Origin of the sequence: Exiguobacterium sp. s125 (genome assembly GCF_018618605.1) — a bacterium.
In the GTDB taxonomy this organism is placed as follows: Bacteria; Bacillota; Bacilli; order Exiguobacteriales; family Exiguobacteriaceae; genus Exiguobacterium_A; species Exiguobacterium_A oxidotolerans.
This window is the reverse complement of record NZ_JACSMI010000004.1, coordinates 115,343-173,013: the sequence shown is the minus strand read 5'-3', so window position 1 is coordinate 173,013 and position 57,671 is coordinate 115,343. Positions and strand designations below refer to the sequence as shown.

The 57,671-nt window shown below is 45.2% G+C and carries 55 protein-coding genes, 1 tRNA gene and 1 other annotated feature (2 of these 57 running past the window's edge); of the genes, 19 read left to right on the top strand and 37 right to left on the bottom strand.

The genetic code is table 11. The annotated features are described in order from the left end of the window. Positions 1-692: the end of a GGDEF domain-containing protein gene (locus tag KNQ05_RS11775; protein WP_214805458.1), read on the top strand. Its footprint begins 1,099 nt before the window's first position; the window shows 692 of its 1,791 coding nt (coding positions 1,100-1,791); its start codon lies off the left edge, out of view; its stop codon occupies positions 690-692. Between the two features lie 57 nt (positions 693-749). On the opposite strand, the gene KNQ05_RS11770 is transcribed toward KNQ05_RS11775, so the two are convergent. From KNQ05_RS11770 to KNQ05_RS11760, 3 genes are read right to left on the bottom strand one after another with little or no spacing between them, the layout of a single operon-like run. Continuing rightward, positions 750-1,394 (bottom strand): hypothetical protein, encoded by a 645-nt coding sequence (locus KNQ05_RS11770; RefSeq protein ID WP_214766646.1) that lies wholly within the window; start codon positions 1,392-1,394, stop codon positions 750-752. Then, positions 1,391-2,563 carry a DEAD/DEAH box helicase gene (locus KNQ05_RS11765; protein ID WP_214805456.1) on the bottom strand — a complete coding sequence of 391 codons (1,173 nt, stop codon included), beginning with the start codon at positions 2,561-2,563 and terminating at the stop codon, positions 1,391-1,393. The genes KNQ05_RS11770 and KNQ05_RS11765 overlap by 4 nt, the downstream gene beginning before the upstream one ends. 28 nt (positions 2,564-2,591) lie before the next feature. Beyond that, positions 2,592-3,023 (bottom strand): hypothetical protein, encoded by a 432-nt coding sequence (locus KNQ05_RS11760; RefSeq protein WP_088836396.1) that lies wholly within the window; start codon positions 3,021-3,023, stop codon positions 2,592-2,594. Between the two features lie 347 nt (positions 3,024-3,370). On the opposite strand from KNQ05_RS11760, the gene pflB reads away from it, so the two are divergent. The 3 genes from pflB (at position 3,371) to abc-f (ending at position 8,313) form a co-directional block, all read left to right on the top strand. Continuing rightward, the gene (gene pflB / locus KNQ05_RS11755; RefSeq protein WP_285800489.1) at positions 3,371-5,620 is read left to right on the top strand and encodes a formate C-acetyltransferase; all 2,250 of its coding nucleotides are present in this window, start codon (positions 3,371-3,373) and stop codon (positions 5,618-5,620) included. A 24-nt stretch (positions 5,621-5,644) separates the two neighbouring features. Beyond that, positions 5,645-6,364 carry a pyruvate formate-lyase-activating protein gene (pflA, locus tag KNQ05_RS11750; protein ID WP_088836394.1) on the top strand — a complete coding sequence of 240 codons (720 nt, stop codon included), beginning with the start codon at positions 5,645-5,647 and terminating at the stop codon, positions 6,362-6,364. A 272-nt stretch (positions 6,365-6,636) separates the two neighbouring features. Beyond that, positions 6,637-8,313 (top strand): ribosomal protection-like ABC-F family protein, encoded by a 1,677-nt coding sequence (gene abc-f, locus KNQ05_RS11745; RefSeq protein WP_214805453.1) that lies wholly within the window; start codon positions 6,637-6,639, stop codon positions 8,311-8,313. 172 nt (positions 8,314-8,485) lie between these two features. Here abc-f and rsgA read toward each other — a convergent pair whose 3' ends face one another. Beyond that, on the bottom strand, positions 8,486-9,535 hold the full coding sequence (gene rsgA / locus KNQ05_RS11740) for a ribosome small subunit-dependent GTPase A (RefSeq protein WP_088836392.1): 1,050 nt from the start codon (positions 9,533-9,535) through the stop codon (positions 8,486-8,488). Between the two features lie 270 nt (positions 9,536-9,805). Between rsgA and KNQ05_RS11735 the strand changes: the two genes are divergently transcribed. From KNQ05_RS11735 to KNQ05_RS11715, 5 genes are read left to right on the top strand one after another with little or no spacing between them, the layout of a single operon-like run. After that, positions 9,806-10,186 (top strand): lmo0954 family membrane protein, encoded by a 381-nt coding sequence (locus KNQ05_RS11735; protein WP_029332726.1) that lies wholly within the window; start codon positions 9,806-9,808, stop codon positions 10,184-10,186. 30 nt (positions 10,187-10,216) lie between these two features. After that, positions 10,217-10,831, top strand: a complete 615-nt coding sequence (locus KNQ05_RS11730; protein ID WP_214802464.1) for a hypothetical protein — start codon at positions 10,217-10,219, stop codon at positions 10,829-10,831. 57 nt (positions 10,832-10,888) lie between these two features. Next, on the top strand, positions 10,889-11,608 hold the full coding sequence (gene liaF / locus KNQ05_RS11725) for a cell wall-active antibiotics response protein LiaF (RefSeq protein WP_029332724.1): 720 nt from the start codon (positions 10,889-10,891) through the stop codon (positions 11,606-11,608). Then, positions 11,605-12,630, top strand: coding sequence for a sensor histidine kinase (locus tag KNQ05_RS11720; protein WP_034801180.1), 1,026 nt, complete (start codon positions 11,605-11,607; stop codon positions 12,628-12,630). The genes liaF and KNQ05_RS11720 overlap by 4 nt, the downstream gene beginning before the upstream one ends. Then, positions 12,627-13,256: a response regulator gene (locus tag KNQ05_RS11715; RefSeq protein WP_029332722.1), complete on the top strand. Its 630-nt coding sequence runs from the start codon at positions 12,627-12,629 to the stop codon at positions 13,254-13,256. The genes KNQ05_RS11720 and KNQ05_RS11715 overlap by 4 nt, the downstream gene beginning before the upstream one ends. Before the next feature lie 498 nt (positions 13,257-13,754). Here KNQ05_RS11715 and KNQ05_RS11710 read toward each other — a convergent pair whose 3' ends face one another. The 8 genes from KNQ05_RS11710 to KNQ05_RS11675 form a co-directional block, all read right to left on the bottom strand. Further along, positions 13,755-15,446 (bottom strand): b(o/a)3-type cytochrome-c oxidase subunit 1, encoded by a 1,692-nt coding sequence (locus KNQ05_RS11710; RefSeq protein ID WP_214805451.1) that lies wholly within the window; start codon positions 15,444-15,446, stop codon positions 13,755-13,757. Next, positions 15,447-15,917 (bottom strand): cytochrome c oxidase subunit II, encoded by a 471-nt coding sequence (locus KNQ05_RS11705; RefSeq protein ID WP_088836389.1) that lies wholly within the window; start codon positions 15,915-15,917, stop codon positions 15,447-15,449. A 12-nt stretch (positions 15,918-15,929) separates the two neighbouring features. Next, positions 15,930-16,043, bottom strand: a complete 114-nt coding sequence (locus KNQ05_RS11700; protein WP_152638917.1) for a cytochrome C oxidase subunit II — start codon at positions 16,041-16,043, stop codon at positions 15,930-15,932. Positions 16,044-16,837: 794 nt separating this feature from the next. Continuing rightward, complete coding sequence (locus KNQ05_RS11695) at positions 16,838-17,545, bottom strand: Crp/Fnr family transcriptional regulator (protein ID WP_214766658.1); 708 nt, start codon at positions 17,543-17,545, stop codon at positions 16,838-16,840. Positions 17,546-17,714: 169 nt separating this feature from the next. Continuing rightward, positions 17,715-19,097, bottom strand: a complete 1,383-nt coding sequence (locus KNQ05_RS11690) for an aldehyde dehydrogenase (protein WP_214805449.1) — start codon at positions 19,095-19,097, stop codon at positions 17,715-17,717. A gap of 191 nt (positions 19,098-19,288) precedes the next feature. Next, positions 19,289-19,996 (bottom strand): purine-nucleoside phosphorylase, encoded by a 708-nt coding sequence (gene deoD, locus KNQ05_RS11685; RefSeq protein WP_029332717.1) that lies wholly within the window; start codon positions 19,994-19,996, stop codon positions 19,289-19,291. A 28-nt stretch (positions 19,997-20,024) separates the two neighbouring features. Continuing rightward, positions 20,025-20,729, bottom strand: coding sequence for a response regulator transcription factor (locus tag KNQ05_RS11680; RefSeq protein WP_088836386.1), 705 nt, complete (start codon positions 20,727-20,729; stop codon positions 20,025-20,027). After that, positions 20,729-22,486, bottom strand: a complete 1,758-nt coding sequence (locus KNQ05_RS11675) for a sensor histidine kinase (RefSeq protein WP_214766662.1) — start codon at positions 22,484-22,486, stop codon at positions 20,729-20,731. The genes KNQ05_RS11680 and KNQ05_RS11675 overlap by 1 nt, the downstream gene beginning before the upstream one ends. Before the next feature lie 208 nt (positions 22,487-22,694). On the opposite strand from KNQ05_RS11675, the gene KNQ05_RS11670 reads away from it, so the two are divergent. Beyond that, entirely contained in the window at positions 22,695-23,984 is a 1,290-nt protein-coding gene (locus KNQ05_RS11670; RefSeq protein WP_214805447.1) for an NCS2 family permease, read from the top strand. A gap of 107 nt (positions 23,985-24,091) precedes the next feature. On the opposite strand, the gene KNQ05_RS11665 is transcribed toward KNQ05_RS11670, so the two are convergent. Then, complete coding sequence (locus KNQ05_RS11665) at positions 24,092-25,375, bottom strand: ABC transporter substrate-binding protein (RefSeq protein ID WP_214805445.1); 1,284 nt, start codon at positions 25,373-25,375, stop codon at positions 24,092-24,094. Positions 25,376-25,564: 189 nt separating this feature from the next. Between KNQ05_RS11665 and KNQ05_RS11660 the strand changes: the two genes are divergently transcribed. Then, positions 25,565-27,028: a potassium/proton antiporter gene (locus KNQ05_RS11660; protein WP_088836382.1), complete on the top strand. Its 1,464-nt coding sequence runs from the start codon at positions 25,565-25,567 to the stop codon at positions 27,026-27,028. An 18-nt stretch (positions 27,029-27,046) separates the two neighbouring features. Here KNQ05_RS11660 and KNQ05_RS11655 read toward each other — a convergent pair whose 3' ends face one another. From KNQ05_RS11655 to KNQ05_RS11635, 5 genes are all read right to left on the bottom strand, one after another. Beyond that, positions 27,047-27,646 (bottom strand): DedA family protein, encoded by a 600-nt coding sequence (locus tag KNQ05_RS11655; RefSeq protein ID WP_214766664.1) that lies wholly within the window; start codon positions 27,644-27,646, stop codon positions 27,047-27,049. 19 nt (positions 27,647-27,665) lie between these two features. After that, positions 27,666-27,884: a hypothetical protein gene (locus tag KNQ05_RS11650; RefSeq protein WP_214766666.1), complete on the bottom strand. Its 219-nt coding sequence runs from the start codon at positions 27,882-27,884 to the stop codon at positions 27,666-27,668. 157 nt (positions 27,885-28,041) lie between these two features. After that, positions 28,042-29,016, bottom strand: coding sequence for an aspartate--ammonia ligase (asnA, locus tag KNQ05_RS11645; protein WP_214766668.1), 975 nt, complete (start codon positions 29,014-29,016; stop codon positions 28,042-28,044). 66 nt (positions 29,017-29,082) lie between these two features. Further along, positions 29,083-29,340, bottom strand: a binding site (T-box leader). A gap of 143 nt (positions 29,341-29,483) precedes the next feature. Beyond that, positions 29,484-30,371: a carbohydrate ABC transporter permease gene (locus KNQ05_RS11640; RefSeq protein WP_214766670.1), complete on the bottom strand. Its 888-nt coding sequence runs from the start codon at positions 30,369-30,371 to the stop codon at positions 29,484-29,486. After that, positions 30,368-31,258 carry a carbohydrate ABC transporter permease gene (locus KNQ05_RS11635; protein WP_088836377.1) on the bottom strand — a complete coding sequence of 297 codons (891 nt, stop codon included), beginning with the start codon at positions 31,256-31,258 and terminating at the stop codon, positions 30,368-30,370. Before KNQ05_RS11635 ends, KNQ05_RS11640 begins: the two co-directional genes overlap by 4 nt. Positions 31,259-31,425: 167 nt before the next feature. On the opposite strand from KNQ05_RS11635, the gene KNQ05_RS11630 reads away from it, so the two are divergent. Both KNQ05_RS11630 and KNQ05_RS11625 read left to right on the top strand, forming a co-directional pair. Further along, positions 31,426-33,105 (top strand): formate--tetrahydrofolate ligase, encoded by a 1,680-nt coding sequence (locus KNQ05_RS11630; RefSeq protein ID WP_214770034.1) that lies wholly within the window; start codon positions 31,426-31,428, stop codon positions 33,103-33,105. Between the two features lie 10 nt (positions 33,106-33,115). Further along, a complete protein-coding gene (locus KNQ05_RS11625) occupies positions 33,116-34,084 on the top strand; it encodes an alpha/beta fold hydrolase (protein WP_088836375.1) in 969 nt (322 codons plus the stop codon). 306 nt (positions 34,085-34,390) lie between these two features. Here the strand turns inward: KNQ05_RS11625 and KNQ05_RS11620 are convergent, their stop codons facing one another. Both KNQ05_RS11620 and KNQ05_RS11615 read right to left on the bottom strand, forming a co-directional pair. Beyond that, a complete protein-coding gene (locus KNQ05_RS11620; protein ID WP_088836374.1) occupies positions 34,391-34,810 on the bottom strand; it encodes a hypothetical protein in 420 nt (139 codons plus the stop codon). Next, positions 34,807-35,352, bottom strand: a complete 546-nt coding sequence (locus KNQ05_RS11615) for an imm11 family protein (RefSeq protein WP_235195200.1) — start codon at positions 35,350-35,352, stop codon at positions 34,807-34,809. The genes KNQ05_RS11620 and KNQ05_RS11615 overlap by 4 nt, the downstream gene beginning before the upstream one ends. A 172-nt stretch (positions 35,353-35,524) precedes the next feature. Between KNQ05_RS11615 and KNQ05_RS11610 the strand changes: the two genes are divergently transcribed. Beyond that, a tRNA-Gly gene (locus KNQ05_RS11610) sits at positions 35,525-35,598 on the top strand. A 142-nt stretch (positions 35,599-35,740) separates the two neighbouring features. Further along, positions 35,741-36,550, top strand: a complete 810-nt coding sequence (locus tag KNQ05_RS11605) for an MBL fold metallo-hydrolase (protein WP_214770037.1) — start codon at positions 35,741-35,743, stop codon at positions 36,548-36,550. A 333-nt stretch (positions 36,551-36,883) separates the two neighbouring features. Here KNQ05_RS11605 and argF read toward each other — a convergent pair whose 3' ends face one another. The 7 genes from argF to argC are packed head-to-tail and all read right to left on the bottom strand — an operon-like array spanning position 36,884 to position 46,030. Then, positions 36,884-37,816, bottom strand: a complete 933-nt coding sequence (gene argF / locus KNQ05_RS11600) for an ornithine carbamoyltransferase (RefSeq protein WP_214805443.1) — start codon at positions 37,814-37,816, stop codon at positions 36,884-36,886. Further along, a complete protein-coding gene (gene carB, locus KNQ05_RS11595) occupies positions 37,813-40,848 on the bottom strand; it encodes a carbamoyl-phosphate synthase (glutamine-hydrolyzing) large subunit (RefSeq protein ID WP_214805441.1) in 3,036 nt (1,011 codons plus the stop codon). Before carB ends, argF begins: the two co-directional genes overlap by 4 nt. After that, entirely contained in the window at positions 40,838-41,890 is a 1,053-nt protein-coding gene (locus tag KNQ05_RS11590; protein WP_214770044.1) for a carbamoyl phosphate synthase small subunit, read from the bottom strand. Before KNQ05_RS11590 ends, carB begins: the two co-directional genes overlap by 11 nt. After that, positions 41,887-43,032 (bottom strand): acetylornithine transaminase, encoded by a 1,146-nt coding sequence (locus KNQ05_RS11585; protein ID WP_214805439.1) that lies wholly within the window; start codon positions 43,030-43,032, stop codon positions 41,887-41,889. Before KNQ05_RS11585 ends, KNQ05_RS11590 begins: the two co-directional genes overlap by 4 nt. Continuing rightward, positions 42,998-43,771 carry an acetylglutamate kinase gene (gene argB, locus KNQ05_RS11580; RefSeq protein WP_214805437.1) on the bottom strand — a complete coding sequence of 258 codons (774 nt, stop codon included), beginning with the start codon at positions 43,769-43,771 and terminating at the stop codon, positions 42,998-43,000. The genes KNQ05_RS11585 and argB overlap by 35 nt, the downstream gene beginning before the upstream one ends. After that, complete coding sequence (argJ, locus tag KNQ05_RS11575; protein ID WP_214770047.1) at positions 43,768-44,985, bottom strand: bifunctional glutamate N-acetyltransferase/amino-acid acetyltransferase ArgJ; 1,218 nt, start codon at positions 44,983-44,985, stop codon at positions 43,768-43,770. The genes argB and argJ overlap by 4 nt, the downstream gene beginning before the upstream one ends. Positions 44,986-44,998: 13 nt before the next feature. After that, positions 44,999-46,030, bottom strand: a complete 1,032-nt coding sequence (gene argC, locus KNQ05_RS11570) for an N-acetyl-gamma-glutamyl-phosphate reductase (RefSeq protein WP_214805435.1) — start codon at positions 46,028-46,030, stop codon at positions 44,999-45,001. Between the two features lie 871 nt (positions 46,031-46,901). Here argC and nhaC point away from each other — a divergent pair. After that, entirely contained in the window at positions 46,902-48,275 is a 1,374-nt protein-coding gene (gene nhaC / locus KNQ05_RS11565) for a Na+/H+ antiporter NhaC (protein ID WP_214766686.1), read from the top strand. A 242-nt stretch (positions 48,276-48,517) separates the two neighbouring features. Beyond that, positions 48,518-48,727: a DUF3006 domain-containing protein gene (locus KNQ05_RS11560; protein ID WP_029332693.1), complete on the top strand. Its 210-nt coding sequence runs from the start codon at positions 48,518-48,520 to the stop codon at positions 48,725-48,727. Between the two features lie 92 nt (positions 48,728-48,819). Here KNQ05_RS11560 and KNQ05_RS11555 read toward each other — a convergent pair whose 3' ends face one another. The 5 genes from KNQ05_RS11555 to nfsA all read right to left on the bottom strand — a co-directional run bounded on the left by KNQ05_RS11555 (position 48,820) and on the right by nfsA (position 52,994). Then, positions 48,820-49,275: a hypothetical protein gene (locus tag KNQ05_RS11555; protein WP_088836365.1), complete on the bottom strand. Its 456-nt coding sequence runs from the start codon at positions 49,273-49,275 to the stop codon at positions 48,820-48,822. Positions 49,276-49,279: 4 nt separating this feature from the next. Next, positions 49,280-49,825: a TlpA family protein disulfide reductase gene (locus tag KNQ05_RS11550; protein WP_088836364.1), complete on the bottom strand. Its 546-nt coding sequence runs from the start codon at positions 49,823-49,825 to the stop codon at positions 49,280-49,282. Positions 49,826-49,948: 123 nt separating this feature from the next. After that, positions 49,949-50,659: an NAD(P)H-binding protein gene (locus KNQ05_RS11545; protein WP_029332690.1), complete on the bottom strand. Its 711-nt coding sequence runs from the start codon at positions 50,657-50,659 to the stop codon at positions 49,949-49,951. A gap of 337 nt (positions 50,660-50,996) precedes the next feature. Continuing rightward, positions 50,997-52,232 carry an LCP family protein gene (locus tag KNQ05_RS11540; protein WP_214805433.1) on the bottom strand — a complete coding sequence of 412 codons (1,236 nt, stop codon included), beginning with the start codon at positions 52,230-52,232 and terminating at the stop codon, positions 50,997-50,999. A 15-nt stretch (positions 52,233-52,247) separates the two neighbouring features. Continuing rightward, complete coding sequence (gene nfsA / locus KNQ05_RS11535; protein WP_214805431.1) at positions 52,248-52,994, bottom strand: oxygen-insensitive NADPH nitroreductase; 747 nt, start codon at positions 52,992-52,994, stop codon at positions 52,248-52,250. A 140-nt stretch (positions 52,995-53,134) separates the two neighbouring features. Here nfsA and KNQ05_RS11530 point away from each other — a divergent pair, with 140 nt between their 5' ends. Then, positions 53,135-54,046 (top strand): hypothetical protein, encoded by a 912-nt coding sequence (locus tag KNQ05_RS11530; protein WP_214805429.1) that lies wholly within the window; start codon positions 53,135-53,137, stop codon positions 54,044-54,046. A gap of 40 nt (positions 54,047-54,086) precedes the next feature. Here the strand turns inward: KNQ05_RS11530 and KNQ05_RS11525 are convergent, their stop codons facing one another. Continuing rightward, positions 54,087-54,350, bottom strand: a complete 264-nt coding sequence (locus tag KNQ05_RS11525; protein WP_029332686.1) for a hypothetical protein — start codon at positions 54,348-54,350, stop codon at positions 54,087-54,089. 127 nt (positions 54,351-54,477) lie between these two features. Here KNQ05_RS11525 and KNQ05_RS11520 point away from each other — a divergent pair, with 127 nt between their 5' ends. Continuing rightward, a complete protein-coding gene (locus KNQ05_RS11520) occupies positions 54,478-55,326 on the top strand; it encodes a GNAT family N-acetyltransferase (protein WP_214805427.1) in 849 nt (282 codons plus the stop codon). On the opposite strand, the gene KNQ05_RS11515 is transcribed toward KNQ05_RS11520, so the two are convergent. The 4 genes from KNQ05_RS11515 to KNQ05_RS11500 form a co-directional block, all read right to left on the bottom strand. Then, positions 55,284-56,234 carry a hypothetical protein gene (locus tag KNQ05_RS11515; RefSeq protein ID WP_251132504.1) on the bottom strand — a complete coding sequence of 317 codons (951 nt, stop codon included), beginning with the start codon at positions 56,232-56,234 and terminating at the stop codon, positions 55,284-55,286. The genes KNQ05_RS11520 and KNQ05_RS11515 overlap by 43 nt on opposite strands. Positions 56,235-56,348: 114 nt before the next feature. After that, positions 56,349-56,708 (bottom strand): hypothetical protein, encoded by a 360-nt coding sequence (locus KNQ05_RS11510; protein WP_088836360.1) that lies wholly within the window; start codon positions 56,706-56,708, stop codon positions 56,349-56,351. 175 nt (positions 56,709-56,883) lie between these two features. Continuing rightward, positions 56,884-57,336, bottom strand: coding sequence for a GNAT family N-acetyltransferase (locus KNQ05_RS11505; protein WP_088836359.1), 453 nt, complete (start codon positions 57,334-57,336; stop codon positions 56,884-56,886). A 25-nt stretch (positions 57,337-57,361) separates the two neighbouring features. Then, positions 57,362-57,671: the 3' portion of a GNAT family N-acetyltransferase gene (locus KNQ05_RS11500; protein WP_214766692.1), read on the bottom strand. The gene runs 206 nt beyond the window's last position; the window shows 310 of its 516 coding nt (coding positions 207-516); its start codon lies beyond the right edge, outside the window; its stop codon occupies positions 57,362-57,364.

Below are 57,671 nucleotides of genomic sequence, written 5' to 3'. Positions count from 1 at the left end.
AGCTTTCTGCCTTGTCAATCGAAGTACCCACTCACTCAGTCTTACATCTTCAGTCTTCCTTACAGCTTGATTCCAATCGTTATCTCGATGAATCTAACCGCCAATATGAATTAACAAAAATCCCCATCCACATCGCTTCAAAATCGGCCGGTCATTTCTTAGTCTTACACGACGTAACAGAACAAAAGGAGCGGCAGCAACGGATTGAATACCACGCGTTTCATGATGTTTTAACTGGTATCGGTAACCGTCGTTCGCTCGAACGGACATTCTTATCGATTGACCAGTCCGTAAACTATCTGGCGTTACTTGATTTAGACGGTTTTAAATTAATCAACGATACGTATGGGCACGAAGCTGGTGATTATGTCTTAATCGAAGTTGCTCGTAGAATAAGTCTAGACCTCGAACGCGAAGAGTCAGTTTACCGGCTGGGTGGTGATGAGTTCGCCTTGCTAACTTCAGCGAAAGATGAACTTTCACTCCGACGTCGCTGTAAACATTTCTTACAATTATTGCGTCGCCCTTATGTTTATAAAGGGCAAACGTTACATGTCTCGGCCAGCATCGGAGTCGCTCCATTTTTCGAAAACGATGATTTAGAAAGTTGGCTGAAACATGCTGATCTCGCCATGTATCGCATCAAAAACCGCGAAAAAAACGATATTGCGCTGTACCATCAAGATTTTTAAACGAACAAACGCCCATTCACCCTAACTTAGGATTGAATGGACGTTTGTTTTTTGCTGTTATGCTTCAGGTCGTGGTGCAATGTTTCCCTCTTCGATATCGAGTAATAAGTCAATCAACTCCGCACAAAATTCAGGATACTGACGCAATAGTGCGTCGTCACCGACTTCATCGACAAAATCAGCTAAAAGAACACGCACTTCAGGTACAAGTGCTCGCGCAACCTTCATATAGGCGATTGCGAATCGCCATTTGCCTGAAATGTAGAGAAGTTTGCCGACTAACAGATCGCCAACCGCAACGTCAATCTCTGTCAAATCGGTCTGATACGTTTGTTCCGACATGATGTCGAAGACGCCGTCTTCTTTTACAAGGAAAAGCGACGGAACAGGATCGGCCAGCCCTCTTAAGGCACGATACAGACTTTGAGACATATCTTCTTTGACTTGTTCTAAAAAACGACCATGCGGTGTTTTCCCTTGTTCATCGGTCTCATAAAAAATGGCCCAATCGACGAACAAGTCTCGGAATAACTCAGCATCTTTTAAATACCAACGTCCTTCCGTCGCGATTTCTTCGATAAATGCGACCCAATCGGTGCTTCGAGCAGTGGCTGCTTCTTGATATAAAGTTTTGAGCGCTGTGTTCATCTCTGCTTCGGATACAGTCGTCGGAAACGGGATAATCTTTCGCTCACTTTTCATCGTGTTGGTCCTTTCCGGTGTGGTTTCGCCGGACTTTTAAGTGCTTCCGGTTCCGTGACTTCACGTTTTGGAATCACTTCCCCGCCATAAATCTCCATCGGTTCAATTTCCACACCCATTTGTTTCGCTAATGTTTTCAGGTGTTTCAGATCATGATCCGTGACGAGCGCAAGGACCATACCGGACGCGTTCCCACGCCCTGTTCGACCTGAGCGGTGGACAAAATCATCAAGGGATTCCGGTAAATCATAATGCACGACATGCGTGACGGCATCAATGTCCAGACCGCGTGCAGCAAGCCCCGTCGTGACGAGTAACGGAAACTCTCCCCGTTTATATGAACGTAACGTCTCCATCCGTTCTCTTTTCCCTTTTTCGGCATCTAAAATCCGGTATTTCAGCGAAAACTTGCTTAATTCACCGTTTAACGGACCGAGGAAAGAACGGTTGTTTATAAACGTCAACACTTTGACCTGTTGCATATTAGACAAACGACGTAACATTTCCGGTTTCAGACGACGGGACGTTTCGATGTAACCGAACTTGACTTGCGTCGTCTCCGTCCGTTCAACTCGGATGACTTCTGGATCATTCGAAAGTGTCCGTCCCCATTCTGCTGTCCGTTCAGGTAATGTTGCTGATACGAGTGCTAACTGGCGGTCACGAAGCGCACTGTTCGCGATGCGCGTCGCTGATGCACTCATTCCACTTTCGTAGATTTGATCAGCCTCATCTAAAACAATCAATTTTACTTTATGCATCTTCAACTTTTTTGAATCAATCAACTCAACTAAGCGTCCTGGTGTCCCGACAATAATTTGTGGTTTTTTCTTGAGACGCTCATATTGACGTTTTAATTCAACGCCACCGATGAACGCACCTGACTTAATCCCGCTTCCTTGGGCAAATAATTGGATGACTTGATGAATTTGCATGACCAGTTCTCGTGTCGGTGCCGTAATCGCGACTTGAACGTGTGGTTCATTCGGATCGATGCGCTCGAGGGCTGGAATGACATAAGCGAGCGTTTTCCCAGTTCCTGTCGGCGCTTCGACTAAGACATCTTTCCCCTCACGGATTAGAGGAATGGCTTGTTCTTGAACGGGCATCATTTGTTCAAAGCGTGCTCGTTCCCACGCTTCATTAATAAAAGGTTTAGTAAAATTCATAACGTATCTTCTCCTACTCTCTTGTCTATCATTCTGTTACATATTCGAAACGATCATCGGTTTCAGTTTTAATACCGCGTAACGTCTGCGTATATTCATTTCCAGAATCGATTAACCGAATATGAAAAACGATTTCTGTCTCATTTTGTTGATCTGCACTTAACACTTCGAAACCTTGCGCCATTCGATCTTGCAGCTCAACAGCAAGTGTTTCAAAACCAGCAAGTACAGGATAAGTTGCTCTGACATCGATTGGGCGTCGAACTAATCGTGCGAGGTACTTCTGGTCGTAACCGATAAAGTCCTCGAAATCAAAATCATCTTCAAACCGGAGCCAAAACCCGTCGTCTTCAAACTCGGTGATCATCCCGATCCGTTCTGTTCCTTCAGTTGATACTTTTAGGGAAACCCAGTCCCCTGTTCGATAGTCTGCTTGCTCTTTTAATGGCGAAAACTCCATTCACTCCACCTCCACGTTCTATATTCCCTTTTTCATTGTCAACGATACGTCCTAAAAATACAAGGTAGCGCCGCGTGACTTTTATCACACTAGCTTCTGTCTCTATCCATTCCACTACAAATTAATGATACAGCTACAGAAAAATCCTTTCACAGCAGTCTTTTTCTGTTTTTTGAACACGGGACACTGACTGATACAATTTACTGTGAAGTAAGTCATAGCAACACTTTTACATTTGTTAAAAGATTCACATATACGTAAAACCTCTATCCCGAATTGTTTGTTACACTATTCACATAAGAGATGTATTAAGAACCGCTGACCTTACTAATGAAGGAGTGTTGATGATGTTACTTGAAAAAACACAAGCATGGCAACGATTCGAAGGTGGAGAATGGATGGAAAAGATTGATGTCGCTGATTTCATCCGGCGCAATCGCTCAGAATACACAGGAGACGATCAGTTCCTCGCCGGTCCGACCGATGCAACCAACACGTTATGGCAACAAATCATGCAGTTAACAGAAGAAGAACGAATTCGTGGTGGTGTCTATGCCGTTGATGCTGCAACTCCATCTTCAATTCTTTCGCACGGTCCAGGTTACCTCAATCCTGAACTCGAAAAAATCGTTGGTCTACAGACCGATGAACCATTCAAACGTTCGATTCATCCGAACGGTGGTATCCGAATGGTCAATGATGCCTTAGAAGCGTATGGTTTTAAATCAGATGACACTGTTACACAGATTTTTAGCGAGTACCGTAAAACGCATAATCAAGGGGTTTTCGATGCGTATACGCCCGAAATGCGTGCTGCCCGTAAAGCCGGTATCATCACTGGACTTCCTGATGCGTACGGTCGCGGACGGATCATCGGTGATTACCGTCGCGTCGCCCTTTATGGAACAGCTCACCTCATTGCTGCAAGAAAAGCGGATTTGAAAGCACACGGTGGATTTTTATCAGAAGCGATGATTCGTGATCGCGAGGAGATGAACGAACAACTCCGCGCCCTTCATGAACTGACAGAACTCGGTAAACGTTACACATGTGACTTATCACGACCAGCTGAAACGGCCCAAGAAGCATTCCAGTGGGTCTATCTTGCTTATCTCGCAGCAATCAAAGAACAAAACGGAGCAGCGATGTCGCTCGGTCGCGTTTCGACCTTCCTTGATATTTATATCGAACGTGACTTGCAAACGGGTCGGTTGACAGAAGAGAGCGCGCAAGAACTTGTCGACCACTTCGTAATGAAACTTCGCATCGTCAAGTTTCTTCGGACACCCGATTACAACGAACTCTTTTCCGGTGACCCAACGTGGGTAACGGAATCAATCGGCGGTATGAGTGAAGATGGTCGCTCGAACGTCACAAAAAGTTCGTTCCGCTTCTTGCAGACACTCGTCAACCTCGGTCCGGCACCTGAACCGAACTTAACCGTTTTATGGTCACCAAAACTTCCACGGGGCTTCAAGGATTTTTGTGCGAAGATGTCCATCCTGTCTAGTTCGATCCAATATGAAAATGATAACTTGATGCTTCCGATTTATGGTGATGATTACGGGATTGCTTGTTGTGTCTCAGCGATGAAAATCGGTAAACAAATGCAATTCTTCGGCGCCCGGGCGAACTTAGCAAAAGCCTTACTCTACACGTTGAACGGTGGCGTCGACGAAAAACTCAAAATTCAAGTCGCCCCTTCTTCCGACTTGATTTTAGATGACGTGCTCAATTATGAAACCGTCATGGCCGCCTATGATAAACAATTGGATTGGTTAGCTGAGCTCTATGTCAATACACTGAATGTCATTCACTTCATGCATGATAAATATAGTTATGAGCGCATTGAAATGGCACTCCACGATCCTGAAATTTTACGGACGATGGCTTGTGGGATTGCCGGATTATCCGTTGTCGCCGATAGTCTGTCAGCGATTCGTTATGCTAAAGTCACACCAATCCGAGATACGGATGGCATTACAGTCGACTTTAAAATCGAAGGCGATTTCCCGAAATTCGGAAATAACGATGATCGTGTCGATCAAATGGCCGTCGATCTCGTCGAACTCTTTATGGAAAAAATCCGGAAACATCCAACGTATCGTGATGCTTTACCAACCCAATCTGTTCTGACGATCACGTCAAACGTCGTGTACGGTAAAAAAACCGGGAATACACCCGATGGTCGTCGCGCTGGCGAACCGTTCGCACCGGGAGCAAATCCAATGCACGGACGTGACACACGTGGTGCAGTCGCTGCGTTGACTTCTGTCGGCAAATTACCTTATGAGCATGCCTTAGATGGTATTTCCTACACGTTCTCAATCGTTCCGAAAGCACTCGGAAAAGATGAAACAACACGTATCAACAATACAGTCGGTCTACTTGACGGCTATATGGGCGGTACGACTACCCGTGGTCATCACTTAAACGTCAACGTGTTCGACCGCGCCACTTTACTCGATGCGATGGAGCATCCTGAACTTTATCCACAGTTGACGATTCGTGTATCGGGTTATGCCGTCAACTTCATTAAGTTGACACGCGAACAACAAATCGATGTCATCAACCGTACATTCCACGGTGCACTTTAACTTTTCTGAAAGGACTTGATCACTATGACTTACGGGACGGTTCACTCTGTCGAATCTTGTGGGACTGTCGATGGTCCCGGTATTCGTTTCATCGTCTTTACGCAAGGCTGCCCACTACGCTGCCAATATTGCCACAATGCGGACACCTGGGAATTCGGTTGTGGTCGAAAAGTAACACCGGAAGAAATCATCAAAGAAGCGAACAGCTATCGTTCCTTCTTTGACGCAACGGGTGGAGGGGTGACCTTCTCCGGTGGCGAACCGTTGGCTCAACCCGAGTTTTTAGAAGCCTCGCTGCGTGAAGCAAAACGAAACGGCTTGCATACCGTCATCGATACAGCAGGTTCGGTCGTCCCGAAAAACCTGGATCAAATCCTGGACTATACAGATCTCGTCTTACTCGATATCAAGCACATCGATGATGCGACGTGCCGAATTTTGACCGGGCGAAGTAACATCAATACACTAGCCTTCGCAAAATTGCTCGCAGAACGAAACATTCCCGTCTGGATTCGCCATGTCCTTGTCCCCGGCGTGACGATGACGGAAACGTTTTTACGGCAAACAGGTGAATTCATTCGAACACTCGGAAATGTCGAACGGGTTGAAGTCCTCCCCTATCACCAATTAGGTGTCTATAAATGGGAGGCACTCGGGCTCGAATATGCGCTAAAAGATGTCTTACCGCCTACCGCGGAGGAAACGTTTGCCGCGCAAGATTTACTCAACTCGTACTTGTCATGATTGATGTGACTTGATAGACTGAACACATAGTCTATGAAACGGAGGTACAATACCGAAATGAAGCAATCACTCGCTAACGTCTAATGATGAATGAACTCATCACTTTCGCAATCGCTTGCGGATGACTGACGCTACGAGTCTGCTCAATTTCGGTATTTCCCTATTTCAGGTGGATACCTTCTTTGAATTGCACTCCCGCACACCATCCGTACGCTCAGGATGGTGTGTTTTCATTTCATCTCAACCGAAATGAAACAAAGGGAGCTGAGCTTATGCCAACTGAAGTATTATCCATCCATGATTTACAAATCGATTTTGCCGGGCAGTGTCTTTTCCACGATGTCACGTTCTCCATCCGCGACGGCGAACACGTCGCCTTGGTCGGACCGAACGGCGTTGGAAAAACGACGCTCTTGCGCGCCATCCTAAAAGAAATCATCCCGACGACCGGGACAATCCATCGCACGTATGACCGGATCGGGCTCTTAGCCCAACAAATCGAACCCTCGACAAGTGTAGCAATTCAAATCGTCGAACAGGCGGATGTAACCCGTTACGACTTACGTGAACGTGCCTTAACCACTGAAGCCGTGGCCGACTACCAGGCTGCCGTTGACGCAGATGCCTTCACGCTCGAAGCCGATGCGAGACGTGTCCTGAAAGAAGTTCAACTCGAGCAATCTCTTTGGTTTCAGCCTTTGAACACACTGAGCGGCGGCGAACAGACCCGGATTCAACTTGCATGTCTACTGTTGAAGAAACCGGACTTCATCCTGCTTGATGAACCGACCAACCATTTAGATGAAGACACACTCGAGTGGCTCGTCGCGTGGACGCGTCAAACGAAGACGACGATGCTCTATGTTTCACATGAGCGTGCCTTTATCGATGCGACGGCTGACGCCGTCATTGAATTGACTGAAGCAGGAGCGGCACGTTACGAAGGAAACTATGAGATTTACCGTACGTTAAAGGAACAAGAACGGACTGCACAGTGGCATCAATATGAGAAGCAAGAACGAACACGAAAAGAACTCACCCGGATGATTGGTCAATATCAAAATTGGCATCAAAAAGCGACGGCTAGTGCAAGTGAACGAGATCCGTACGCGAAAAAAAAGGCAGCAAAACATGCGACAAAAGTCAAAGCAAAAGAAAACCAGCTCGAACGCCTACTGGAACACCGGGTCAAAAAACCGGAAACGCCGTCCCACGTCCATGTCAGATTCGAAGGAGAACATTTTTTAGCGAAACGTCTCGTTTCAGTCGATGCTCTCTCATTCGACTATCCGCATCGCCGGCTCTTTCAGGATGTGTCGTTCTCCATCCAACGTGGCGATCGAATCGCGTTGATTGGTCGAAACGGTTCTGGGAAAACGACGTTATTACGTCTTTTACTTGGAGAATTGGCGCCATCTGCCGGTATCATCAAACGGCACCCGACTTTAAAAGTCGGTTACTTTTCTCAAGTTCTATCCACCTTACCGAATACCGGCACACTACTTGATGCCTTGCTTGAGACGAGCGAGATATCGGAAACAGATGCCCGGACACTACTCGCGTGCTTTTTATTTCGGCGAGAGACCGTCTATAAACCAATCGCTGAAGCGAGTATGGGCGAGAAATGCCGGATTGCCTTTTTACGCCTCTATTTTTCCGGCGCGCATTTACTCATCCTCGACGAACCGACGAATTACCTTGATCTTGCGACACGGGAACAAATCGAAGCGGCACTCGAAGTTTTTCCCGGTGAGTTGCTGTTTGTTTCCCATGACCGTTATTTTACCGATCGTTTATCAAACCGAACGATTTCCTTGACCGGTGACTTCACAGTCCATCCTGTCGGAACAAAGGCTTTACGGGAACAACGTGCTTCTGATTCGGATGGAATCCGGGCTGACTTACGGCGTTTGAATGAACTGACCGGTGAAATCGACTTTGATGTGTAATTGACGGAAGTCACATCACGAACTGATTTTTAGCACGATGATAAAAGCATGCTAACTTAAAAAGAAATACGGTACTTTTCCATGCGCCTCCCACATGCGTATCTAATTACCGCGAACGAAAAAAACGCTGATGATTCCCTGTAAAGAAGGGGAACATCGGCGTTTCGTTTACTTATCTTTTTTGATACTTTAATTTTGTATGTGCCTGCGCGTTTTTCTGAATCTTCTTCCACTTTTCTTTTTCGGCAGCTTGTAGCGCTACACTTTGCTTCCGTTCAGCATAGGCAATTTCCCGTTGCAGCTTCAGATAACTTTCCCAGCGTTCGTGCGGAAGACTTCCATCTTCCAATGCTTGGCGGACTCGACACCCGGGTTCATTGCCATGTTGGCAATCCCGGAAACGACAGTTTTCAGCGAGCGACTCGACATCAGAAAAAGTCGAAGTCAGACCGTCACTTCCGTCCCATAGTCCCAGTTCACGCATACCCGGTGTGTCGACGAGCAACAGACCGTTCGCTAATCGTTTGAGTTCACGGTGCGTCGTCGTATGCCGTCCGCGTTGATCGTCTTCTCGCACGCCACCTGTTTCCATCAACTGTTCCTCTGCTAACGCATTAACGAGTGTCGATTTCCCGACACCGGATGAACCGACGAGGACAATCGTCTCACGTGGTTCGAGAACATCTCGAAGACTTTCCAACCCGTCACCGGTCAACGAATCAATCGCAACATAAGGTGTCCCGAAGGCAATTCCTTCAATCTCAGCCAACTCGGACTCGACGGATTCCATCAGACTTCGTTTCGTCAAAACAATGATCGGCTTGACGCCAGCTTCCCAGGCGACCGTTAAATAACGTTCAAGCCGCCGGACATTAAAATCGTGACCGAATGCCATGACGAGCAAAGCTACGTCAACATTCGCACAAATGATTTGTTCTTCGACTTCCGTACCCGCTGCTTTTCTTGAGAATTGTGAGGTCCGCGGAAGAACTTGCTCAATCCGTCCTAATCCCGCTTCTCGCTCTGTCTGGATGATCCAATCCCCTACTGCGGGAAGATCTGCTTTCGTCAATGCCTCAAAGCGCATCTTTCCAGATAATTCACTAAGCGTCTCGCCAGCAGCCGTCATGACACGATACTGTTTTTGAAAGACTGCAGTGATCCGTCCTAAATTTTCATGTTCTCCTGCCTCATGTGCAGGTGGTTTACCCCATTCGTTCAAATGGTTTCCTCCTCTAATTTAAGGGAGGGAAACCCCTCCCTGTTCTCCAGTACGTGTTTGATTTACGTTGATTTGCACATTCATAAACCTCACTCCTCTCCAGTAACTTCCTTTGTATTTTATCATATGTAGCCACTTCAAAAACCGTTGGGCGATAAAGTCAGACCTTACTACTCCGCCTCAAGGCCGAGACGAATACGGTCCGAGGGGCGTCGTCGTTTTTTTCACCATCCCTTATCATAAAGGTATCAAGTAAAAGGAGGCTTCATCATGAAGCAATCAAAAGGCAAACAGGCTTTGATGATACTTGCTGGTATCGCTCTTCTCGCAGTCGTCATCGGGACACTCCCACATATGATTGGACTCGGGCTCGGTGGACTGCTTGCATTTTACGCCATCAGTAAGTTTATCCGTTCAACAAAAGTCATCGCAAAAATCGGTTTTGGTTTACTCGCAGCAGTCGGAATCGGCTTAGCCCTTTCAAACATTTGGGCGGTATTCGGTATCGCGGCAGCACTTGCCCTCTACATCGGTTACATGCGGATGAAGATGGAACGTGTGAACCCAAACGATTTATTTTCTCGCCGTCGTCGGTCAAACGCGTCTCATTTTGAGGCAGATTGGAAAGACCTCGATCAAAAACGCTTTTAATCGCTACTTATACTCAAGGAGGAATTCACAATGAAGAACGTATTCGACCAACTCAATGATTTTGCTAACCAAATGATGACGGAAGTCAAAAAGGCAGCCGAGCAAGGTGAAGTCCCGGCTAAAAAATTAGTCCGTCATATCCGGATTACCGAATCTGATTTAAAAGAAATCGACCGGCTACTCGAACGTCAACGGTCACTCCTAAGCGAACTCACACAAAAACAAGATGAAGCAAAAGAACTAGCTGATAAGCGGTTTGCCCAAGTCGAAATTGCTAAACAAGCTGAAGAGCAGGAACTTGCAGAACGCGCCGCTATCGAATCCAAACATTACGGTGAACAGTTCCGTTTCTTCGAAGAGTTGATTGTTGAAACGAAACGGGAATTGACGCAACTTGAACGGGAAGCACTCGAGTTGAAACTTAAACTCGAAGACTTGCAAAATAAACGCTATGAGTGGATGATGCGGGAAAACGTTTCTAATTTAAAATCAAAGATGAACCAGGTGCTAGAACGCGAACCAAATGCTACTATTAAACAAGAAGAACATCCGTTTACGGTATCAGAACCGGATGTCGCAGAACAAACACCAGAAGACGACATCGATTCACGTATTGCGGAACTCGAACGTCGCTTCCAAAAATAAGTATTTTGACGAAGGAGGCCCTTGCCTCCCTTTGTCATGTCAGGGAGGAGATTGATCGTGCGACGATTAAGTACAAAACAATTAGTCGGCTACGTGTCGATCCTATTCGCGCTCGGATTATTTTATGATTTGATGACTGGAGCCGGAAACGTCTTATTTGGAATCTTATTCCCGTTCTTGTTGTATTATGTCGGGATTCATTTTCGGCGTCGCGGTCATGAAAAACTGGCCATCCTGTTTTATATCGTCGGTACGATTATCTTAGCTGGAGTCGTCTTGAGCTCGGCAGCTGTCGGATTCGTCATCGCCGGAATTTTGCTATATCTCGGAATTATCCTTGTCACCCGACACTCCGTCCGCGAATTTTTCTTTTCGAAGATTTCACCACGTCTTTATGAAGAAGAAGGCATTACGATCCAACCTGCTTACTCGTTTTCGACGCAGTCTGAAACACCTTACGTGTTAAAAGACTTGAGTGAACAGTTCATCGTCAAAGATTTAGAAATCGATTTAACGCATGCCTATGTCCCAGAAGGTGAAACACTCATCGTCATCAGTGGTGTCGTCGGAGATGTGCGTATTTTATTACCTTCAGGATATGACTATACGCTTGATACGTCGATTGGTTTTGGAAGCGTCAAAACAGATGTCCGCCGGATCCCGACATTTTTTAACCGTCGCATTCAGTTCCGGGCACCACAATATGAAGAAGCGACTCGAAAAGTCCGCATTCACGTCATGCTTGGCATCGGTAACGTGGAGGTGACCTCGATATGAAACGTGATCACTTCCCGCTCGGTGTCATCGCGCTCCAAGTATTGACCGGATTTCTGACAGCCGTCGTGACGACTGGTTTGTTTTTAAGTACACGCCAAGTCGATTGGCATGTACTTTTCGTCCGTCAACAAGATTTACCTGTCTTATTGCTTGTCGTCGGATTATCCCTGTTACTTCCGCTCGCAATCGGCAGCATCCACTACTTCTTTTTACGTCGTGACTTCAAACGTGTCACAACTGCCATCATCGAACTCGAGCAAGGAAAAGAAGTCACGATTGTCAACGGACCTTACTTCCACACACTGACCCGCCTCTCACGAATTGGGAAACGAATCGATGAACAGGTCGAGACGGTTCAAAAAATCAGTACACGTCCGCAACACGTCGAACAAGTTCGTGTCCAAGCCATCACGGAAGAACGCAAACGTCTCGCACGTGATCTCCATGACTCCGTCTCCCAACAACTTTATGCCATTTCGATGATGACGACGGCTGCCAAACAAACGATTTTGACGCAACCGGAAACGGCAGCGAAACAAATTGACTTAGTCGAGACGATGGCACAGACGGCACAATCGGAAATGCGTTCTTTATTGCTCCAACTACGTCCCGTGGAACTCGAAGGCATGACTTTACAACAAGGACTAACCCAACTGCTCGAAGAACTATCAAGGAAACAATCGACGCAATTGAGCTGGAAACTCGAACCGATTGAATTACCGCGCCCGATTGAAAATGAATTATTCCGCATCGTTCAAGAAGGCTTGACGAATGCTTTACGCCACGCGAAAGCATCGCACATGAATATCGAATTGCGTCAATTCAATGAGACAATCATCTTGAGTATGAATGACGACGGTGTCGGCTTTATCGTCGACGAGAAAAAACTCGCCTCGTACGGGATCAACTCGATGCGCGAACGTACGGCTGAAATCGGTGGGACGATTCGCCTCGTCAGTGTGCCCGGTCAAGGAACACAGATTGAAGTCAAACTTAGAAAAGAACGGATGGTGCAAGTATGATACGCGTATTATTAGTCGATGACCATGAAATGGTTCGCGCTGGAGTCTCTGCCTTTTTATCGACCCAACCTGATATTGAAGTGGTCGCAGAAGCTGCTGACGGACAAATCGGAGCGAAACTTGCTCTTGAACATCGCCCTGATGTGATTTTGATGGACTTAGTCATGGAGCCGGTCGATGGTGTCGAAGGAACACGTCTGATTCGCGCCGAGTGGCCGGAAGCTAAAATTTTAGTCGTCACAAGTTTCTTAGATGATGAGAAAGTTTATCCCGTCATTGAAGCCGGTGCGATGAGTTACGTCCTAAAAACGGCAAGCGCGTTTGATATTGCGGAAGCAATTCGCAAGACAGCGAGCGGACAATCTGTCATGGCAGCTCAAGTGACAGGTAAGATGATGGAACGCCTGCGCAAACCTGCTAGTCAACTCCACGACGATTTAACGGAGCGTGAACAAGAAGTCTTACAGTTGATGGCGCGCGGTATGGCCAATCAAGAGATTGCAGACGAACTGTTCATCTCCCTAAAAACAGTCAAAACGCATGTTTCCAACATTTTATCAAAGCTCGATGTCGTCGATCGGACGCAAGCCGTCGTCTATGCCTTTAAGCACCACATCGTGAAGTAATCTTTTACTTAGTTTTTGCACTCGTCTACGCATCCATTCATTAAAAAAAGGGTCAGCTTATCAAAGCTGGCCCTTCAGACTGTAAACAACGTGCGATTGGGAGATTAAGCGCCGTGTTTCGTTGCTTTCCTCGGGCGAGGCGCAAGCCGTTGCTCCTTGGATCCTAGCGGACAACGAGCAGGGTCTTGCCTGCCTCTGAAAGTGCGTTAAAAACGCACTTTTTCCCGCAGGAGTCAATGAAAAGTGACGCTTTTCAAGTAATACCGTGAAGGAAATCCAGGCGTGGAGACGGTTTAGAGCGCGATCCGTCTCAAATCGCTTTTAAAGCGAAAAGCAATCGGTCGCGACCCTGCAGCTTTGCTGTAGCGGCGTGACCGGTTGCCGCTTTGAAGACGAGGCGAGACAGGAAAGCACGAACGGATTGCTTCTCAATATAGCATTTTCACCCTTCAGCGTGTATAAAAAGTGCTAGTAAGCTATCAGCACTTTTCGATAGGGCTACCAGAGTTTCCAACCTGGAGCTCCAGGAGGCGCATTATCAATCATGTGCCAAATCGGTACTGTGTAAGCAAACGCAATCAAAGCAAACGTCACGAAAATCCAAAGTTTCCAGTTCTCAAAGAAGAGTGGTGTCTTCATCGCTGCTTCCTCTGTTTCCGCGACAGGAAATTCAGTACTTCCTTTCGGTGTCCGGAAGGCCAGTTGGAACATCGCAAACAAGAATAAGAGGATTGAAATAAAGAGGATCGTACCACCGATTGCCATCGCAACGTGATAGGGAATCCAATCTGCGACGAGCGAATCTTTGAAATATGCCGCAGGACCCGTCCGTCTCGGATTGCCAAGCAAGCCTGAAATATGCATCGCAGTCGACATAAAGAGCATACCAATCGTCCACGTCGCCGTCTGGATGAGACCAATTGTATTAATCCGTTTTGTTAAGGTCCGTCCTCGTAATAATGGAACAAGCCAATAGGCCGTTCCAAAGAACGTCAACGCGACTGCAGCCCCGACTGTGATATGGAAGTGACCTGTCACCCATAAAGTGTTATGCACGACGATATTCAATTGGTGAGAAGCATTGATGACACCACCGGCTCCAGCCGGGATGAAGAACAACATGCCGACGAACGGTGCAAGAAAGCGGACATCCCGGTACGGCATTTTCTTGATCCACCCAAATAGTCCGGTCGCACCTTGACGACGACCTGCTAGTTCAAATGTCGCAAACATCGAGAATGCTGTCATCAATGAAGGAATGATGACAAGGAACGTCAAGACGACTTGGATGTACTTCCAAAATGCTGAAATACCGGGTTCGAGCAACTGATGGTGAAAACCAACAGGGAACGAGAACAATAAGAACAGTAAAAATGACATTCGTGCTAAAGCATCTGAAAAAATCTTACCCCCAACAATCTTTGGAATGACCGTGTACCATACGATATAGGCTGGCAATAACCAAAAATAGACGAGCGGATGACCAAAATACCAAAATAATGTCCGGGATAATTCGATCCCGACCTTATCCGTCCAACCGAGTGATAACGGCAAGAGTTGAAAGAGAATCGTCGCTGCGACACCTAGCGTGGCGATGACCCACAACAAAGCCGTCATAATGCTCATATAGGCTTGAAGTGGTGGATGGACATCCTTATGTTCTCGTTTGTAATCCGCGTACATCCGGAACATTGCGGCAGAAGAAACCCATGTTCCAACAACGAAAATCACGAGTCCGATATAAAAAACAGGGTGTGCCTTCAGCGGCGCATAAAATGTGTAGAGAACGGATGCTTCACCTGCTAACACCATCCATGTGACAAGGAGGACACCGACAATCATCAACCAGAATCCAACCCAGCCCAAGCGTCTCGGAAACTCTTCAAAACGCCCGAACGACTGTCCTAAAAATGAAAATAAAAGTCCAAATATGAATAATGTCGTAAAGACAATCGCAAGCATTAGTCCGTGAGCCGTCAGCAATTCATAATAACCGACTCCAGCAATTTCTGGAATGACTCCAGTACGGACGAGTGTCTGTAGTAGACCACATAGTCCACCGATCAGTAACGCCACAAGTGAAAAACTGACGTAGGCAAATCCGAGTTTTGCTTCTTTTAATCCAATCTCTCCTGCGGGGATTCCCCGCTCCATCTCAAACTCCATTAATTTTTTCGAAATCGCATTCATTTATTCCACCACCTTAATCTTAGTCGACATCATGTGATGCGCCGATCCACAATATTCATTACAGACAATTAAATATTCACCAGCTTCTTTAAATGTGTACTCGATTGAATTGATATGTCCGGGAACGACCATCATATTGACGTTCGTCTTGACGATTTCAAATCCATGGACGACATCTTTCGACGTCACCAGAAAATCGACGGTCGCGCCTTTTTTGATAATCATGTCTTGCGGTGTGAACTGGAAAGCTTGTGAGACCATGACGGCCTCATATTTATTGTCGTCAATTTTTTTTAGACCCGGTTTATCAAATGGCTTCGTCTGATCGACTTGCGTCGGGTCAATCAATGTTGCATCCGACGGTGGTTGATTATCAGAAGCGAATGCTGATACGCCAATGATGATTAAAAAGACTGCCAACATGATACAACCGAATACTAACCATATTTTTTCTAAACGATGAATATGCACCCTGATTCCCCCTTATCTTGAAGTGAATAATAAAAAGATTGATCCCCACATTCCGATGATGACTCCGGCAACGATAAATACAGCGATAAACGTTCCCTTCAGTTCTGTATCTGATTTCTGACGCATGATCAGTAGCTCCCTTCCGTCGTTGAATCGGTGACTTAACCTACCTTTATTTTAGAAAAAGACACCCTTCGTAATATGTGATAAACGTCACACCAATTGTGACGATTTCGCGCTTTTCTTTTATAAAACACACATAAAGTTCACAACTTGTTACGTACTGAACATATTACGTACTGAACATATTTTGAACCGTTACTGTTTGTGCGACACAAAAAAGGACCGCATTCAAAAAGAATGTGATCCTACAGCGTGTAGACAAACTATTATGAAGAGTGAACATACTATAACGAGAGGCAATCCGTTCGCGCGTCCCTGTCTCGTCTCGTCTTCAAAGCGGCAACCTTCCGCGCCGCTACAGCCAAGCTGCAGGGTCGCAACCGATTGCTTTTCGCGGTTCTAAGCGATTCGAGACGGATTGCGTGCTAAACCGTCTGCATGCCAGGCTTTCCGTCACGGTATTCCTATAAAAAGCGTCACATTTCGTTGACTCCTACGGGAAAAAGTGCGTTTTTAACGCACGTTCAGAGGCAGGCAAGACCCTGCTCGTTGTCCGTGAGGATCAAGGAGCAACGGCTTGCGCCTCGCCCGAGGAAAGCAACGAAAAAAGACGCTTGATCTCCCGATAGCACGTTGTCTACATCCTGAAGGACCACATTCAAAAAGAATATGATCCTAGACTGCTGATAAGTTCTTCTAAAGTTTGACGTGTTGCGGTTCCATCAAAAGGATGATGTTGGAGCAATTTTTAAGTCAGCTCCAGCGTATGGCTCCGTAAGCTAACGCTCAAGTTAAGTTTAAATCCGGCAGACACCGACAGGACACCCTTCACAGTGGCAAAGATCGCGTAAATAGTTGGCATCATGAACGATGATTTTAGTCGTCGTCATCGAAATGACATTGTCTTTTTTCCACTGAGAAAACATCCGGTTGACCGTTTCACGTGGTGCCCCGATCAACTGACCGAGTTCAGTATCCGACGGTCGCTTTGAAATCACGTAATCGTCATCGACTTTTTTTCCGTCCATTGCGATTAGTCGTAAGAGTGTCGAAGCGAGTGCCCCTTGTTTCCCGAACAATAAGAGGTCACGTAACTTCGTTTCCGTTTGTTTTCGCATCAAGGCTTGCCAGCGCATGATATCTAATGCGAATGTTCCATCTTTTTTCATCAAATCTTCGAGTGTCGATTTCGAGATGAAGCCAATGACACTGTCCTCCATCGTTTCGACACTATAGGAGCTTGGAAATGCTTCTCCGACATCGAATTCACCAAATAAGTCACCTTTGAAATATAAGAACATCATTAGCGGGCTACCTTTTTTCGTGAGCTTTGATAGTTTTACACCACCTTGTTTCACATAAAAAAGTTTATCGTTCATTTCCCCTTCCCAACAGACGATTGAGTCTTTTTTAAAAGATACCTCAGTCATGAACTCTTCAAGTAATTCACGTGTCTCACTCGACAACACGAACGTATTGGCTTCTGTCGTCCCACAAGTAAGCATCTCGCATTCTCCTTTCCGTAGCTTCTGCCTTCAGTATAGAACATCACAAGGGAAAATAGCGTTTTTTCAAAAGATTGTCAAACTTTGTTCACTATTTCACAAATTAAATAAACAAAAAAAAGCCAAGGTAGACCGATTGGATCTACTCTTGGCTCCGTTTAAGTCCCATTTATAATAAATAACGCATCCATTTTGAATCGGTATTCGAGCGCATGTAGCGGAACGGCAAATCGAACTTCGTCGTATTGTTGACGACTCCTTTACGGTGGCTGAACGTCTCAAAGCTGAATTTCCCATGATAGCCACCGATACCACTTCCGCCGACCCCGCCAAATGGCAAGTTATGTTGCGCAACATGCATCAACGTATCATTGATGCATCCACCACCAAATGACACACGATCGAGTACACGATGCTGAACAGCTTTACTTTCTGTGAAGAGATAGAGCGCCAACGGCTTATCACGGTCATTGATGAAACGGATGACCTCTTCCACTTCACGATAAGAATAGACTGGAAGAATCGGTCCAAAGATTTCTTCTTGCATCAACGGACTTTCTGGATCAACGTCCGTCATGACGGTTGGTGCCATCTTTCTCGTCGCTGCATCGACTTGACCACCAAATAAAATTTCACCTTGGGGCAAGTAGCCACTCAATCGATCCAAATGACTGTCTGAAACAATCTTGACGTAAGAATTCACACCAACACCATTACCATACTGGGCAAAAGCTTCCTTTTCAATCAAGCGTAAAAATTCCTCGCGGACGTCTTCATGGACAAAAACATAGTCAGGGGCGATACACGTCTGTCCTGCGTTTAACCATTTGCCCCAAGTAATTCGTTTTGCAGCAAGCTTTAAGTTCGCATCACGGTGAACGATCGTCGGAGACTTCCCGCCGAGTTCAAGCGTGACAGGTGTCAAATATTTCGCCGCTGCTTGATGGACGATTTTTCCGACACGCGTCGACCCCGTAAAGAAGATGTAATCAAACTTCTCTTCAAGAACAGCTGAACTGACGTCCGCATCCCCCTCGATGACAAGTCCAAATCGTTCGTGAAATGCCGTTTCAAAGACTTCACGGAGAACACGCGAGACGTTTGGTGTTAGTTCTGATGGTTTCAAGACAACCGTATTTCCGGCAGCGATCGCCCCGATGATTGGTGCAACAGCGAGCTGGAAAGGATAGTTCCACGGCGCGATGACGAGCACGTTTCCGTATGGTTCATAATGGATGTCACTTTTTGACCCGATATGTAACAACGGTGTCCCGACTCGTTTCGGTTTAGCAAGTCGGCGAAGTTTCTTCTCCATCCGTGCGAGTTCGCCGTAGACGAATCCGATTTCCGTCGTAAACGCATCTTGACGTCCTTTATTCAAGTCCGTTTTTAATGCCTCATAAATTGCTTCTTCATGCGTTTCAATCGCTTGCTTTAAAAACGTCAACATACTTAGACGAAACGCAACACTTCGCGTCGCGCCTGTCTTAAAGAAATTACGTTGCGTTTGAACAAGATTCGAAATAGTTGATTCAGTCATCGTCGATTCCATCTCGTGTTCCTCCTCATGGTCTAGGGTATCTTTTCCTCATTCTATCATAGCGAATGAGCAATGATTCAATCGTATGCTCCCTCTTCTTTGTGATTAGACAAAAAAGCAGGACTCGAAACGCGAGTCCTGCTTTTTTCGTTTCATGAAGACAGTGATTTTACCATCCGCATCGTCTTATTTCATCTGATTGATTACAGCTGAATCGCTGTTTCAAGTGCCACTTTCATCATATCATTGAACGTCGTTTGGCGTTCTTCAGACGTTGTTTCTTCTCCCGTTAGGAGGTGATCTGAAATCGTCAAAATCGTCAAGGCATTGACTTTATGTTTTGCAGCGAGTGTGTAGAGACCTGCTGCTTCCATCTCGATTGCGAGGCAACCGAAGTCCGCCCATTTTTTGAAGTGGTGGAAATCATCTTGATAAAATTGATCCGTCGTGAAGACTTGACCGACTTTTGCGTCGATTCCGTGTTCTTGTGCCATTGTGTACGCTTTATGCAATAACTCGAATGAAGCTGTCGGCGCATAATCCAATCCATTGAAACGGACACGATTTTGAGCCATGTCGTGTGAAGCACTCATCGCGATGACGACGTCACGTACTTTTACATCCGGTGTAATCCCGCCCGCTGTACCGACACGGATCAAGTTTTTTGCACCATACGATTGAACGAGTTCATTTGCATAAATTGACATCGACGGAACACCCATACCTGTTCCTTGAACGGATACTTTTTTCCCTTTGTATGTTCCTGTGAAGCCATACATCCCACGCACTTCATTATAAAGAACAACGTCCTCTAAAAATGTTTCGGCGATGTACTTCGCGCGAAGAGGATCTCCCGGAAGTAAAACTGTTTCTGCGATTTGACCTTCTGCTGCATTAATGTGTACGCTCATGTACGTTTCCTCCTTGACGTTCGTTTAATTAAATAGATAACAACTCTCTAAACTCATTCGGTGTCATGCCGAATTGCTTCTTAAATACTTTTCGAAAATATTTATCATCCTGATACCCGACTTCAACGGCAATCTCATATATACGGGCGTTCGTCTCTCCCAGCAATTCCTTTGCCCGATTTAGACGAATCGTTTGGATATAATCCGATAAGTTAACCAAAAAACGCTGTTTAAAGCGCCTTGATATATATTCTCGGCTTAAATAGAAGCGCTCACTCATGAGCTGGAGCGTTAACTCTTCCGCATAATGTGTCTCGATATACTTCGCAATTTGATCAATCGCCTCTCCCTGCTCTTGAACTGGGCAAATCAGCTCCATCGCTCGGGAAAGCGCATCATTTAAAACATCTGGATCGATCGGTTTCAATAAGTAATCAAACGATTGATGTAAGATCGCACGACGCATATACGTATAATCATCATAACCTGTCAACACGATCGTGACGACCTTTGGATGATGATTTTTTGTCCATTCTAATAAACTTAATCCGTCTACTCCCGGCATTTCAACATCGGTCAGCATCAATCCGACTTTTTCTTCATTTAAGATTTTTTTCGCAGCTGCTCCATCCTCCGCTTCAAAAATATGCGATACTTTCCAGTCACCCCATTCACCAAGTAACTTTACAGCGTCACGAACGTGTTGTTCATCATCAACGATTAGTACATTCATTACAATTCCTCCTGTTCGATTGGAATTCGGATAGTGATTCTGAATCCACCTTCTATTGGAGATTGGAGCGTCATGTTTGTGCGTTCACCGTAAAAAATTTGAAGACGTTCGTATATATTGTGTAAGCCGATACCAGATGTTTGCCGGTCTTCAGGAGCGCGATGTGCCCGCATTTTTTGGTTAATCATCTCAAGATCTGCCTCAGACATGATCGGTCCGCTGTTTTCGACGCTAATGATCAGTTGGTCCCCATCGGTTCTAATTTTGTACGCTAAGTAATTTTCTAACGCATCACTTTGCTGATTAAAGGCATGTTTAAAGTAATTCTCAGCGAACGGTTGCAAAATCATTTTTGGTACTTCAATCGGGTTCATGTGCCACGGGACATCGACGATATAACGAAATTTTTCTGGGAAACGCTGTTGTTGTAAGCGCATATACCCTTGAAGATGGTCGACTTCTTGCTTTAATGTGACAATCGTCTGTTCGTTGTTCATCGAATAACGCATCATTTGTGAAAGACCGGTTATCGAACGGTAGGCGACTTTCCGGTCCCCTTGCAACGTCGTTGTTCCGATTGATTGTAGCGCATTAAATAAGAAGTGTGGATTGAGCTGTGATTGCAACGCACGTAGCTCGTTCGTCCGATTTTCAAGTGCTAACCGGTATTCTCGTTTAATCAAACGATCCATCCGGTGCACCATTCGTTGAAACTGGCGATTCAATAAACCGATTTCATCATTTGTCGTCGCGACAAAACGTGTGGAGAGGTCCCCTTGCTCGACCCGCCAGACATTTGCCGTCAATTGTTTGATCGGTTTTGTAATTTCGAGTGCGACGAGACTTGCCGCCATAATCATTAATAGAAGTGACACTAAACCAATCACCAATAAAATGATTGCCGTTTCATTTGCTCCCTTGATGACAGAAGCATAAGGAATTTTCTTGATCAGTGTAATCGGCACGCCTTGCTTTTCGGTCTTCACATACACGATGAACGAGCTACCGACGTGCATGCTCCCACTTTTTCCAGTCATTTTTTCAGTCGTCACCGGTAATGTCGTTCCTGTCTTCGCGATTAAGTGATTCCCACTCATTAACCATAATGATTCGTCCGGTGAATTTTCAAACAGCTGTAGTTGTTGTTCAAATACCCGAACTGGAATGTCTACTGACAAAAAGCCGATGGGTTCACTCGTTTCGACGCGATCAATCCGGTAACGAAAACTGACGACTTCTTTTTCATCAAGAATCATCGTCCGAGAATTATATGCTGTAATCACATGTTCCGGATCTATCAACCAACCATTTTCTTGTTGCATCAATCGAAAATAATCAGTCTCTTGTAACCAATCAAATTTGCCACGACCGGAAGTCTTCATATTATAGACAGAGTATTCCGAGTACCCTTTTAAAATCACAAAATGAATTTGTTCAACATCCTGTCTTGATAAAAAGAGACCGAGTAAGGAACGAGCGACGACACTATCTGACTCACCAAGCTCAGCATCGGCACCAGCATTCATAATATTCATCAATGAACGATTAGCGTAGAGACTTGTTGATAACCGTTTCACGTCTTCCATATAATGACTGATTTGACTATTTCCGCGTTGGAGAGCGCTTAAACTCGAACGCTCGGCTTCTGCAATGTTTTGTTGACGTACATATATATAAGAAGCAGTTGTAGCAAGTGTTGTCGGAACCAAGATAGCGAGGGCTACAAGTAATATAAGACGCGTCCGGATGCTCTTCATTTTGCCACCTTCCACCCTTTTTCTTCTAATAAATAGTATAGCACAACTGTATCCGCTTACATCCACTTCCTTTTAGCGCTTACGATGGTTTATAGATCAAGTTATCCATAATATACTTAAAAAATAATCCTTGATTCCGAATGAATAATCATATAGTATCGTTAATGTTCGTTTTTTAATTAAACTCATCGAAGGTGGTTCTCTATTTATGTTTAAGCTTTCTGCCCATAATACGACCGTGAAACGCGAAATCCAAGCCGGGTTCATTACGTTCATCACGATGGCCTATATTTTAGTTGTCAACCCAACGATTTTAGCTGACGCGGGCATTCCGCAAGCACAAGCATTTTCTGCGACCATTATCGCTACACTCGTCGGAACGCTTTTAATGGGGTTATATGCGAATCTCCCCATCGCCGTTGCACCGGGCATGGGACTGAATGCGTACTTCACGTATACTCTCGTCATCGGTGAAAAAATTCCTTATCAAACAGCACTCTCTGTCGTCTTTGTATCCGGAATCATTTTTCTATTGCTCTCGTTGTCTCCAATCCGGACGAAACTGATTGAAATCATTCCACTGACACTCAAGTTAGCGATCACTGGTGGAATTGGACTTTTCATCGCTTCACTTGGACTGAAGATGTCAGGTATTCTTGTTGCAGATGAAGCGACTTTGATTACGATTGGCTCACTGTCTTCACCAGAAGCTATTATTACACTCATTGGTTTGATGACTGCTGCCATCTTAACTGTCAAACGTGTTCCAGGTGGATTACTGTACGCGATGATTCTTGCGGGTGCGCTCGCTTTCATCACGGGAGAACTCAAATTTTCAAATACACTCACGGCTTGGCCAACATTACCGGAAGGCTTGTTAGTCACAAACCCTTTCACAGCGATTCAAGATGTCTTTCAATACGGACTCTTTAGTGGTGTCCTTTCGTTCGTCCTCGTAACGATGTTTGATACGACAGGTACGATGGTCGCAGTCGGTGAACAGGCCGGACTGATTGAGAAGGACGGTTCACTTAAAAATAGTGATCGTGCTTTATTATCTGATTCAATGGCGATGGTCGTCGGTTCGATCTTTGGTACAAGTCCTACGACTGCTTATGTTGAGTCTGCTTCTGGTGTTGCTGCCGGAGGACGTACTGGTTTAACGTCGGTCACAGTCGGTCTGCTCTTTGCGCTCGCAGCGATTTTCGGACCAGTCGTCCAAGCGATTTCAGGTGTTCCTTCGATTACGGCACCCGCTTTAATCCTTGTCGGTGCATTGATGCTTCAAAACATCAAGCAAATTGCGTGGGAAGATTTCAGTGAGGCCTTCACTGCTTTTCTAATCATCATCATCATGCCGCTTTCAGGAAGCATCGCGACCGGAATTGCCTTCGGATTCATCGTCTATCCGATCATGAAAGCCGTACAAAAGCAACGGGTCCATGCCTTAATCTATCTATTTGCCATCCTGTTCTTTATCCAGTTATTTTTCTTATAAGATGTAAAAAACTCCTCTTCCCTATCATCGATTCGATAGGAAAGAGGAGTTTTTCATGTCGATCCCCACCATGTAAACCACTGGTCTGAGATCGCTGTAGTTACTGCTTATTTTTTCATTTTCATCCATGTCTTCGTGAAGTCCTGTAACATCTCTTCTGACGTTTTTTGTTTACCGATATAGGCTTGCATGATTGCTCCGTATTCATTTACAGCACCATCCGGATATTTGAACCAGTTCCATGAAATCGTTTTGCCTTCTTTCGAGTAAGCTTGAATATCTTCTGCAAGCGGTCCTAAGTCCGTCGCTTCGATGGATTTAAAGGCCGGAATGAACTTAAATTTATTGACCATATAGTCTTTTCCTGTATCCGATGTCGCCATCCACTCGAGGAACTTCTTACCTTCTTCTTTATTCTTCGAGTTTTTATTGACGACCCAGTTATTCGGGACACCAACCGGAAGACGGTCCATTTTTTCTTTATCATCATTGATCGGCATCGGGATGAAGCCCATTTCGATGTCCGGGTTCACATCCGTGATCAACTGTTGCGCCCAGTTCCCTTGCTGAATCATCGCTGTTTTTCCTTCAGCAAACTGTGTGACTTGTGTATTATAGTCTGTCGTCAACGGATTTTTATTCCCGTATTCAATCGTTAAGTCAAAGAGATCAATAAATTCTTTAAACTGTTTGTTGTCCTCGAATTTCCCTTTTCCTGCGTTTAAATCTGCAATAAACTGGTCGGGATCATCTTGTTGCGCCATCGGAATATTCAAGAGGTGATTTCCGAGTACCCACCACTCGCCATATCCGATCGAGAACGGTGTCACACCATCTGCTTTAAGTTTTTTAGAAGCATCCGTCAGTTCCGTTAACGTTTTTGGTAAGTCTGTGATGCCAGCTTTTTTAAAGATTTCTTTATTATAAATAAAACCATAGCCTTCTAAGTTCATCGGCATACCATATAGTTTTCCATCAATCGTCATCGGTTCTTTTGAAAGATCAGTTAAGTCACTGACCCACTCCTCGTCTGATAAATCTTCAAGTTTATCTTGCCACGTTTTTGCTTCAGCAAAACCACCATTATTGAAGACATCCGGTTCATTTCCTGACGCGAACTGTGACTTCAAGGCTACACCATAATCCGATCCACCACCGACTGTTTGAACGACGACCTTCGTTCCTGTTTCCTTTTCGTACTCTTTCGCCATTTGTTCCATGTCTTTCGCAATCTCCGCTTTAAACTGGAATACATTAAGCGTCTTTCCATCTTTGGAAGAATCACTGTCCTTAGAATCGTCGCTATTTAGCGTCCCACCACCACATGCTGCTAATGCGACGACCATTGCCGTAGTGACGACTGGTACTGTTGCCCATTTACGTTTACGCATTCGGATACCTCCCTGATTTCGAGTTGATAATCGTGCTACGCTTTTACAATAAATGAAAACGCTACCAAATAAGATAGATAATTTTGTCGGGTGTGGTGGAAAATATTGAACAGTCGTTATCCGACCGAAAAACTCGGGATTAGTGTATAATGAAGTTAGAATTAAATTTTAACAAAGGAGTTTGATGCAATGTCCTTACCTTCGATTATTTTACTGATTGGTTCTTTGTTGTTCATCGCTGTCTGGACAACAAAATTATCTAGCCGCTTTAACATACCTGCTTTACTTATTTTCATTTCTTTAGGAATGATTGCTGGTAGTGATGTCACGGGCTTCATTCGTTTTGACGATGCAGAGTTGGCACAGTTGTTCGGTACGATTGCCTTAATCGTCATCTTGTTTGAAGGTGGTCTTCAAACGGTCTGGAAAGATGTCAAAAAAGAGCTCGCCCCATCTTTGTCCCTCGCGACGTTCGGTGTGTTCATCGCAACGACTGTCGTTGCCGTTGCTTCCCACTATATTCTTGGCTTTAACTGGCCCAATTCCTTTTTACTCGGAGCCATCGTCGGGTCGACAGACGCGGCTGCTATCTTTTCTGTGCTGAGTGGTCAATCCGTCCGGCGTAAAGTGGGTTCAACCCTCGAAGTCGAATCAGGGACAAATGACCCAATGGCTGTATTCTTGACGGTTCTCTTTCTTGAGTTTGTCACCAATCCGCAAGATGCCTCTCTTTTAAACGGCTTGTTTTCACTCACTTGGGAGATGGTTATCGGATTGTTACTTGGACTCGCGATTGGTTGGGTCGCTTCTGCCGTGATCAACCGAATCGATTTAAGTTCTTCTAGTTTTTATCCGATTCTCTTGATGTCATTTGGTTTCCTCTCATTCGGTATTGCTTCTGCTTTCTCAGCAAGCGGATTCTTAGCTGTCTATGTCACAGCCATTTACATCAGCAACCATGAACTTGTCTATCGGCAGACACTCGTCCGTTTCACGATGAGCATGGCCCATCTCGCTCAAATCGGAATGTTCATCGTACTTGGTCTACTCGTCTTCCCGAAACAGCTGCTTGATCCTCAAGTCATTCTTTCGTCTATCGCGCTAGCTTTGATTTTGATTTTCATCGCTCGTCCACTTTCTGTTTGGTTAAGCTTACTGCCGTTTAAATACAGTTGGCGTGAGAAGATTTTTATCTCGTTTGCAGGTCTTAAGGGTGCTGTTCCAATCATTCTCGCTACTTATCCACTTGTTGCAGGAATTGATAATGCCTCGATGATTTTCAATATCGTCTTCTTCACAGTGCTACTTTCGACATTGATTCAAGGGAGTTTGTTAAGTTTATTAGCTGACCGCTTACACTTAAACGAAACGGGCTCATCAACAATTCAAACCGTCATCGAATTTATGTCGATTGGAAAACCAAACGCTGAAATCATTGAATTAACGATTCCACGTCACCATCCGTTCATCGGAAAAATGATTTCAGATATTCAACTCCCTCAAGAATTTTTGATCACGGCAATCATCCGTGACGACCAAATCATTACGCCGCGTGGTGATACTGTATTCGAAGGAAATGATCAACTGTTGTTGTTGACACCGAAACACCGGATTAAAACGTTAAAACGCTTCCTGTTCCCTAAAACGTCATAACAAAAAGGAGAATCGTGTTTACGATTCTCCTTTTTTCGATTTCCGACGATAAATAATGTAACCGACGATTCCGATGATGATAATCCCGAGAATCCACCACAGTTCTTTTTCAAGTGCTTTTAACATCGACTCTGCACGTGCTACCCCAAATTTTTCTCCTAGCCAAATATAGAAGAACGAGACCGGAAATAATCCGACACTCGAAGCAAGGATATAACGCTTGAAGGAAAGATTAAATAGTCCACAGGGAATCGAGACAACCGACCGAACGACAGGAAAGAAACGACCAAATAGTGCTGACCACGTTCCGTATTTCGAAACAATTCGTTCCCCTTGATCGATTTCCCGTTCTTTAATCAATAACCATTTCCCGTAACGGACGAGTAATGGTCGTCCAGCATAACGACCTAAAAAATAAAATAATGTCGCTCCCATCAGGCTACCAAAGAAGCCGATTAAGACAGCCGTCGTCCAGCCGAGTGTTCCGTTTGAGACATACAGACCCAGTAAGGGTAACCCGACTTCTGCCGGAATTAATTCAGTACCTAATCCAAGAATCATAATCCCTAAAAAAAGCCAGAGATTTGACTCTCCAGCTGCAAATAACCACTCTAACACGCTTGACCCCTCCTCTTTTTTAACCTCGCGGACGGAGGAGATAATAGATGATGACGACAAGTGTCGTCCATACACCAGTGAAAATACCAATCACACCTACAATAAAGAAACCTAGTGCTACCATTGAGCCTGTTTCTTTATAATCACGCCACATCGTTCGAAGTCCTTTAATGTTAAACCAAAGAAATAGAACAAATAATAACGCAAATACCAGTCCTGTAATGAGTAATGCAGACATGTCTTCACCTCTTTCTTATTTATTCTTATGCCCATTATACGTCAATTCAACACGTTTTCCCTCCGTCTAAGGTCTTATGAACTTACTCATACTAAAAAAGAGACCCCACGTTTGTGAGATCTCATTTTCATTTCTTCTATATAATATAGTCACTCGCTTACAGGAGGTGCACACCTTGCTCGCGGTACGAACGACGCGTTTCCTCTGACCAGACGGATGCTTGGACTTCCCCGATGTGACGTTTCTTCAATAGGAACATCGCCATTCGTGATTGCCCGATCCCTCCTCCCATCGTCAACGGGAGTGTCTCTGAAAGAACACCTTGATGGAAAGGAAACTCTAATTTTTCGTGTTCTCCTGTCGTCTTGATTTGAGACAAGAGTGCCGCCCGATCGACGCGAATTCCCATCGATGATAACTCAAAAGCACCAATTTCCGGGTGATGAACTAAAATATCACCGTTTAGTGACCAGTCGTCGTAATCAGCTGCTCGGCCATCATGTTTTTCTCCAGAAGCTAAAGCTCCGCCGATTTGCATAAGGAAGACCGCACCGTACTCTTTTGTAATTGCCGTTTCCCGCTCTTTTGATGATAGGCTCGGATACGAATCTTCGAGCTCTTGTGTCGTCATGAAATGAATCGTCTTCGGTAACGTCGCTTCAATCCCGAACTGCTCTTGAACTTCTAATTCAACTTGGCGAATTGTTTCATAGATGGATAAGACCGTTGTCTTTAATGAATCGATTGTCCGAGCTTCTTTTGAGATGATCCGTTCCCAGTCCCATTGATCAACATGAATCGAATGTGTCGCGTCGAGTACTTCATCCCGACGGATCGCATGCATCAATGTATATAGCCCTTCGCCTTCTGCAAACCCATATGTGTGCAACGCTTGGCGTTTCCACTTCGCGAGTGACTGAACGATTTCAAGTTCTACTTGATGATCGATTGCATCAAAGCGAATGACACGCTCCGTTCCGTTTAAGTGATCGTTGACACCTAGTGTGCTTTCTACGAATAAAGGTGCTTCTACACGTGTCAATCCGAGTGTTTTAGAGAACTGGTCCTCAAAGCGTTTTTTTACGAGTGTGATGGCTTCCTGTGTCTGTTTCATCGATACGAGTGTTGTCATGGTTTTCTTCCTCCTCAATTGTGTTTTGAAAAAGAAGCCATAAAAAAGAGCCCTTCTCTCCCAAGAATATGGGACGAAAGACTCAGTTCCGCGGTACCACCCATGTTAGTAGCAAAGCTACTCACTCAAAAGACTTGATGAATCATCATCTCAATCTTCGGCCATATGATAACGGACAGGCATTTCCGGCTACGCCTACTGACAATCGTGTTCGGGTAGCGACTCCAGGATGTTCTTCACAACTTGTTTCCGACTGGGCTCTCACCGTCCCCAGCTCGCTAATACGGTTTTTCAAGGTGTTACTCTTCCCTTCAACGTCGTTGTTACAATTGAATTGAGATTATCGTACACTATGCCGTCACACTTTGAAAAGCTTTTTTTTTCAAAAAAATAAAATTGTCTGATTAGTCTGATTAAGTTTATCAAGCAAAAGCGTTCCCGCAGAAGCGAGAACGCGCTTTCAAAAATCATTTGATGGAACCACTCGTAATTCCTTGAATGATTTGCTTTTGCATCGCGAAGAAGAAGAGCAGTAACGGGATGATACCAAGCACGAGTCCGGCAAGCGCCAAGTCCCATTGTTTCGTGTATTGACCGAAGAAATAGAAAGTCGCCAGTGGAATCGTCCGTAAATCAACATCACGTAACATCAGCGATGGTAACAAAAAGTCATTCCAAATCCAAAGCGTGTTCAAGATGACGATTGTGACCGTAATGGGCTTAAGGAGCGGGAAGACGATCCGCCAAAAGACACCCCACTGTGAGCAGCCATCGATAATGGCCGCTTCTTCGATTTCTTCCGGAATGGATTTCATGAACCCATGATACAAGAAAATCGATAATCCTGATCCAAACCCGAGATACATCAAGATTAAGCCCCAGTAACTATTTTGCAAACCGAGCTGACCCGATAACTTCGATAACGGAATCATGATCGATTGGAACGGAATGATCATCGCTGCGACGAACAAAAAGAAAATAATCGTCGACAAGCGTGTTTTCGTCCGAACGAGTTTCCATGCCGCCATCGAACAGAAAATAACGATGATTGCATTCGCACCGACCGTGATGATGACGGAATTCAAGAATACTCTTCCGAAGTTCATCGCTTCCCAGGCATCCACGTAGTTTGAAGCCATCCACTCTTTTGGAAGACCGGATGTATTCGTAAAGATGTCCCCTCTCGACTTAAACGAATTCGAAAGTACGTAGTAAAAGGGAATCATATAGAGCAGTCCCATGATGAGCGCCGCAATTTCGACCATTCCAAGTCGAATCGAATAACGTCCCTTTTTTTTCGGTTTTTGTTTTGGCGTTTGTTTTTTTGGCGTCGGTAAAGGTTGGGCTGTACTCATGCTTCCACCTCCCGCTTTTTCGTTAAGTAGACCTGTGTGACTGTAATCGCCGCAACGACCACAAAGAAGATGACAGCCTTCGCTGAACCAAGTCCTAAATTATTATTTGTAAAGGATTCTTTGTAGATGTTCAAAGCGAGCATCTCTGTCGACTTGAACGGACCACCGTTCGTTAACGATAAGTTCGTGTCGAACAGTTTGAATGACCAGGAAATCGTTAAGAATAAGCAAATCGTCACCGACGGCATGATCAATGGAATCGTAATATTACGCAGTGTCGATAAGCGATTCGCTCCATCAATTTTTGCCGCTTCAACCAATTCTTGCGGTACATTTTGTAACGCAGCGATATAGATGACCATGATGTACCCGCCACCTTGCCAAATCGAGACGATGACGATTCCCCAAAAACCTGTTCGGGCATCTCCGAGCCATGGTAATTCAAAAAGACTCCAACCCGTTAACTCGCCAATCGAAGAAAAACCTTTCACATAAATAAACTGCCAGATGAACCCAAGAATCAATCCACCAATCAAGTTCGGCATAAAGAAAATCGTTCGTAAAAAATTACGAGTCCGAATGTTTTGTGTTAATAAAAATGCCAGGATGAATCCAACTAGATTGGTCAAGACAACAGCAACAATTGTATAGCGCGTCGTTAACCAAAATGACTGTTGGAACTGTTCATCACTCGTAAACAATCGAACATAATTGTCAAAACCAATCCAATTCAGTTCACCTGTAATCCCGTTCCAATCCGTGAATGAATACATAACGCCATTAAAAAATGGAACAAGAACAATGACCGCGAAAACCAAAAAAACCGGTCCTACGAACATCCAGAAATCCAGTCCGCGTTTTAGTTTTTTCTTATTGCCTGATGCCATTTATCATCCCTCCTCTACCTTACATTACGAAATTCGACAAAAAATGAAAACGTAACGATTTGACTCTTTGGGTGGAAAATATTGAACGATTATTTGGCGTGTCTGTTTTAGATACGCTACTATAAGGAAATAGAGAGAAATCTATAATTGGAGAGGGAGAAGCTGCCATGGAAAAAACCATTCGTTCTGACTTAGAAATTGCACAACAAACGATTTTAAAACCAATCTCTGAGATTGCTGATCAAATCGGACTTACGGAGGCTGATTACGACAGCTACGGAAAGTACAAAGCAAAGTTAAGTGATGGATTAGCAACTCGCCTCGCAACTAAAACGGATGGGAAGCTCATTTTAGTCACAGCCATCAACCCGACGGCTGCCGGTGAGGGAAAATCAACTGTGACCGTCGGTTTAGGTCAAGCACTCCATCGTCAAAATCATAAAACGATGATTTGTTTACGCGAACCCTCCCTTGGACCAACTATGGGATTAAAGGGTGGCGCTTGTGGCGGTGGGTATAGTCAAGTGTTACCGATGGAAGAAATCAATCTTCATTTCACTGGAGACATGCATGCGATTACTTCGGCTCATAATACGATTAGTGCTTTACTCGATAATCACATGCATCAAGGAAACGAGCTTCACATCGATCCACGTCGCATCACCTGGAAACGCGTTCTCGACTTGAATGACCGCGCCCTCCGAAACATTACGATTGGTCTAGGGGGACCCGCACACAGCATTCCACGACAAGACGGTTTCGATATTACAGTCTCTTCCGAAATCATGGCCGTCTTATGCTTAGCCGACTCCTTAAAAGATTTAGAAGAACGGATCAGCCGGATCGTCGTCGCTTATTCTTATGATCAGCAAGCAATCACGGTCAAAGACATTGAAGCGTCGGGTGCTGCGACATTACTGCTAAAAGAAGCGTTCCGTCCGAACCTTGTCCAGACCGTCGAAGGAACACCCGCTTTAATTCACGGCGGGCCATTTGCAAATATCGCCCACGGCTGTAACTCACTCATCGCAACACGGACTGCACTTAAGTTAAGTGATTATGTCGTGACAGAGGCTGGATTCGGCGCTGACCTAGGGGCTGAAAAATTCTTCAACATCAAATCAAGAATTGGTAATCTCCATCCAGATGCTGTTGTCATTGTCGCGACGATCCGAGCACTTAAGATGCATGGTGGCGTCGCAAAAGATCAACTCGTCGAAGAAAACCTAGCCGCCTTAACAGAAGGACTGGCGTTGCTCGAAAAACATGTCGAGACGATGGATGTATTCGGTGTTCCCGCTGTTGTCGCACTCAATCGATTTTTCACTGATACAGAAACAGAACGGCAAACCGTCTTAACATGGTGTCGCGAACGAAACATTCGCGTCGCAGAGAGCGAAGTCTTCAGCCAAGGTGGTGCTGGTGGCGAAGCACTCGTCAGTCAAGTCATGGAGGCACTCGAGGAAGAGAGTCAATTCAAACCGTTGTATCCAGCAGAGTTACCCCTCAAGCAAAAAATCGAACGAATCGCAACGCGTGTCTATGGTGCTGCTGACGTACATTTTGAAGACAAAGCATTGCGCGAACTTGAACGTTGTGCAGAACGCGGGCTGAATGACCTGCCGATTTGTATGGCGAAAACACCGTTTTCTTTAACGGATGATCCATCAAAATATGGTCGGGTCGAAGGATTTACCATCACCGTTCGTGAAATCAAGCCGGCCATCGGTGCCGGATTCATTATTGCTCTAACCGGGAATGTATTAACGATGCCGGGTCTTCCTAAAAAACCGGCTGCTAATCAGATGGGGATTTCTGAAGACGGAACAATCTTTGGTCTTTCGTAATCAAGAGAGGATGAGACATGTGACAATTAATCATACACACTGGATTGCTTCTGATGGCTATACAACAAATATGCGGATCCTAGAAGCACAAGCACCAAAGGGAGTCGTCATCGTTTTCCATGGCATGATGGAACACGGGGCACGCTATGACGAATTCGCAGAATTTCTCAATGCTCACCACTTCCATACTTTCATTCCCGATCTTCGCTGTTTTGGTGAACGTGCGCAGCAGCAAGATGCCCTCGGTCATCTAGAGCCGAACCAAGGGTTTGAACAACTCATTCAGGACGCAGAGGAGCTCGTACAAGATATTAAGCAACAGTATCCTGAATTACCGGTTTTCGCATTCGGACATAGTTTTGGTTCCCTCATCTCACGACGCCTTGGTCAAACGCTTGGGCATGTGCTAGCAGGCGTCATCGCTAGTGGTCCACCTACCGATGCTGGAGTTTCAGGAACAGTCAGTAAACAACTCGTTAAACGGTTGATTGCTAATACTTCCGCCAAACAACCAGCTGAAGGGATGGGGCGTGCTGTATTCGGTCGATACAACTTACGTTTTTTCCCCGCCCTTTCGTCGAATGCCTGGTTATCCTCGGACCCACAATCCGTCTTGCGGTATGATGAAGATCCACTTTCAGGGCAGACCGTAACACTCGGATTTTTCCATGAGCTCTTGACGGCAACCAAATCCGTCAATGCGCTAGCAAATCTTTATCAGCACCCACGGCATCTCCCCCTTCTACTCGTCGCCGGAGAAGATGATCCGGTCGCCTTTGATGGAAAAGGAATTCACGCATTGTTTGATGCCTACAATCGCGTTCGCGTTGAAGATACTCAACTGACCGTCTATCGCGGTTTACGTCATGAACTCTTCCATGAGTTCGAACGCATTCGTGTGTTCGCAGACATTGCCGGTTGGTTGAATAATCATATCAATGCTCCATATCCTGCTTCTATTCGAAAACAGGGCTCTTAATCGAAACAAAGAGCTGACGTTAACGTCAGCTCCGGCTGTAAATAAACTTTTAGGACGAGTGAAGAGCATGTTGGCGTGTCCCCCCTGAAAAGTGCGTAAAACACTTGTTTACTGTATTTCAAAGAAAAAGGGCTTTTCGCTACGGGAACCAAGTGTGCATCCAGTCATCATGAACGAGATGAAGCAAAAAAACGCCGATGACTCCGTATGAAAAACGGAATCATCGGCGTTTCTTATGCTAAGGACGAAACGGTCCATCACAAAGAATTGTGAAGGGAATCGTTTTGAATTAGCACCTTTTTCAACTCAAGAAATCCATTTTAAAGATGTCATGATTGTTTCGATTTCTTCTAACTCGAGCGATTCGCGATCCGCTGAGTACGTTAATAATACAAGGCGTTCTCCATCTGAATACGCAAAGATGCGAAGGAAAATTCCTTCCTCTTTTCCATCTACTGCGAGCAACGCTTCTTTTGTTGAATTACGACGCGTTTCAAGTGGACTCGTCAATTCGATATCAAATTCTTCAACCAACAAGTTGATTTCTTGTTCGGCTGCTTCGAATGGCGTCAATTCCTCCGATTCCGATTCATAAATCGAAAGTTGTAAGGTTCCCATCGCATTTTCTTCTGTCGAATAAAAACTGACAAAAGTCTCTTCTTCTTGATATTCAAATGCTTGTGGATATTCAAGTGTAATCCAATTATCGACCGTGTATTGTTTCATATTAATTCCTCCATTCGATTTATCTCGTCAAATTGTATCCCGGTCACGGTTAATCGTTCTAAATACCGTGCTAGCTGACTGGAGACGAAAATTCGATCTGTCAGTTCGTCTCGTAATAGATGATGGACACCGAGCGAATCTTGAACGAGTCGCTCTGTCATGAAGTAGACATACTTTTTTCCGATTGGTCGGAAAATGTTCGTCTTATGTAGATGTTCCACCCGTCTGACCGCTAGTATATTGATGAGATAGTAGTTGCTCCATCCCGATCTCGTTTGAAGTTGAACCCGAAGACATTGAACAGAAAACGGTGTAAACTGTTCAAGCGCCTGTTTCATCCGTTCAGAGACCAGCGGGATGTTCAACACGTTCGGAAGCACGTCCGGTAACATATCCGCATCCTGTTCAATCGAAAAGGCAAGTAAGCTTGCGTTAAGGAACCACTCTCCTGTCGTGAAGCGATGACGATCGATTTGATGATGGCATTGTGCCCTCCATCCTTTTCCCATCGGCTGTTCGCTCCAAACTTGAACTTTGTTCACTACTCATACGCTCCTCTATCCATCTTCAGCCATTCACAATCGTTACAGGAAGCTCATGTAAACGATTTAGCTATTATTATTGTACACATAAAATCAACCGAAATAGCTTTTTTTCATAAAAGTTATGGAAATAACTGCTTTGCTATGCTACTATATTTCATGTAGCACTCATGCGGGTGTAGTTTAGTGGTAAAACCTCAGCCTTCCAAGCTGATGATGAGGGTTCGATTCCCTTCACCCGCTCCAATTTTAAGACATAACATAGGTCAACGACCATAATCCCTCTAGAGGGCAGGCGGCTTGCGCGATGCAAGCCGTCTTTTTTGTTGTCTTCTAGGGTAATTCCTCATCGTTTCAGGGTATAGTTCGATATAAAAGGAGGGATTTCATGATCCAGATGAAGATGCCGGGCGTGACCGTCTATCAAAGTACATTGATGAAAACAACTTCAACCTTGATTGAAACGCCGGATTGCTTGATTGTCGTCGACCCCGGCTGGTTGCCGGATGAAATTGCGACGATTCGCCGAGATGTTGAAATCATCCGCCATGAACGTCCGCTCTATATCGTTTACACCCATGCTCACTTTGATCATATTTTAGGAGCTTATGCTTTTAAAGACGCCATCGCGGTTGCATCGCGTCGGTTCATCGAAACTGACACACAAGTCGCTTTAGAAGAAGTTCAAAATTTTAATGATGAATACTATATCGATTCTCCTGTCCTCTTTCCGGAGATCACGCATATCATTGAAGAATCGGAAACAACACTCACCATCGGATCGACTAAACTTATTTTCTTTTTGACGCCGGGTCATGAAGAAACACACCTATCCTTCGTCGTCATGCCAATGAATTTACTCATTTGTGGGGATTATGCGTCAGATGTTGAAATCCCCTTGATTGAACATGACTCGACGGAATATTTAACGACGCTCGAACTACTTGAATCGTTCATTTATGAATACGAGGTGAAATTGCTCGTACCAGGTCACGGACATATCTGTGATGTGCGGACGGATATGATTGAACGTCTACATCATAGTTATGATTATATTCTCGGCCTCCGTGCCGGAAAAGAGTCGGAATGGTCTGCATCTTGGCAACGAACTCCCTTCATGCATCGCCTCCATGAAAAAAATAAACGACAGGTCAATAAAGAGCATGAAGCCCGTCTCGCACGACGGCAGTTCGATTAATTCCCTTCGTTTCTTTCACCGGAAAAGGGGGACTGAATCATGCGGCAGTCCGATATCGATTTTCACAACGGACGTTTCCGTCCTACATCAACCAAATGGCCGATACTCCCTTTTCTCATGGGATCATCGGCCATTTCAATGCATATTCTTTTCAATCATGGCGTCCGCTTATTTAGGACACGGAGCTCATCTCTTGTAGAAAGGATAAGGAAACACTCGCTTCACGCAACTTCTACAGGAAAAGGGCAAGAGGGCACCTCCCCTGAGAAAAGCGCATGAAAGAATGATTCCTTTTTGATTTTATTTTTCAAGCAACAAACCAACGTCTGTCACTTACTTGCCCAGCAGCTCAATCATCAGTGCTTTTTGAGCATGAAGACGGTTTTCTGCTTGATCGAACACAACGGAGTGCGTCCCATCGATGACATCAGCCGTCACCTCTTCCCCACGGTGTGCCGGCAAACAATGTAAGAAGATGACTTCATCTGCTGCCTCGCGAAGCAAAGATAGGTTCACTTGATAGCCTGCAAAGGCATTCAGGCGCTCAATCGACTCTGACTCCTGCCCCATGCTCGTAAACACATCACTGTAAATGACTTCTGAACCTTTTACAGCTGCTACGGGATCCGTAAAGAGCTGGATTGTTCCACCTGTCGCCTTCGCGATTTCTATCGCCTGTGCAACGATTTTTTCGTTCGGCGCATACGCATCCGGACTACAAATACGTACTTCCATCCCACTCAGTGCTCCACCGAGCAATAAGGAGTGTGCCATATTGTTTCCGTCACCGATATACGTCAAAATCTTGCCTTGACGAGAACCTAAGTGTTCTTCAATCGTCAGCAAATCTGCAAGTACTTGGCACGGATGATGTAGATCCGTCAGGCCGTTAATGATAGGAATCGTTCCATGCGTAGCAAGCGTTTCGACCGTCTCATGGGCAAACGTCCGAATCATCAATGCATCTACGTAACGACTCATGACTTTGATCGTATCGCTTAACGGTTCTCCGCGTCCGATTTGCATGTCAGCACCACTTAGGACGACCGGGTATCCGCCTAGTTCGACGACACCGACTTCAAATGATATCCGCGTCCGTGTCGATGCTTTTTCGAATAAGAGCGCAACCTTTTTTCCCGCCAGTGCCGTTTGATAGTCGCTTGGGGATTGTTTGACTGCTTTTGCAAGCTCAAGTAGCTCTGTTAAACTTTCAGCCGTCAATTCTTCCAGCGTCAACATATGTTGTAACTTGTGCTTCGTCTTCATCCTTTCATCCACTCCTTTTGCTTGATCATCCATTCGCTTAACGGCTTGACTGGAATCGATGCACAATCACGAACCGTTTCGTAATATTCGGCTAGATGTTGCTCAGTAATGACATGAACGCCTTTTGCAAGGGCTTGTTCCCGGAGTCCTTTTTCTTCAGGAATGAAAGAAAAAAAGGCAACACACTCGTCAAACACAGGGAAATCTCCGAGCGGCGTCGCTTGTCCCCATGCTTCTGTCCCGTGACCAGCAATCGTATGCGCAGGTTTGGTCATGTGACGTTTCGTTGTTTCATCGAATAAGAAACGCTCCTTTGCATGACCATTTTCTGTCCACTGTAACGTTTCTCCGGTCGAACGCATGATCGGACCCGTTTTTGGATCGACATGTGTCAGTTTCAACGTCGAGAAGACCGGTGTCTTGACCGCATGGAAAGAGAGTTCCATCCGCTCTGACGGCAATTCGATTTTTTGACCAATTGCTGCCTTTACAGCCCATTCAAGTAACGGTTGTCCCGTTACCTTCGCGACGATCGGTAATGTCCGTGACGCGCGAGGATTAATTTCTAGAACATAGATCTGTTGTCCCGTGACGACGAATTGAATATTGAACGCTCCACGGTATGAGAGATGCTGACCGATTTTTTTAGAGATCCGCTCGATTTCATTTTGTAGCTGAGCTGAGGCTGACTTTGGCGGAAGAACCATCGTCGAGTCACCTGAATGAACGCCTGCCGCCTCAATTTGTTCCATAATGATTGGAACGTAACTCGTCGTCCCATCTGAAATACAATCGACTTCAAACTCTTGACCAGCGATGTAAGCATCGAGGAGCACGGGGAATGTCAGCGATGGTAAAAGCGCTTCTAACATCGCGTCGTCGTTTAAAATATGCATCCCTTTCCCGCCAATCACATACGATGGACGAACGATTAAAGGATAACCAAGTGCCATCACAGTTTTCTTCAATGCATCAACTGTCATGACTTCCTCTCCCGGAATATGCTTGATGTCTAATTGATCGAGAAAATCGTAAAACCGGTGGCGGTCTTCCATCGCATCAATCGTGTCTGAGGTCGTGCCTAATAACTGATACCCACGTGCTTCGAGATCGGCTGCTAAGCTGATTGCCGTCTGTCCGCCGAACTGAACAAGGACATCTTGGCATTGTTCTGCTTCTAAGACATGAACGACATCCTCAATCGTCAACGGCTCAACGTAGAGGCGATCTGCCACTTCGAAATCCGTCGAAACGGTTTCCGGATTGTTGTTAATCATGATGGTTTCGTACCCGGCACGTTGTAAAGCGCGGACCGCATGGACGGAGCAGTAATCGAATTCAATGCCTTGTCCGATTCGAATCGGACCCGCTCCGATGACTGCGACCTTTTGTTGATTCGATGGTTGTACTTCAGTTCGCCCAGACCAACTTCCGTAGTAATAAGGAGTCGTACTGACGAATTCTGCTGCGCACGTGTCAATCATTTGGAAGGCGGGAGTAATGTCATGCGCTATCCGCAGTTCGTGGACATCTTCCGCTGCCACACCTGTGATGTCGGCAATCTGCTGATCGGTAAAACCGTGCCGTTTCGCTTGTTGAATGGAAACAGGTTTCGTCAGGTCGAGCGAGTCGCGTATCGTCAGCAACCGAGCAAACAGTTCTAAAAAGAGCGGTTGGATACTTGTCTGTGCCGCTAGTTCGTCCTGCGTCGTCGCCTGACGATCGAGCAAGGCGAGCATCGCCAACAACCGTAAATCGGTTGGAGTCGTGATTTCTTTCCACAACTGCTCACTCGTCGCCTCACGCATCCACGATGGATAGAGTGGTGCCTGTTCGACCCCTGCACCACGCCATGCTTTTTGCAGTGCTTCTTCTAACGTTTTCCCCATTGCCATACTTTCACCGGTCGCCTTCATCTGTGTTCCGAGCGCACGGTCACACCCTGAAAATAAATCAAATGGGAAACATGGTACTTTCGCCGTAATATAATCGAGTGCCGGCTCAAAACTCGCCATCGTCTCTTTCGTCACAGGGTTGATGCAGTCATCCAAGCGTTCACCGAGCGCAAGACGTGTCGCTAGTTTTGCAATCGGATACCCTGTTGCCTTCGAGGCCAAGGCGGAAGAACGACTGACACGCGGGTTGACTTCGATGACGAAATACCGGTGCTCTGTCGGATGAATCGCGAATTGGATATTGCAACCACCGATCACACCGAGTGCGGAAACGATGCGACGTGCCTCGGTCCGAAGAAGTTGATTCATTCGATCAGAAATTGATTGGATTGGAGCAAAGACAACCGAGTCACCCGTGTGGACACCGACTGGGTCGATGTTTTCCATGTTACAAACGATAATCGTCGTATCGTATGCATCACGCATCACTTCATATTCCACTTCCTTGTAACCTGCGATACTGACTTCGACCAAACACTGGGAAATCGGACTTGCTTGCAGACCGTTCATCGCAAGCGTACGTGCTTCTTCCTTCGTCGTCGCGATTCCACCACCGGTTCCCCCTAATGTGAATGCAGGACGGATGACAAGGGGTACACCGTGGTCCTCCATGAAATTCTCCAGTTCCTCAATCGTTTCAATCGTTTGACTATCCGGGAGTGGTTGATGTAATTCAATCATCCGTTGTTTGAAACGTTCACGATCCTCTCCGTCCCGAATCGTTTCGAGCGATGTTCCGAGCAGCGAAACACCATATTGCTCGAGGATGCCCGCTTCATCCAGCGTGAGCGACAGGTTCAAAGCTGTCTGTCCTCCAACGGTCGCAAGTAAATGCGTCGGGCGTTCTCGTTCGATGATTTCTGTCGCCTTTTCGAGTGTCATCGCTTCGATATATACTTGATCCGCCGTCGACGGATCCGTCATGATCGTAGCCGGATTCGAATTCATGAGAATGACCTCGCAGCCCGCTTCCCGAAGTGTTTGACATGCTTGCGTTCCGGAGTAATCAAATTCCGCCGCCTGACCAATGACGATTGGTCCCGATCCAATGACCATGACTTTTTTGTTATCCAACATGGGCTACCTCCTGTGATAAAACCGAGGCGACGAATTGATCAAACACGACCATTGCTTCTGTCGGTCCCGGATTTGCTTCTGGGTGAAACTGCACCGTCATGATTGGTTGCGATGGATGAATCAATCCTTCAATCGAACCATCGTTAATATGTTCGTATGCCGTAACTAGCTCTGACGCCGCAACACTCTCTGCCTCAACGACGTACCCATGATTCTGCGAGGTCATGAAAACACGACCGGAAGCAAGGTGACGGACGGGGTGGTTTGCCCCCCGGTGCCCGTGATGTTGTTTCGTGATTTGGCAGCCGAAGGCTTTCGCGATGATTTGATGCCCCATACAAATGCCGAGCGTCGGATAATCCATCGCGAGCTGTTTAATTTCTAAGAGAAATGGTTCAAGTTGATCCGGATTTCCAGGACCATTCGAGAACAACAGCCCGTCCGGTTGCAATCTTTTGATGGCGGACGCTTCTGTATCGAATGGAACAACTGTCACGCGCATACCCCGTGCCAGTAAAGCTTCAATCATCGATTTTTTGACGCCATAATCCAGACAAACGATATGTCCATCAGCATTCTCGAGTTCATATGTTTTCATCGTTTTGACGGAGACGGATGCGATTCCTGTCTGATGGCGTTTCTCGTGTAGAGCGTCTGCCTCAATACTTCCCATTTGATCGCCAGATGATCGAAGTTGATGGACAAGCGCCCGTGTATCGACTCCTGTCAGAACAGGTATATCCGCTTCTGCTAACCAGTCGGCAAAATCCGTTCGTGCTCCGTTTTGTGCGAGCGTTTGAACAATGACACCCGCGACTTGAATCTGATTACTTTCTGCTTCATCATGGGCGATTCCGTATTGCCCAATTAGCGGATACGTGAAAACAAGGATTTGTCCACGGTAAGAGGGGTCCGTCAATACTTCTTGATAACCGGTCATACCGGTGAAAAAGACGACTTCTCCTTTAGCGGATGATGTACCGACCAGCTCTCCTGAATACGTTGTCCCATTTGCAAGCGTTAATGTACCTATCCCGTTCATACCATGACCTCCTGTTGGCAGACTTGTTTTATTTTTTCTAGCGCAAGATCTAGTTCCTGTCGTGTCACAAATAGAGACGGTAATAAACGAACTACGTGTGGTCCGGCACTGACGACGAGCATCCCTACTTGTTGAAGCGCTTGGACAATTCCAGCGACCGGTCGTTCGAATTCAATTCCAATCATCAAACCACGTCCTCGAACACTATGCAGACTTGTTTCAGGCAACTCTGCTGCGAGTCTTCTCATCAAGTAATTTCCTTTCTCCTGCACCTCTTGTAAAAGCTCGTTTGTTAAGAGAAGGTCGAGTGTCGCTTCCGCTGCTGTCATTGCTAGCGGGTTCCCGCCAAATGTTGAGCCGTGTGTCCCCGGTGTAAATATGGTTGCCGCTTCCGCAGTCGTGATGATCGCTCCAACCGGAAAACCGCTTCCGAGCCCTTTCGCGACTGTAATGATATCTGGTTTTAGTGGCGTCTGTTCAAAAGCGAAACGTGATCCAGTTCGCCCAATCCCCGTTTGGACCTCATCGACGACGATTTTGACGCCATACGCTTTTGTCCGTTTCATTAACGCCTCCAACCAAGCATCGTCCGCGACGATGACACCACCTTCACCTTGTATGATTTCAAGCCAAACGGCGCCCGTTTTTTCCGTGATGGCATCTAAACTACTTAAGTCGTTGAACACGAGGTGTTTAAAGTCCGCTACCATTTCACCGAACCCTTCTTTGACTTTTTCTTGACCTGTTGCTCCCATCATCGCGAATGTCCGCCCGTGGAACGATTGGCTGAATGACAAGATTTCTGTTTTTTGCGTCCATTTGCGAATTAATTTAAACGCACCTTCATTCGCTTCTGTTCCGCTGTTACAGAAGAAAGCATGACTCAAGTGACTGTTCTCCGTCAGTAGCGTCGCGACACGTTCCTGTTTACTGCTTTCAAATAAATTTGACGTATGCCAAAGCTGACCAAGTTGTTCTTTGAGGCGTTGCTCTACGTAAGGATGCCGATGTCCCGTGTTGCAAACGGCAATCCCCATCATAAAATCAAGATACGTGATGCCTTGCGTATCTTTGACGAACGATCCCGTCCCTTCGACTAATTCGATATTATGACGTTGATAAGTTGGTAGTAATGCGCTCATCTGTTTCCTCCTTGACGCGAGTCCCCTGACTCGTCACGTATTTCCCGGACCGAATCCGAACGTCTGGAATCCCTTGTTTTGATGCTTCAATCACCGCTTCTACTTTCGGAATCATGCCACCATGAATCTCATTTGTCTTTATGCCGCCTTCCAACATTTCTCGCGTGACGACTGCTTGATAAGCACCATCTAACCGGACTCCTTCGACATCCGTCAATAGCTCAAACGCATCGACATCGAGTGCGTTTGCGACGGCAATCGCACATGTATCGCCATTGCTATTAAGCGCACCGGACGGACCGGTAATCAGCGACGTCACGACCGGAATATAGCCTGCGCCGAGTAGCGTTTCAAATAAGGTTTTATCTACGAAGCGAATATCACCAACTGCCCCTAACCCTTGTCGTTGCTCTCCGCCAATGCTTGCACCGTCAATCCCCGTCAATCCGACTGCAGGTAGGTCTGATCGATTGAGTTGATAAACGATTTTTGACTGAACCTCGCCCCCGAGGACACGTTCTGCCCCGAGTAAGACCTCCTCGGTCGTCACACGGACGCCTTCCCGGAAGACGGATTCGATTTCTAAGGTTTCACAATAAGCTGATAAAGCGGGGCCGCCACCATGCAAGATGATTAAATCGTGACCAGCATCGCACCAGTCTTTCCATTCTTTAAAATAACGGGAATCGAGTTGTTCAAAAATACTCCCACCGAGTTTGATCAGTTTTCGTTGTTTCATGTCCGGTAACTCGCATTGATTTTGATATAGTCGTACGTCAAATCACATCCGAAGGCACGTCCGACGGCCGACCCACTATTTAAATCGATTTCAATCGCTACCGTATCCGCCGCAAGTTCATTTGAAGCAAGTGTCTCATCGAACAAAATCGGCATACTCTGTCGTAAGACCCACTGTGAACCAATCCGAATATCAATTTTCGAGACATCAATCGGTTCATCGATGCTTCCGATTGCTGCTACAATTCGTCCCCAGTTCGCGTCTTCTCCGAAAATCGCGGTTTTAACGAGCGAAGAACCAACGATTTGTTTGGCGATTTTTCGTGCCAATCGTTCTTCGTCCGTTCCTTGAACCGTTACTTCAATCAACTTCGTTGCGCCCTCTCCGTCTCGTGCAATGAGCTTCGCAAGTTCTTGACAGACATGCGTGACCGCCTGCTCAAACTGCTCCGCTTCTTGCGTATCAAGCATGATTGTCGGCGTTTTTGCCGCACCACTCGCTAACATCATGACCATGTCATTGGTTGAACTATCACCATCGACCGTAATGCAATTGAACGTCCGGTCGATTGAGCGTTTTAATATCGTTTGCAGGACGTTTGGTTCGACGGTCGCATCGGTCGTTAAAAATCCGAGCATCGTCGCCATGTTTGGATGAATCATTCCTGACCCCTTCGCAACACCGCAAATCGAAACTTCACTTCCATTCATCAAAAATTGATACCCGGCCGTTTTGATACCTGTGTCAGTCGTTAAAATCGCATGGGCAAAAGCATCCGCTTCTTCTTCCGCCTCACTCGCCACCAGTTGATCGACTCCAGCTACTAACGTGTCGATCGCCAACGTTTGACCAATGATTCCGGTCGATGCGATTGCGACTTGTTCCGGTTTAATCTGTAAGTGATTCGCGATTGCGTGTTGCGACGTATAGGCATGGGTCAAACCTAATTCACCGGTGCAGGCGTTAGCATTCCCGCTATTGACTAAAATGGCATGAATACGCCCCTCTGAGGCTTCCATCGCTTGTTTTGTCACTATAATCGGTGCTGCTTGCATTTGATTTGTCGTATAGACAGCCGCCGCACTCGCTCCTCCTTCACATACCAACAAGCCTAAATCTTTCCGTTTTCGTTTGAGTCCAACATGTATACCTGTCGCCTTAAAGCCTTTTGGTGTCGTCAGCGTCAACGGTGACACGGTTTGTAAGTTCAACACGTTCGTTCCTCCTTTAAATGAATAATGGTTGCTGGGTCAAACCGAGTGCTTCCTCATATCCGCACATCAAGTTCGCATTTTGAATCGCTTGCCCGACTGCACCCTTTTGCATGTTATCAATGACTGAAACGACTGTCAGATGTCCTGTTCTCGCGTCAGCGTATATCGTCAAATCACAGTAGTTACTGCCGACGACCGATTTAATTTCCGGATCATTTCCGTTAATTCGGACGAAGGGTTCGTTCTCGTAAAATGCATGGAGCCACTCACGCCATTGCGTTTCCGATTTATTGATGCGTGGAGTCAATGTCATCGTCGCCATGATTCCGCGATTGATTGGAATTAAATGTGTCGCGAACGAAACGATGGCGTCTTGCCCCGTCACGGTTTGAATGACCGATTCGATTTCGGGGATGTGCTGATGGCGATTCATCTTATACAGACGCATGTTTTCATTCGATCGCACATGATGTGTCTGTTCGCTAAAGGATTTCCCGGCTCCCGATAACCCTGAACTGGCATGAATGATAATCGGCACCGGCTCGATGACCTGTTCTTTTAAAAATGGTAGGAGACCCAGGAGTACGGCCGTCGCATAACACCCTGGATTGGCAATCAAACGACTCGTTTTTATCGCTTCACGGTTCCATTCTGATAGTCCGTATGTTGCTGTTGCTTGAATCATTGGCTCGACCGCTGGTTTTTCGTACCAATGTTCATATGATATTTGGTCGAGACGTAAATCGCCGCTCAAATCGATGACTTTCCCTTTCCAATCTCTCAGCTGCTCTAAGTACTTTTTTGAAATTCCGCTTGGAGTCGCCAAAAAAATGAGTTCCGTTCCAACCTCCTCTAAATGGGAAAGTGAGAACTCCTGTAAGAGGGAATAGTTTTTTTTATTCATGAATGTGTATATTTCCGTAATCGATTCAGTTGCCTTCGAATCACTCACGAGAGAGACGATTTCTAAATGGGGATGTTGCTCAATCATTCGTATCAATTCGACTGCTGTATATCCCGTCGCACCTATGATTGTACATTTCATGTCGGATACTCCTTCGTTAATAATGATAAACTGATTTAAACATATGTATATTTATACTGTCAAATGTATTTTTATTAATTTATAAACAAAAAAAGACTTTGACCGATGACACCTTTCAGTAAGATGTAACTGGTCAAAGTCTTTTTAGTTCATGTTTCTCATCTTTTTTCAGCACGTTGTGCGACGAGATGATCGATTCCAAAAACGCTTGCCCCCATCAAAGCAATAACAACAACAAAAATCGCTGTAAACATATGTATCCTCCTCTTGTTCACAAAATCGACATCACTACTTTCTTATTGTGCAAGATTTTTTATAAAAAAGAAAGCGTTTACGACAAAAAATCGTCACATTTTTTTGTATTCCTGGTTATATTTCTAAATAAAACTCAGGATGTAGACAAACTCTTATGAAAAGCAAAAATTCTACACGGAAATGCTGTCCGTTCACGCTTCCTTGCCTCACCTCGTCTTCAAAGCTGCCGGGGATCGCGGAAAGTTGCTTTCGCAATTTAAAGCGATTCAAGACCGAGCGCGCTCTAAAACGGCTGTACGGTTTGCCTTTCCCTGTGCTACGGCCTAAAAAGCGTCGCTTTTCCGTTGATTCCTACGGGAAAAAGTACGTTTTTAACACGACCTGCCAGATGTAGACAAGACCCTGCTTGTTGTCCGTAGGGTCAGCCTTGCCCTCGCCTGAGGAAAGCAACGAAAAAGGGAAAAGCTTTTTTCACCCCATGTTATTTTGTCTACATGCTGTAAAACTTTCTTAGTTGACGCAGTCAGGAATCTTCGATAAGATTGCATTTGTTCATTACTTTCACACATAAAAGCAAACAAGCATAAACGTAACAAAGATATAAGGAGGTGGAAGCATGCGCATGTCCTTTCGTGAATCCGCAGCTATCCTAGGAATTAGTATCATTATCTTATTGTCCGCATTATTCGGTGCACAGGCCGAACCACATCTCGCTATACTCGCCAGTCTTATTTTTGTTGTAGGGTATGCCGTGTATCGCCGCTTCCCTTTCAGTCAACTTGAAGAACATATGATTAACGGTATTCGAGAAGCGATTAAACCGATTTTAATCATGTTACTCGTCGGCATGACAATCGCCGTCTGGATGATGAGTGGTGCCGTTCCAACCTTGCTCCATTATGGCTTGTCGACATTATCTGCGACCTGGTTCGCGCCAACCGCTTTAATCATCGCGATGATCGTTTCGACCTTTACAGGCAGTTCATTTACTACAATTGGTACGGTCGGTGTCGCCTTGATGGGAATCGCCGTCGTCCTTGGTGTCAATCCCGCCCTTGCTGCAGGTGCAATCATCAGCGGTGCTTGTTTTGGAGATAAAATGTCTCCTTTATCGGATACGACGAATTTCGCACCAGGTATCGTCAACGTCTCTGTTTTTGATCATATTCGTTTTATGATGGGAACAACGATTCCTGCTATCGCGATCACATTTGTTCTCTTCCTTATTTTTGGACGAGGTGAAGGATCAATTGATTCAGAAGCGATTGGAGCAACACAACAAGCACTCGACAGCCTTTTCCGCTTATCTCCTTGGACATTGCTTTCTCCGCTTCTCGTGATGGTACTCGCTATTCGGAAGATGCCAGTCATTCCAACATTGATTGCAGGCGTTTTAAGCGGATTATTACTCACAGGTCTCGTTCAAGGAAATTGGAACATCGCGCAATGGATGTCTGTCATCCAAAATGGTCTCAAGCTCGAAACAACGAATGAAACGGTTGCGAGCATCATTAGTAAAGGTGGCATCCAATCAATGATGTGGTCCGTCTCCCTCGTCATGCTCGCGTTAGCGTTCGGCGGTGTTTTACGTGGTATCGGAGTCATCGATGTCATTATCGAAAAAACCGTTTCGAAACTGCAACGTGACGGGAGTATCATCTCGTCTGCTGCACTTGCTGCAATCGGCGTTAACTTCATGGCAGGTGAACAATACTTGTCTATTTTATTACCGGGACAAGCCTTCAAGAAAATTTTTGAAGAACGGTCAATTGACCCACGGTTTTTATCCCGTGCGCTTGAAGATGGCGGCACACTTGTTAATCCTTTGATTCCTTGGGGTGTATCCGGGGCATTCTTTGCCTCGACACTCGGTGTGCCCGTCACATCGTATGTGCCATTTGCCTTTTTCTTAATTTTATCTCCCCTCTTCACTTTCATCTTCGCCTTTACACGACCGACAAAAAAACAAGTCACGAAGAGTGTCGCGTGACGTAAATCTATTATCAGTAAGGCATACCATTCATAAGTCGAATGGTATGCCTCTTTTTTCTCACTTCTATATGTGAAAGAGGGATATTCAAGCGATTCTCGACTAATTTAGATAAATAAGTGTAAAGATAAAACGAAGTGGGAATATACCAAACATAAGATTAAAATTACAGAGAACTAGAGAGAGATACTGCAACCCTTTTAAAATGGTTGCCTTCGATGTAATTGTAGGAGGAGTCCAATATGATCAAACGTGGTACGCTTGAACGGCTTGATGGTAAATATGCTGTTCTTCTCTGGGAGAACGGTTCAAGTTTTATCCCTCGCCGCTATTTACCGACTGAGGCACGATTAGGTGACACAATACTTTTTGATGGTACAACGTATTCAATTGATGCATCGAGTACATCCCAATCGTCCTTTCAGACGTTTTCCTTTCGGCAAATGGGTTGATGATAATTAAAAAGCCATTTAGACAATGAATTGACTACTTGAGCGTCCTTGCCCACGTCAGTCTTTCCATCTTCTAAATGGCTTTTTCGCGTTTAATCATTCCTTACGTACAAGGATTGATGCCTACATTCGGGACACTTCGCTTGGTGCAAATCGTCAATCGAAATTCGATGTAGTACTGTCTCATCTCGTTCACAGCGATGAATCGGTTCGATGATAGCTGAAGGAATGAAGAGTGCACACCAAAAGCGTGTTGAAATCGTATCGCAACAGGGACACTGAAACAAATCGTATTGATGCGGGACCCACCCGCCTTCAATTGCATCGATATGTGCATGATAGTTCTTAATTAACATCGCCCGGTTTTGATCATCGATGTGCGCTCGGCTAATGAGTGGTTCCTGATAAGGCGGCACGAATAAAAAAGGCAATGCTGTTCTGTACTGTTCTAGTCCATAGGTTAGCATCGAAGGGAATTCCCCCCATTCCTCCCGCTGACCGATTTCAGCGACGATGTGATAAGAACAGTCGCGGCAGTGAATCTCCATTCCCTCATCCTCCCTTTTTCCCTACCATCTCTTTTAGCATACTTGATGTAACAGGACCAATGTGTTTTGCGACGATGACTCCATCCGTATCAATGACGTAAGTCGCCGGCATCGCGACTAATCGATAAGCATTTTCTGATTGGCCCTGCGTATCATAGAGCACCCCGTAATCAACAGGAGTCTCTTTCAGAAAATCGGCTACATCTGAAACCTTTCGTTCGGATGTCGTCACGTTGATGCCATAGACGGGCACGTCCACCGCTTTAGAAAAAGCGTTCAGTTCAGGTATTTCTTGTTTACATGGTGGACACCAGGTCGCCCAAAAATTGATTACGATCAATCGATTCGTCAAATCAGATAGTTCCACCATTTTTCCATCCTGTTCCAGCTTGAGATTTGGTGCCTTCATTCCAATCTCTAATCCGCCTTGCGCTTGTTGCGTCGCTTGAGTAAATTCTTTAATCTGTTGTGCTTTATAGGCGTCATAGCTTTTATATGCAATCCCACTAATCGCTAACCCGACAATCACGTATAGTAAATATTTTTTCAACTGCTGTCCACTCCCTCTTTCTATTAGTGTAGCAGAATCAGCCTCTGAATCTATGAAAAACGAGCATACCCTTCCATTTTCCCCGGAAGTGATATGCTCGTTTATATACATCCTTTTTTACTGTCAGTTATAGCGAGGAAGTTGTTGTTTAACCCGACGATTGTCTTTAATGCTTTCAAACGATTCGTCTCCACCAAGCGCTTCATTTAGTGACGTTTTTCCTTGTTTCACCTCTAAACGTCGATTGAAAAGTGCCCGATTATCGACCGATGCCGCCAAAATCGACGCGACATCAATTTCAGAAATCGTTGCATCTTTTACATCTTTTAAATCCTCATCGGCTTCGATTAGTCCAAGACCTTCTCCGTCAACGATGTTGACCGGACAAATGATTGTATACGTCAAACCACTATGCTCAATTTGCTCTTCTGCCGCATTTTTTGCGGCATAGAATGGATAGACTTCTTTTTTAAATTGATTTGGTCGATCAGCGCCATAGGCACTGAGGAGGACAAAATGACGGACACGTGCCTTTTTCGCAGCATCAATCGTTTTTAAAGCAACCGTTCGATCGAGCAACTCAATTTCAGTCGCTTCACCATCGACACCCGCGGTCGCTGCACAAATCACAGCATTTTGACCTGCCACCCCGAGATCAATGACCTTTTCAAGCTCAGTTTCAATGTCGACGTAATGTGCTTTGACACCGAGTTTTTCGAAGCGATCGACGAGATGCTTATGTCGAACGATGACAGTGACTTGATGACCTTTCGCAAGCGACTTGACGACGCGAGCTCCGATTGTACCTGATGCACCTACAACTAATACATTCATATGCTAGGTCCCTCCTCAATAAGCTAGTCACCTCTATTGAACTACTCATACTTATGCAGATAAGAGCTTCCTTCATCGCTTACTCCTGTTAAAAATATCAAAAAGCAATCAAGAATTCTCATCATCCCGACGATTAGGTGTTCGGATTTCGGTACGTCGTCTTTTAAGCCGCCTACTCAAAGATATGTTCATTCCGGCCAAAGAAGCATGAATATTGAAGATATGGACAGGTCTTCAGCTATGATATCTTCCGTTCTCAAAAGCGCAACTGCGTACATCAATTTATACCCGCAATAGGGAGAAGGAAACCTTTCAAAAAGGAACCTATTTTTTAATGTCAGTCATTCGCCAGTACACCGTAAAACGTCGTCTGTAATTTTTCTCTCAATTGTGTCAGGGCTTTTTCATCCGGGAAATCATAGAAAATGCCATTCAATCGATCACTGACAACGTCAATTTCAAGATATTCTCGCTCAGACATCAATGCCAGGGCTAAGCCTGCTGTCGCCATTTGACGGTAACTGATGTCTAAACTCATCTCCTCTTTCATATAAGCATGTGCTGATGAAATTTTAGTCCAGCCTGTCGGCTTCAACAGATGCGTCGCTACAGCTTGAATGACTTCTGACTGACGATTGGCTCGTGCCCCATCATTGTCTGTTTTTCGGTGACGAGAATAGGCAAGAGCCATCGCTCCATCCATATGGTATTCCTTTCCTTTTTGAAACGCATATTGATTCGCTTTTCCGCTAGCGTCTTGCTCCGAGAATGTTCCTGTCGAAACAAGATCAATCCCGCCGATTTGATCAACTAAACCAATGAAACTATCGAAAGAGATAACGATTTTGCTATCGATGTCTACATCAAGTAGTTCACTGACGGCGTTTTGCGTACACGATTCCCCACCGAACGCAAAAGCATGCGTGATTTTATCTTTTTTCCCATCCTCACAACTGATGGGTGTATACGTATCACGTGGAATCGACGTTAACTGAATCGTCCGTGATAACGGTACGAATTGCATGACGGATAGTGAATCAGACCGTGAACCTCGTAGCGATTCTCCGGGTCTTGCGTCGCTTCCGATCAATAAAAAGGTAAACGGCTGTGAGGCAAACAGGATAAAGCCAATCAATAGAACTAAGAGCAGCCCAAATATTTTTGTTTTGAAGCGACGTTTCTTTCTCTCAACAGGTTGTTTCTTTAAACCATCCTGCCTCGTCTCACGTGGTACCTTTTCTTCCAAACGTCCATTTTTACGTCGATTCGACCGTGTCCGCTCCGCCATAATCGTTCCGACTTGCTTGGCAGACCTTCTGACTACGGTGAAAAGTCGTCCTCCGATACCAGTCCGTGTTTTTTTCTGCGAGCCCCGGTGATTTTGTTGAACTGAACGCGACGTCAAAGTTGGTCCATCCTCGACGTATCGATGATTCTGCCGTTGTGAGGCGTCAATCCGCATTCGCTGGTCTGCTCGATGCTCAATTGGTGTATGTGTCGAAGTACGTCGCGTCTGCTCTTCTTCCTGTCGTTTTCGTTCTAGTCGAGAACGACCTGATTGAAACTCATCCATAATAGTACCTCCGTTTTAGTCTTGCGATAACTGCTTATCTTGTAAGAACTTACGTAGATACGTCCGTTTCGGTTCCTTCATCGAGGCAGCCATTTGATAGACCCATCCCTCAGTTCGTGCGCCATCCGTCCGCTCTCCATAATATGACGAGGTTTCTGCCTCATACTGTTCTAGCAACTCACGCATCTTGTTGTCATTAGTATACGTATTACGATGGAAGATTGCCTCCATCGGAAGACGGGGTTTTTTACCTGACTGTTGATCCGGCAAACCGACTGCAACACCAAATAACGGTACGACGTGACTTGGCAACTCAAGAAGTTCACTCACTTTTCGAGCGTCATTACGAAGTGAACCGATATAAACTGTCCCGTATCCTAATGATTCTGCTGCTACGACAAGGTTCTGTGCGGCAAGTCCTGCATCAACCGCTCCGACAATCAACGCTTCCGTCGTTTCGACTGTGTCAGCGACTGAGCCATTCGCAATCTCTGCTGCCAACATATGTTTATGGTAGTCGATACAGAAGACGAAGAAGTAGCTATTATCTGCTACATAACTTTGTCCACTCGCTACTTCTACGAGTTGCTGTTTTTTTTCTAAATCCTCAATTCCGACAATTGCGTAGGCTTGTTGATAAGAAGACGTCGAAGCAGCCTGGGCAGATTGGATTAATAGTTCAATCGTCTGTTCGTCGAGTTGATGTTCCTTAAATTTCCGGATCGAGCGGTGGTTTAATAAATGTTCAATCGTTTCATTCATCTGAATCTCTCCCTTAAATTAATCTTTCCCTTTAAAAATAGGCAATGATTGTGTAAAAGAGCAAATGAAAGATGTTCGTTTTATGAAAAAATCGGGAAATGAATAATGAAGTGCTGTGTTTTTGTCGAAGGAGGGCGATCATGAGAATTCGAAAATTACGTCTTTTACTGGAGCAATATGGCGATACTACCCTTCGCGACATTATCGTAGAGATCTATCGCCAACTTCCTAAACAAACAATTGAAGATAAAGAATTAGATTTGATGCTGTCGCAATTCGCAAAATATAAAGGTCTAAAAAAAGAACAAGAACAACCGACAATCGAACAAACCATCGAGCAAACTGAACAATTCATTCAACTCGCTTACGATGGTGAGTATTTAGAACCAAGTACAATCGTTTCCGTACGCGAACAAAAAAACTGGTACGTCACAGCAAAACGATTATTAAAACACCTGCGACATTATGTTGGTCGAAAGAACGGAACGCGTGTTGCTTTCGAAGAATTCTTTTTTTTACTGTCTTCCGCCGCTGGTGAAGAACCTCTTTTCCTGAGTAACGACCCCTTCCGACTGATTAAAGTCTCTCAAGTTGAGCTCTTCCAAGAACTCGTTGGTTACTACAAGCTCGACACATCCGATAATGCGTGGATGAAGCGCGCCATCTACACGGCGTTAAAGGTACCGATCGACGTCGACACAGAACGCAGTGACCTTTTCCTTGCCGTTCTCGAGCATTGTGAAACGCGACAAGAGCGTGAGTCTTACCTATCGTTATTGAACATGCATGCGAAAAAGCTTCAAATGAACGTTCGCATCGATGCAGACCAGCTCATCCTCTATCAAGAGATTCGCTTCGCAGAACTTCATGCCCTGATTGCTTTACGTGAACTAGAACGAGCCGAAACGATGCTTTTCACAGAATATATTCCTTATTTTTCACACCGTTCGACTCCATTTCGCTATTATCTCGACTTGCTGGAACAGGCGGGTCTAGATGAAGAACATGATCGGATTGAACGCGTTGGCCGAACCAAACATATTCATTTTTAAATACAAAAAAAGAGCTTCGGAAAGGTTTCCCGAGGCTCTTTCAATCTGATGTATTGACGATTCCAAGTCCTACAGTTGCAAGCAGTGCGATACAGGCAAATAAAAATGCCATGTCATTCGGTGAGTCAAAACCATCATATGTCGGTTCTTTTCGATCAATGATGAGTTCATCCATCGTTCCATAGCTTCCATACGTCACAGCTTCTCGGACGCTCGTTTCTTGTTTATCTAAATCTTGTGCTTGAACGGGATGGATACTACTTAAAAACAAAAAGAAGCAGACATAGATAAACTTTTTCCCCAATCTAATCCCTCCCCCGTTTCTACCAGATTACTTTTACCTTTTATGATAAAAACTATTATTTTCCTTTTATTGCTTATAGTATACTTAAGATATTGTTTCATCCTAATCAGAAAAGGAAGTGTAGCGTTTGAAAATTTTACGTTACGAGCAATTGTCGCACGGTCAACGTCGTCTCGTCCATCAGTTGTTACAAAAAAACCGCTTATCTCCTCCGTCCCTCTCATTCCAACCACCTGAAAAATATCAATGGGCTTTGATCAAGGGTGATGCCGTCTGCGCGACATTAGGATTTAACCAATTCGCCTCGTCCCTTCAAATCATCAATGCCGCTTACACGGACTTGATTGCTTTCCGCACTTTGGCGCATTTCGTCCATGATTACGCGCTCTCTCTACATCCTCATCAAATCGACGTTCAAATCATTCCACCACATGACTTCGGGTTGGTCTCGACTTGGAACACGCTCGGTTATACACTCTCCTCTGAACAATTTCGCTTCATCGGTCTCATCAATGATCATGCCGCATCACTTCAATTCAAGCCACTTACCCTCCGAAACCGCTCCTTGTTCTTAAATCTCAGAAACGAGTCGATTCAATCCTCACATTTTTTATTTAGCTATGACGTATCCCATATCGAATATTTGATTGAACAGGGGGCATTGCCGTACCTTGTCTACGATCAACAAACAATCGTCGGAACAATCATCATCCAAAAACAAAAGCAAACGATTCGTTTACTCGAAATTACGTGTATCCCTGAATTGAAGAATCAAGGATACGGGCGAAGAATTCTTGAGACCTTTCAAGCTAAATTAAAACGCACGACAGTTCGGACATTCGAGACGTATTGTTTTTCAACACATCAAGAAGCCCTTCGTTTATATGACCCCGATACATTCTGTGATATTCAACTCTTCTCACACTGGCATACTTACTCTAGAGAATCTTTACGTAACCGCTCAACGATTTCTTGATATTCCGCCAGGACGTAGGCATCCTCCACTTGTTTGAAATCAATATTTGCTCGGATCCTTAGCTGCTCCCCCATCTGATATAGACTGTCGATATAGTCATTTCCTAACGCACTCGCTTGACCTGGTTGGTGGTTATGAAAGGCTAACAGTGCATCTTCTAAAAGCAGTTGTTCCTTCTCCATTTTTAAAACTGCTTCAAGCAACTGTTCAAATACTTCTGTATGCCGACCGATCATCGCGTAAAAGAGTGGATAGTGTTTGGCATATTTAAAATCAACTTGATATTTTTTAGTCTCGACGATTGTCTGAATGCTTGACGGATTCGACCGCTTTAACTGCTCAACAAAACCGATTGTTGCCGGATGGTCTGTAAAAAATTCTAGGCTTCGTACGTCCATTTCGTCTTCTAAATCAAGCAACAAATAGAGATCAAGCATATTAATCACATGCGTTTCTAAAAAACGATCACTCCGTTGCAAGGATGTCGTGTAGTCTAAATCAAGACCAGCCTCTATCGCCAATTGAAAAAGTTCATGATTGATTGCACTGTATAGACCGACTGGAAATGCTAGCGGTTGACGGACAATTGAACGATGTCCATCAAGCTCTTTTAATTGATTGAGATCTACACCATGTTGTACCAACAAACGGAAAAAGAGCGTTCTATCTTGTATCGCCCCCAACTTAAGTAACAGACGATCGAGTTCAATGACTGGTTGGTTCGTATCAAGCGCTAGCGCCAAGTGCTCTGATGACTCTAAGTCAAAAGCTCGCTTCACGAAATTTAAAGCGACCCGTTCTTGTTCGGACAACTCAGCATTGTAATACTCAAAATCTTTTCGATTCAATTCTTTAAATGCACGCACTGCCTGACCAACTGCCTCATTTTTCACAAATCGTTTCATCATCGGTTTGCCCCCCTGAATACTGCTTCTCTTCGTAGTGTACGCAATATTATCTTTTCTTGAAAGCCAAAAAAATCCTGATGCCTTCCTCACAATAAGGAAATCCACCAGGATCTATCAATTCTCGCCTACTTTTAAAGGCATCGATCGAAAAATCTCATCTTGCTTTCCGACTTTTTCGACACTCGTTCCAATTGAACCGCTATATTCAATTGTCTGTTCCGGCTGAATGAACTCATAAGTAATGGCCGGTTCTCCACGCAATCGAACCTGGATTACCTGTCGATGTTGCAGGGAAAACGATGCCTTCACTTCTAAAAATGATGCTTCACTGATTCCATGATGTTTTTCAAGCATCGTCTTTAACTGCTTTTCTGAGTTCTGTTGGCTGCTTTGAAGCTCTGCGTAAGAAATTCCGACCGCAAAAGATAAAAGTCCAATCAGACTTAACGCGAGAATGACCAGTACTTTTTTCATAGACTGATTCACCTCCGAATGAAATTCGTTCTGCTCTCATCATCGGCTCACTCCGCTATTTTTTGAAGTATTTCTCGAAAATAAGCGTTTCCTCATGTCTACAACCATTGGGACGACAAGGGAGAGACGTCTTCCCAACCTAGATGAGAACTTTAGTTGCTAGGTAAAGGAACATTCAATACTCTTCTTTAAGCGATAAATGCATATCAAGGTGTGGAATTCCATCCTCCAAATACACATCAGATGTCTCTTCAAACCCAAACGATGCATAAAACTTTTTTAGATGGGCCTGGGCCTGCAAATAAATCCCTGTTTCTTCTTGTGTCCGGATGTGTTCGATTGCTTCATTCATCAAGCGACGTGCAATGCCGTGCGACCGAAAATCAGCGTGAACGGCGACACGACCAATCGCTACAGCACCTGATTGATTTTTAGGGAGTACTCGAAGGCAACCGATTAACTGCTGATCTGCATAGGCAAGTGCATGAATCGCCTCCTGATCACGATTATCGAGCTCTGAATAGGCACATTCCTGCTCAACGACAAAAATATCAGTTCTTAATTTTAATAACTGATAAAGCGTCAAGGCACCAAGCTGATTAAACCGAATAAATTCTGTATGATACATGAATTACACTCCTCTGCTTTAATGTTCAGCCTCTAAATAGACGGGTTAGTCTGCATGAATAGACGACGACCGGTATCCCTTTAAAGACCGTTTCTTTTTCCCAACCCAATCCGTTGGCGCGAGCCACCTTTTGAGAAGAATGATTTTCTGGATGAATGATTGAAATCAGACGATCGTTTCCACGTTCAAATGCCTCACGCATCAGACGTTTCGCTGCTTCACGCCCGTATCCGACTTTCCAGTGCTTCGGCTTTAACCAATATCCGACTTCAAGTTCTTCTACTCCGTCGACTTCTTGTAGGATGAGTCCTGCAAAACCGATTGGTTCCTCATCC

Coding starts and splice junctions, on each gene's coding strand:
- KNQ05_RS11770 (WP_214766646.1), bottom strand. CDS start 1,394: ATGAAAAGTGAGCGAAAGATTATCCCGTTTCCGACGACTGTATCCGAA.
- KNQ05_RS11765 (WP_214805456.1), bottom strand. CDS start 2,563: ATGAATTTTACTAAACCTTTTATTAATGAAGCGTGGGAACGAGCACGC.
- KNQ05_RS11760 (WP_088836396.1), bottom strand. CDS start 3,023: ATGGAGTTTTCGCCATTAAAAGAGCAAGCAGACTATCGAACAGGGGAC.
- pflB (WP_285800489.1), top strand. CDS start 3,371: ATGTTACTTGAAAAAACACAAGCATGGCAACGATTCGAAGGTGGAGAA.
- pflA (WP_088836394.1), top strand. CDS start 5,645: ATGACTTACGGGACGGTTCACTCTGTCGAATCTTGTGGGACTGTCGAT.
- abc-f (WP_214805453.1), top strand. CDS start 6,637: ATGCCAACTGAAGTATTATCCATCCATGATTTACAAATCGATTTTGCC.
- KNQ05_RS11735 (WP_029332726.1), top strand. CDS start 9,806: ATGAAGCAATCAAAAGGCAAACAGGCTTTGATGATACTTGCTGGTATC.
- KNQ05_RS11730 (WP_214802464.1), top strand. CDS start 10,217: ATGAAGAACGTATTCGACCAACTCAATGATTTTGCTAACCAAATGATG.
- KNQ05_RS11720 (WP_034801180.1), top strand. CDS start 11,605: ATGAAACGTGATCACTTCCCGCTCGGTGTCATCGCGCTCCAAGTATTG.
- KNQ05_RS11715 (WP_029332722.1), top strand. CDS start 12,627: ATGATACGCGTATTATTAGTCGATGACCATGAAATGGTTCGCGCTGGA.
- KNQ05_RS11710 (WP_214805451.1), bottom strand. CDS start 15,446: ATGAATGCGATTTCGAAAAAATTAATGGAGTTTGAGATGGAGCGGGGA.
- KNQ05_RS11700 (WP_152638917.1), bottom strand. CDS start 16,043: ATGCGTCAGAAATCAGATACAGAACTGAAGGGAACGTTTATCGCTGTA.
- KNQ05_RS11695 (WP_214766658.1), bottom strand. CDS start 17,545: ATGCTTACTTGTGGGACGACAGAAGCCAATACGTTCGTGTTGTCGAGT.
- KNQ05_RS11690 (WP_214805449.1), bottom strand. CDS start 19,097: ATGGAATCGACGATGACTGAATCAACTATTTCGAATCTTGTTCAAACG.
- deoD (WP_029332717.1), bottom strand. CDS start 19,996: ATGAGCGTACACATTAATGCAGCAGAAGGTCAAATCGCAGAAACAGTT.
- KNQ05_RS11680 (WP_088836386.1), bottom strand. CDS start 20,729: ATGAATGTACTAATCGTTGATGATGAACAACACGTTCGTGACGCTGTA.
- KNQ05_RS11675 (WP_214766662.1), bottom strand. CDS start 22,486: ATGAAGAGCATCCGGACGCGTCTTATATTACTTGTAGCCCTCGCTATC.
- KNQ05_RS11670 (WP_214805447.1), top strand. CDS start 22,695: ATGTTTAAGCTTTCTGCCCATAATACGACCGTGAAACGCGAAATCCAA.
- KNQ05_RS11665 (WP_214805445.1), bottom strand. CDS start 25,375: ATGCGTAAACGTAAATGGGCAACAGTACCAGTCGTCACTACGGCAATG.
- KNQ05_RS11660 (WP_088836382.1), top strand. CDS start 25,565: ATGTCCTTACCTTCGATTATTTTACTGATTGGTTCTTTGTTGTTCATC.
- KNQ05_RS11650 (WP_214766666.1), bottom strand. CDS start 27,884: ATGTCTGCATTACTCATTACAGGACTGGTATTTGCGTTATTATTTGTT.
- asnA (WP_214766668.1), bottom strand. CDS start 29,016: ATGACAACACTCGTATCGATGAAACAGACACAGGAAGCCATCACACTC.
- KNQ05_RS11640 (WP_214766670.1), bottom strand. CDS start 30,371: ATGAGTACAGCCCAACCTTTACCGACGCCAAAAAAACAAACGCCAAAA.
- KNQ05_RS11635 (WP_088836377.1), bottom strand. CDS start 31,258: ATGGCATCAGGCAATAAGAAAAAACTAAAACGCGGACTGGATTTCTGG.
- KNQ05_RS11630 (WP_214770034.1), top strand. CDS start 31,426: ATGGAAAAAACCATTCGTTCTGACTTAGAAATTGCACAACAAACGATT.
- KNQ05_RS11625 (WP_088836375.1), top strand. CDS start 33,116: ATGAGACATGTGACAATTAATCATACACACTGGATTGCTTCTGATGGC.
- KNQ05_RS11620 (WP_088836374.1), bottom strand. CDS start 34,810: ATGAAACAATACACGGTCGATAATTGGATTACACTTGAATATCCACAA.
- KNQ05_RS11605 (WP_214770037.1), top strand. CDS start 35,741: ATGATCCAGATGAAGATGCCGGGCGTGACCGTCTATCAAAGTACATTG.
- argF (WP_214805443.1), bottom strand. CDS start 37,816: ATGAAGACGAAGCACAAGTTACAACATATGTTGACGCTGGAAGAATTG.
- carB (WP_214805441.1), bottom strand. CDS start 40,848: ATGTTGGATAACAAAAAAGTCATGGTCATTGGATCGGGACCAATCGTC.
- KNQ05_RS11590 (WP_214770044.1), bottom strand. CDS start 41,890: ATGAACGGGATAGGTACATTAACGCTTGCAAATGGGACAACGTATTCA.
- KNQ05_RS11585 (WP_214805439.1), bottom strand. CDS start 43,032: ATGAGCGCATTACTACCAACTTATCAACGTCATAATATCGAATTAGTC.
- argB (WP_214805437.1), bottom strand. CDS start 43,771: ATGAAACAACGAAAACTGATCAAACTCGGTGGGAGTATTTTTGAACAA.
- argC (WP_214805435.1), bottom strand. CDS start 46,030: ATGAAATGTACAATCATAGGTGCGACGGGATATACAGCAGTCGAATTG.
- nhaC (WP_214766686.1), top strand. CDS start 46,902: ATGCGCATGTCCTTTCGTGAATCCGCAGCTATCCTAGGAATTAGTATC.
- KNQ05_RS11560 (WP_029332693.1), top strand. CDS start 48,518: ATGATCAAACGTGGTACGCTTGAACGGCTTGATGGTAAATATGCTGTT.
- KNQ05_RS11555 (WP_088836365.1), bottom strand. CDS start 49,275: ATGGAGATTCACTGCCGCGACTGTTCTTATCACATCGTCGCTGAAATC.
- KNQ05_RS11545 (WP_029332690.1), bottom strand. CDS start 50,659: ATGAATGTATTAGTTGTAGGTGCATCAGGTACAATCGGAGCTCGCGTC.
- KNQ05_RS11540 (WP_214805433.1), bottom strand. CDS start 52,232: ATGGATGAGTTTCAATCAGGTCGTTCTCGACTAGAACGAAAACGACAG.
- nfsA (WP_214805431.1), bottom strand. CDS start 52,994: ATGAATGAAACGATTGAACATTTATTAAACCACCGCTCGATCCGGAAA.
- KNQ05_RS11530 (WP_214805429.1), top strand. CDS start 53,135: ATGAGAATTCGAAAATTACGTCTTTTACTGGAGCAATATGGCGATACT.
- KNQ05_RS11515 (WP_251132504.1), bottom strand. CDS start 56,234: ATGATGAAACGATTTGTGAAAAATGAGGCAGTTGGTCAGGCAGTGCGT.
- KNQ05_RS11510 (WP_088836360.1), bottom strand. CDS start 56,708: ATGAAAAAAGTACTGGTCATTCTCGCGTTAAGTCTGATTGGACTTTTA.
- KNQ05_RS11505 (WP_088836359.1), bottom strand. CDS start 57,336: ATGTATCATACAGAATTTATTCGGTTTAATCAGCTTGGTGCCTTGACG.